The sequence below is a fragment of the Pseudalkalibacillus sp. JSM 102089 genome (assembly GCF_041366475.1).
In the GTDB taxonomy this organism is placed as follows: domain Bacteria; phylum Bacillota; class Bacilli; order Bacillales; family Guptibacillaceae; genus Guptibacillus; species Guptibacillus hwajinpoensis_B.
On record NZ_JBEWYW010000016.1, the window covers coordinates 1 to 55,620 of the forward strand.

Here is a 55,620-nt window from a genome sequence, read left to right on the forward strand (position 1 = left end):
CCCGTCCGCCGCTAAGATCAGGGAGCAAGCTCCCATCTCTTCGCTCGACTTGCATGTATTAGGCACGCCGCCAGCGTTCGTCCTGAGCCAGGATCAAACTCTCCGATAGAAAGCTTAATCTAGCTTTTAAAACAATGTTTTGTTTCCGTAGAAACAACTACTTACATGGCGTTTCGTTCAGTTTTCAAAGATCGATTTTTTTCTTTCAATGTCGTTTTCAGCGACTTTATTAATATACCATATTAACTTCGTCAGCGTCAATAACTTTTTTGAAAATCTTTTTGGCGTCAACCGCGTTGTTGCGGCGACCTATATAAATATACAGGTAGTTGTACTATTTGGCAAGGGGTATTTTAAATTAATTTGTACTTTTTTTCAAAATCCGCCTATACTTCGAAATCTCCGCTTCTGTAGCCGTTCTTTTATAGATACCTAATAGAAGGTGATATCGTTCTTCCATCGCTCTTTTAATTAGTCCATCGATTCGATTGTTATCCAGATCTAACAGTAGCTCTTCCATTTCTCTTTTAAGTAAGTATTCGATTTCCTTCATCTCTTTAAAGTTTACTAAGAATCCAATCATCTGAACCTCTCCTTCCTCAAACCAGTATGACCTAAGCTTTTAAGAAATATGTGTCTCCTCTAGAGTTTGTACATAGTTAAGAAACTTTTCGCATATGAATGGGACAAAGGGGGTGCATGATGAGGTTTTTTTGGATTTGGAATGGCATGCGAATAAAGCAAGGAATGATTATAGTTACATCCGCTTTCTTTGCTGCAATTATTCTTTTTATTGAAGGTGGGGACCTCGCTGTATTTACAAATAACAACGTCCCGCTCGCAATTGATCACGTGAAAAGCGAGGATAAACGTCTTGCATTAACCTTTGATATTAGTTGGGGCGAGACAAAAGCTCTACCTATTCTTGAAGAGCTAAAACAAAATAAAGTGAAAGCCTCATTCTTCATTTCGGGAGCCTGGGCTGAACGCCACCCTGAAATTGTCGAGCAAATTGCAAAAGATGGACACGAAATCGGGAACCTTGGATATCGATATGAGAACTATACATCAATGAAGGACGAGGAAATAAAAAAGGACATTATTCGTTCTAATGAAGCAATCAAAAAAGTAACAGATGACCAACCAGAATTACTAAGACCACCAAATGGAAACTTTGATAAACGTGTTCTTATTCTATCTGAGAAGTTTAATTACACAGTCATTCATTGGAGTCTGGATTCAGAAGACTGGAAAAACCCTGGAGTAGACAAAATAGTTCAGAATGTAACAACACAAGCTGATCCGGGAGATATCATTCTAATGCATGCATCTGATTCCGCTAAACAAACAGTTGAAGCCATTCCAGAAATGATCTCTGTTCTAAAAAAGAAAGGCTATTCTTTTGTCACAGTCAGTGAACTCGTATCTAATGCAAAAATAAATACCAAGGAAGTAAAATAAGCAGCCCTCCGATTAGGAGAGCTGCTTTTGTGTATTAAGCTTCTTTTCGAATTAATCGATGAAGTGTTAGCAATTGCCATACATTACTCACCAATAGTGGAACCAAAATAAGCCAGAGCCACTTTGGATCATTACTTTGCAGGCCAGGAATCCACTCAAGAATGGTTACAACAACAATAAAGAAAAGAGCTGGAATAAAGGCCTGCTTATTCGTTTCTTTTTGCTTAATATATGCTGTTACCAATCCAATAATCAAAATAAAAAGAGCGGTCAAAATATAACTTAGAATACTCTCTCCTTTTTCAGCAAAAACAGCGTAGCGGAAGTAGACAAGATCGAATAGAGCGACAGCAATAAGTACGACTTGTACCGTATTCCAAAGCTTTACTGATTTAAAGATACCAAGACCAAAACGATGAATTGTTAAATAGGCAAAGAATCCCATCTGACTAATCAAACTAAAGATACTAGATACTCCCAGTAACCAGAGTATCACAATGAGGAACGAAACAAATTCTCCATTTTTCAGATCCGTCCAATACTGTGACCAATCTAAAACAATCCCTGTGAGCATACCTGCTGTTGATCCAATCAGAAGGGTTGTAAAAAATAAGTAAACAAGATTTCTTGTTTTCAAAATCAAACCCCCGTAAACGTTAATGGTGCTTCTATGTTGAATTGTACCAATGCCACTTTTAAATTGCCACCCTTCCTTTATTCACCGGGTATAAATTCACAGTTTCGCCTAATATTAAGGTTAACACCTCGAGAAAGGAGCACAGACTTATGAGTCATGGATTCAAACTGCTTGCTCTTGGATTAACCATTCTTTTAATAACCGGATGTGCCTCGGGTTCCGCTGAAGGATCTCAGGCTAATTACGAAGAAACGAAAAAGATGCTTGTCGATCTACTTAAATCAGATGATGGCAAGAAAGCAATTCAAGAAGTCATGTCAGATGAAGAAATAAAAAAACAACTTGTTATGGAACAGCCATTTGTGAAAGAAACCATACAAAAAGTACTAACAACTGAAGAAGGAAAAGCTTACTGGCAAGAAATGCTGAAAGATCCTGCGTTCGTTGAGAACTTTGCCAAGAACATTCAAAGTGAAAATGAGAAATTATTTAAATCACTGATGGATGATCCAGAATACCAGGAAAAAATGATGGATCTCTTGCAAGATCCGGTAATGGAAAAACATTATTTACAACTACTCGAAAGTAAACAATCGAGACAGCAAATTAAAGACCTTATATCCGAAACATTTGAAAGTCCGTTATTCCAGGCCAAAATCCAGGAAATGTTAACTGGAATTACTTCTGAACAACTAAAATCATCTGAAAGCGGTAATAAGAAAGACGAAAACACAGACAATACCGAATCAGATAGTGGCGAAGGATCAAATTCTGGTCAGAAATAAATCTGCATAATAAAAGGACATGCGCTCGCATGTCCTTTTATTATTATTTTGCTGTTCTTTTTAAGATTTCTTGTGCAATTTGGAGATATTGCTGTCCGATCGGATGATCTTCTTGATAAACAGAAGGTGCAAATTCTTCATCATTAAAATCTGGCTGCCCAAGAGGAAGTCTACCAAGAATGTCAGTTGTTAACTCGGAAGCTAACTTATCGCCTCCACCTTGACCAAACACATATTCTTTCTCGCCTGTTACTTTACTCTCAAAGTAAGACATGTTTTCAACAACACCAAGCACTTCATGTTTCGTTTTAAGCGCCATAGCACCCGCTCTCGCAGCTACAAAAGCTGCTGTGGCATGAGGAGTGGTCACAATGATCTCTTTTGAAGCCGGAAGCATCGTATGAACATCAAGTGCTACATCTCCCGTTCCTGGCGGTAAATCTAGAAGCAGGTAATCTAACTCTCCCCAATCTACTTCACTAAAGAAGTTGTTCAGCATTTTCCCAAGCATTGGACCACGCCAAATAACAGGAGCGTTATCTTCTACGAAAAAGGCCATAGACATTACTTTAACGCCAAACCGCTCAACGGGATAGATTTTTTCGTTTTCCACTTTTGGTCTTGTTTCAATCCCCATCATATCCGGTACACTAAATCCATAAATATCTGCATCGATAATGCCGACCTTTTTTCCAAGACGGGCAAGTGACGTTGCAAGATTTACGGTAACAGTTGATTTACCTACGCCACCTTTTCCACTTGCCACTGCGATAAACTGTGTTTTACTTTCTGGAGAAAGCAACGACGGGAGGTCAGGATTAGCAGACGTTCCCTCAGGAAGCTCTTCATCCGCTAACTGTTCAAATCGCAATCCAACAGATTCGGCCCCTTCGCCTTTTAAAGTGTTGACGATTTCTTGCTGCACCTTCATCTGCTCAGCTGATTCAGTTTGAGCAAGAGCAACCTTAACACTGACATAGCCTTCTTTCGTTTTCACATCACGAATCGTGATACTTTTATGTAAAATAGGATCTTGCACCTTTTGTAGTAATTCAACGACTTGATCTTTCGTTAACATGGAGGCACCACCTTCTCTGAATTCGATTACATTGCTAGTATAACATATCATTCAGAGAGTTTTGACTTCGGTGCTTGAAGGATATACCAAATCAATGGAAGAGTATAGAACGTAAAACGAGCCAGTATTTTCTTTATTCCTCCGGTACTGGCTCATTTGTCGTATATCGAATAATGCCCTGATAAATAGAGGCTGCGACTTTATTTTGATAAGTTTCAGTATTTAGTAACTCCCTCTCAGTTGGATTAGAAAGGAAACCAACTTCAACAAGAGCTCCTGGAATTTCAGCTTCTCTTAGTAAATATACACTATCCATGTTTTTAGCCAGTCGATTCGTGTTTTCCAGGTTTCGCTTAATTTCAGCCTGAATAAAACGAGATATGGCCTGACTCTCATCATTAACAGGATTATAAAACGTTTGAGCGCCACTCCATTTAGAAGATGGAATCGCGTTTAGATGAATACTCACAAAAAGATCGTTACTTCCCTCATTAATCAACTCAACTCGTTTTCTTAAATCTTCAGCTTTTCGATTGCTAAGTCCCTTTGTTCCATCTGCTGCTAAATCTGTATCCGTCTCACGTGTCATAATAACAAGTGCTCCCGCTTCTTGGAAATAATCTCTTAACTTAAGAGAGATCGTTAACGCAATATCTTTTTCAACTACGTTATCACCAACAGCTCCTCCATCAGCCCCTCCATGTCCAGGGTCAATGACAATGACCTGTCCTGATAAAGGAAGATGCCAGGCATCCCAAGAAGAATCAATAGCGAATTTGTAATTAATAATAAATAACAGCACGATGATTCCAGTGGCAACGCCAAATCGCTTATACCACTTTTTCATATCCCACTAACACCGCCCCTTATTTTGTCCTATCTTATCTATATGGGACGGGTAGCTGAATTAGTCATAGAACTTAAGCAATTTATTGTAATCGAAGTCGACGCCTCATCGTTCCTTTTTCATAGCCTGCTTTCCACCAATTCGAAACAAATACATCACACGTAATTTGTAATGATTCTTCGTAAACCGCTGACGTTTTCCAGAAAAGCCAATAATCAAACAACGCTTCAATTAATGCTTTCTCTAATTTGAAGCACCGTTTATGCGCTGTCGACATTGATTCTCCATAATAAGAAAACTTGCTATACTCAGCACCAAGTAAATACGCTTCAATCGCAATGTCCATACAAACATTCTCCACATCACCTTTATACAGAATAGCCTCTGAGAAAAATGGAGAAAACAGTTCTCTTATGTTATCCGATAACTCTTTCAATGAAATTTCAATCAACACTCGTCGTTCGAATTCAAGGCGTTTATGACGCTGACGTTCCTTGAATACAGTAATAACGTTGTCCATCTCACCCATCCTCTCGAATCATATTGTTTTAGTCTCACTCAAGAGTTGGGGAGTATACAGCAAATAAATTGGTAATTCATTCAGGCTTCATAATGAATAATTCTCAAGTCTTTTGTTAAAAAGACCATAGTAGCAAATCTTTTCTAAATACAAAAAAACCCCCGGCCATAGGCCAGAGGTTTTGAAAACCATATTAACGTTTTGAGAACTGAGGTGCACGACGTGCTGCTTTAAGACCGTATTTTTTACGTTCTTTCATACGAGCATCACGTGTTAGGAAGCCAGCACTCTTAAGTGTTGCGCGTGATTCCGGATCAGCTTGTAGTAGTGCACGAGCGATACCGTGACGAATTGCGCCTGCTTGTCCAGTGAATCCACCACCGTTAACATTTACGAAAATATCGTAAGTGCCTTCAGTACCAGTTTCAACTAGTGGTTGCTTAGAGATAAGCTTAAGTGTTTCAAGATCGAAATAGTCATCGATTTCACGGTTGTTAATAACCATACGTCCGTTACCAGGAAGTAAACGTACGCGTGCTACAGAGTTTTTACGTCGGCCAGTGCCGTTGTATTGTACTTGTGCCAAGTTAATTCCCTCCTTTTAATTATCCTCTTAGTTCGTATTTTTCAGGCTGTTGTGCCTGGTGATTGTGCTCGCTACCAGCGAATACATGAAGCTTTTTAATCATTTGGCGACCAAGGCTGTTCTTTGGAAGCATACCTTTGATTGCAAGTTCAAGCATTTGCTCAGAACGGTTAGTACGCATTTCAAGAGCATTTCTTGATTTCAAACCACCTGGGTGTCCACTATGACGGTAGTACATCTTGTCATTAAGTTTGTTACCAGTTAGTTCAATTTTCTCAGCGTTAAGGATGATCACATGATCACCAGTGTCAACGTGAGGTGTGAAAGTTACTTTGTTTTTACCGCGCAGGATCGCTGCTACTTCACTTGCTAGACGGCCAAGTGTTTGACCTTCAGCGTCAACGATGTACCATTTACGTTCTACTTCGTGGCCTTTAGCCATAAATGTTGTACGCATGAGTTTCCCTCCTAAAATCAATCCAATTTATTTTAAAACTAGCACAGAATTTTCATTGTCAGTTGTCAGTCAGATTTCTAAATCCGGGGCAAGTGGATGTAGAAATACCAAAGAATATCTTATAATACTGGGGCGAAAATGTCAAGTGTTTGGTAACTTTCTTTCCTTTTTTACCTATAAGAGACTTCCAATAAATAAAGCCCATGTGGTGGTGCCGTCTTTCCCGCTGTGTTTCGATCCTTTGCTTCTAAAATGGACACCATTTCATTCGCTGAGCGCCGCCCTCTCCCTATCTCAAGGAATGTCCCCATTAAAATGCGAACCATATTGTATAGGAAGCCGCTTCCTTCAAAGGTAAAAACGAGTTCATCCTGAATTCGCTCAATTTCTATTCGGTAGATGGTCCTCACTTTATTCTTCACATCAGTCTTACTAGCACAAAAGGATGTAAAGTCATGCTCCCCAATGAGGTGAGCGGCTGCACGCCTCATCTCTTTAACATTGAGCGGATGAGGTTCATGTACGGCATAGTTTCTTCTAAAAACATCTGAAGCTGCACGATTATGCACTCGATATTGATAGGTTTTGCGAACGACATCATACCTCGCATGGAAATCGCTAGGAGCGGTTTCAGTGTGTAAAACCCTCACATCCTGTGGGAGCTGAGCGTTTAATGCCCGTGTCCAATTTTCAGAAGGAATCGAAAGCGGGGTGTCAAAATGAATAATCTGCCCGTGAGCATGCACCCGAGCATCCGTTCTTCCTGATCCGGTAATCGGAATAGAGGCGCCTTTATGCATCTGCTTCAGGGCGCACTGCACTTCCTCTTGAACTGTGCGGCCATTTGGCTGAATTTGATAACCATTAAAAGCCGTCCCGTCATAAGAGAGGGTCATTTTTATTCGTTGCATCACATTCTCTCCTAACTTCTTAGAAGCAGCAAACTAACACATAGAAGGAGGAGGATAAGAAATAAGGCTGTATCTTTTCCTGACCACTTCAGTAATCGGATGCTAGTTCTTCCTTCTCCCCCACGATATCCTCTAGCCTCCATTGCCATAGCAAGATCTTCAGCACGCTTAAATGCACTTACAAAGAGAGGTACTAGCAAAGGAACAATACTTTTCAATCGTTCTTTAATTGGTCCACTAGAAAATTGCGCCCCCCGTGCAGATTGTGCTTTCATAATCTTCTCAGTTTCTTCCAGAAGCGTCGGAATAAACCGAAGAGCAATAGACATCATGAGAGCAAACTCATGAACAGGAAGACCAATTTTTTTCATAGGTCCAAGTAACGTTTCAATACCTACTGTAATATCAATAGGCGTTGTCGTCAGAGTTAACAAGGAAGTAATCATGATTAAAAACAATAGCCGGAGTGAAATAAATACACCTTGCTTCAAGCCACCTTCATAAACTTCAAGAAAACCAAAATCAAACAGCAGCGGTCCCTCTTTCGTTAAAAACACATGAAGAAGAAACGTTAAAATGATAACAAGTAAAATTGGTTTTAAACCATTATAGATATAGCGCAATGGTAATTTGGATACCAGGATCGCTAGAAGTGTAAAACCACCAAGTAATGCGTAGGTAATCCAATTGTTAGCCAAGAAAACGATAATAACAAATAGAAACGCCGTTAGCAACTTCGCTCTTGGATCAAGTTTATGGATGAAGGATTGACCTGGGACGTATTGACCAATAATAATATTTTGCATCAAGAATCATCTCCTTTCTGCAAAATAGACAGGGCTGCATCAACTGCCGCATCGAGAGTAAATACACTCTTTGGCAGACTGAGATTAAAGCGTTCTTCTAGCCGATGAATGAACTTAACAGTTTCTGGTACATCAAGACTTAGTTTCTTCAACGCATCGGAATTAGCGAAAATTTCCTCAGGTTTCCCCTGAAGTGCCACACCGCCCTTTTCCATTATGATGATCTCATCGGAATACTGCGCTGCATCTTCCATGCTATGGGTCACTAGAATCGTAGTGAGTCCCTCCTCCTGATGTAAACGATAGAAGAGACTCATAATCTCCCGTCGCCCCTTAGGGTCTAGTCCAGCAGTAGGTTCATCGAGAATTAGAATAGATGGTTTCATCGCTAGTACTCCTGCAATAGCTACTCTGCGCATTTGGCCACCACTCAAATCAAACGGAGAACGGCTAAGGTATGATTGATCAAGTCCCACTTGTTCAATTAACCTCGCTGCACGCTGTTTCGCTTCTTCTTCTGATACTCCAAAATTACGAGGACCAAATATAATATCTTTCTCTATAGTCTCTTCAAACAACTGATGTTCTGGATATTGAAAAACGATCCCTACATGCTCTCTTAGGGCTTTTAGTCGTTTTTCTTTCTCACCAGCTCGAATCAAAAAGTCGCCAATCTGAATGCTCCCTTTTGTAGGTTTAAGTAACCCATTTAAATGCTGGATCAGTGTTGATTTGCCTGAGCCGGTATGCCCAATAATCGTTTGGAAAGTACGTGCTGGGATAGATAACGATATTTCAGAGAGCGCTTTTCTTTCGAAAGGGGTCCCTCTACCATAAGAATGCTCTAAATCTTTGATTGTAATGTCCATAGCTCATTCACCAGTTCCTCTTGAGATAAAGTAAGCTTTGAGAAATCATAGCCTTTCTCACTGAGTGCTCGCTGCACCTGAAGTGGAAACGGCAAATCTAAACCAATTTGCTCAAGCATGTCACCTTTCTTAAACACATCAACAGGAAGACCTTCATCAATGACCTCTCCTGCATTCATGACGATCAGTCGATCAGCTTGTGCAGCTTCTTCGAGATCGTGAGTGATAGAGATCACCGTCATGCCTTCTTCGTCTTTAAGCTCACGCATCGTTTGAAGCACTTCTTTACGACCAGCTGGATCTAGCATAGAAGTGGCCTCATCTAAGATGACAATGGATGGTCTTAAGGCAATAATCCCAGCAATCGCTACACGTTGCTTTTGACCACCTGAGAGACGGTGTGGCTCTTGATCAAGGTAATCCGCCATCCGCACCTTATTCACACTCTCATGGATGCGCTCCAACATTTTTTCGCGTGCCATTCCGTTATTTTCAAGACCAAAAGCTACATCATCACGCACAGACGTACCTACAAACTGATTGTCTGGGTTTTGAAATACGATCCCCACTCTTCTTCTAATTTCCCAAATACTTTCCTCATCTCTACTGTTATATCCTTCTACGGTAACATCGCCTTTTTCGGGAATTTGCAGCCCATTTAGAAGTTTTGCAAGTGTCGACTTCCCAGAACCATTATGTCCCACGATCGCTAGCCATTCACCCTTATGAACAGATAATGACACATCATGCAATACATGGGGTTGCTCTTCCTGATACCGAAAGGATACGTTTTGAACGGTGATTAGTTCTTCCATACTCGTTCCTCCTGCCTCTGCTAATTTCAAGCGGTGATCGCTTCAGGCAATATACTGGTGCGAAAAAAAGGCGGGCAGATGGAACCGCCGCTTTTTCCTATCAGTATAATAAGCTTTTTAGTGCGTGATATTAACTGTACTTATCCTATAAAAAAAGCCTGGCATCTGCCAGGCTTTTTTTAATGGCAAGCAGCAAATAACCACTTGAATTTGTGCGATTCAAACAAAAAAACGCACGAAAAAAGGGCATAGAATCAGTATCCAATGTCGAGATCCTGTCCCGCCCTTTTAATCAAGTGCGTCTTATACTAGCTCGATGATAACCATTTCAGCACCGTCACCGCGGCGTGGTCCAAGTTTACGGATACGAGAGTAACCGCCTTGACGCTCAGCATAACGAGGAGCGATATCGCTGAATAGTTTTTGAACTGCATCTTGACCGCTTTCTTGATCCGCTACTTCGTTACGGATGAAAGAAGCTGCTTGACGACGTGCGTGAAGATCTCCGCGTTTACCAAGCGTAATCATTTTGTCGATGAAAGAACGAAGTTCTTTCGCCTTTGATTCTGTCGTTTCAATACGTTCATTGATGATCAAATCTGTAACAAGGTCACGGAATAGCGCTTTACGCGTATCACTAGTACGACCTAACTTTTGGTATGCCATGAAGTATTCCCTCCTTTGTTGTTTATAAAATCAACAACTTTAAATATCTATTCTTCGTTACGAAGTCCAAGCCCAAGCTCTTCAAGCTTCTCTTGTACTTCTTCAAGTGACTTACGTCCAAGATTACGAACTTTCATCATGTCTTCTTCAGACTTCTGAGTCAATTCTTGAACTGTATTAATGCCAGCACGCTTCAGGCAATTGTATGAACGAACTGAAAGATCAAGCTCTTCGATAGTCATCTCAAGCACTTTCTCTTTTTGATCCTCTTCTTTTTCGACCATGATTTCAGCATTTTGAGCCTGGTCCGTTAAACCAACAAAAATGTTTAAATGTTCATTTAAAATCTTTGCGCCTAAAGATACAGCTTCTTCAGGACGAATGCTTCCATCTGTCCAAACATCAAGGGTTAGTTTGTCATAATTTGTTACCTGGCCAACGCGAGTGTTTTCAACCTGGTAGTTAACACGAGAAACAGGTGTGAAGATCGAGTCAACCGGAATTACACCGATTGGCTGTTCATCATTTTTGTTTCCTTCCGCTTGTACATAGCCTCTTCCACGAATTGCAGTAACTCGCATCTGGAAACGGGCACTAGCAGAAAGGGTAGCAATATGAAGGTCAGGGTTTAAGATCTCCACGTCGCTGTCATGAGTAATATCTCCTGCTGTTACCGTTCCTGGTCCTTGTACATCAACAACCAAAGTCTTCTCTTCTTCAGAGTAAACTTTCATAGCTAACTTCTTAAGATTGAGAATGATAGTTGTTACATCTTCATGTACGCCTTCAATTGTAGAGAACTCATGGAGTACTCCTTCAATTTGTACGGATGTGACAGCAGCACCAGGAAGTGAAGATAACAGGATACGACGAAGGGAGTTACCCAGGGTAGTTCCATAACCACGCTCTAATGGTTCTACAACAAACTTACCGTATTTTGCATCCTCGTTGATAGCTACCGCTTCAATTTTTGGCTTTTCGATTTCGATCATCCAACAAACCCTCCTTCAAAACGTCGAACTTCGGTTAGACATGCTGTCTAACCGAATAATCCCCTTAGGTGGTTCAAATACCAACAACCTAATTATGATTCGTCAACCGTCAACAATTTATACATTATCATTATTGACATGTTCATCAATTGTATACCGATAGATTGAATCTTTCCATAAGAGATTGTTCAAAACCAGGCATTCTCCCGAAGGGAACATCTACGTTTTTGAACTCTCTACTACCTTAGACTCTACGACGTTTTGGCGGACGGCAGCCGTTATGAGGTACTGGAGTTACATCACGGATCGCAGTAACCTCTAGACCTACAGCTTGAAGTGCACGAATAGCAGCTTCACGACCAGCACCAGGGCCTTTAACAGAAACTTCTACAGTTTTCATGCCGTGCTCCTGTGCAGTTTTACCTGCAGTTTCAGCAGCCATTTGAGCAGCGAATGGAGTAGACTTACGAGAACCTTTGAAGCCCATGTTTCCGGAAGTTGCCCAAGAAATCGCATTTCCGTGAGTATCAGTAATCGTAATGATTGTGTTGTTAAAAGTGGAACGGATATGAGCTACTCCACTCTCAACATTCTTTTTCACGCGCTTTTTACGTGTATTTGCTTTACGTTGTTTAGCCATTTGTTAATTACCTCCCTTACTTCTTCTTGTTAGCTACTGTACGGCGAGGGCCTTTACGAGTACGAGAGTTGTTCTTCGTATGTTGACCTCGGACAGGAAGACCACGACGGTGGCGGATACCACGATAAGAACCGATTTCGATTAGACGTTTAATGTTAAGTGAGATTTCACGACGAAGATCACCCTCAACCTTAATTTTGTCTACTACTTCACGGATTTTTCCGAGCTCTTCTTCAGTTAAGTCGCGTACACGAGTGTCTTCAGAAACACCAGCGTCAACTAGAACTTGTTTCGCAGTTGTTTTACCGATTCCATAAACGTAAGTTAACGCGATTACGATACGCTTTTCGCGTGGAACATCAATACCAGCAATACGTGCCATTACGTTGCACCTCCTTATATATTAGCCTTGTTTTTGCTTATGCTTTGGATTTTCACAGATAACCATGACTTTCCCTTTACGGCGAATAACTTTACATTTTTCACACATTGGTTTTACTGACGGTCTTACTTTCATTATTTTAACCCTCCTTGTATACGGAGATTAATTTCTTATTTATATCGATACGTGATACGACCACGTGATAAGTCATATGGAGAAAGCTCAACAGTTACTTTGTCACCTGGTAGAATACGGATGTAATGCATACGTATCTTTCCGGATACGTGAGCAAGAATCTTATGACCGTTTTCGAGTTCTACTCGAAACATTGCATTCGGTAGAGGTTCGATAACCGTGCCTTCCATTTCAATTACTTCTTCTTTAGCCATCTACTTGCTCTCCCTCCTTTAAATCAATGACGTGTTCATTCATATACTTTGAGATCGCGAAACGTAGCTTGCCATTTGTGACACGGCCCGTTTCTTCAAGACTTCGCTTTACCTCAGGAGATATATACTCTACCAGCTCAAGGTGTGCGAGGTTCTTCCGCTTAGGACGATCAAACTTTCGTTTGTCACCATCGGCTAAGAAAACATAACGTTCATCAACAATCCCTACAATCACGCTATATTGATCAGCGTCTCTTCCCCGTCTATTCCGAACGATCTGACCGATCTCGGGAACGGTATCCGACTCTTTCACGAACCATCACCTTCACTTAGGCTTTTGTTAGTATTTCATATCCTTCTTCTGTAACGGCAATCGTATGCTCGAAATGAGCACAGTTCTTACCGTCAGTTGTTACTACAGTCCAATTATCCGAAAGTGTTCGAACGTAGCGAGAGCCCAGATTCACCATTGGCTCTACTGCAAGGACCATCCCCTGCTTAAGCCCCGGTCCTTTTCCTGGAGGACCGTAATGGGGAATTTGAGGATCTTCATGAAGGTCCTGACCTACACCATGACCAACATATTCTCGTACAATCGAAAAACCCTCAGCTTCGGCATATGCTTGGATCGCATGAGAAATATCAGAAAGCCTCCTACCAGCCTTCGTCTCATTCAACCCTTTATATAACGATTCCTCGGTAACTTTTAACAACCGTTCGTCTTCTTCTGAGATAGTGCCAACAGGATAGGTCCAGGCTGAATCGCCATGATAACCATTATACTTAGCACCAATATCAATGCTAATTATATCTCCCTCCGCCAACACGCGATCTCCTGGAATACCATGTACAAGCTCTTCATTGACTGAAGCGCATATACTTCCAGTAAATCCATTGTAACCCTTAAAGGAAGGAATTGCACCAAGCTGACGAATAAACCGATCGGCAATCGTATCCAGCTCTTTTGTCGTAACTCCAGGCTTGATGTGCTTCTGTAGTTCTTGATGTGTTAACGCGACAATTTTGCCTGCTTCTCGCATGATATCAAGTTCACGAGGAGTCTTGCAAATAATCATTACGACAACCCTTTTAGGAGTTGGTCGACATCTTCAAACACCTCATTGATGTCTCTGTTGCCATCAATCGTTTTAAGATAGCCCTTGCCTTCATAAAAGGTCAACAATGGCTGCTGTTGCTGCTTGTTGACTTCGAGGCGAGTTCGTACAGTTTCTTCTTTATCATCATCACGTTGATAAAGCTCTCCACCGCACTTATCACAAACTCCATCTTCTTTAGGAGGATTAAAGATTACGTGATAGGTTGCTCCACAATTACGGCAAACGCGACGTCCAGTCAAACGCTGCATGAGTTGATCTTCCTCGACTGCAATGTTTACCACGTAGTCAAGTTTTTTACCAAGATCGGCTAAGATCGTTTCAAGCGCATCAGCCTGTGCGACGGTTCTTGGAAAACCATCGAGGAGAAAACCTTTTTCGCAATCATCTTTTCCTAAACGCTCCCGTACTATACCTTTTGTTACTTCATCAGGTACGAGGTTTCCAGAATCCATGTACTCTTTTGCTTTTAGACCAAGAGGCGTTCCTTCTTTGATCGCTGCTCGGAACATATCTCCAGTAGAGATATGAGGGATACCATACTTTTCGACAATCTTTTCTGCCTGGGTTCCTTTTCCGACACCCGGAAGCCCCATTAATACTAGATTCATCTAATCCCTCCGCACGTCACCCAATCGAGGATGAAGGAGGGGAAGAAAGCTCTTCCCAGTTTATCCTCAAGATTTAATAAAGCCTTTATAATGACGTTTAATTAATTGACTTTCAATTTGCTTCATCGTATCAAGCGCTACCCCAACAACGATCAGCAAGCTTGTTCCGCCGATTTGCAGCGTCTGCGGCAGTCCTGCTACGGTTGTGAAAAATACCGGAATAATCGATATAACAGCAAGGAAAAGTGCTCCTACAAACGTTAAACGGTAGAGAATTCGTGTAATGTACGTTTCAGTAGCATTACCCGGACGAATACCAGGAATGTATCCACCCTGTTTTTTTAGATTCTCAGCCATTTTCTCCGGATTTACCTGGACGAACGTATAGAAATACGTAAATCCAATGATGAGTAACGCATACACGACCATACCAATAGGCTGTGTATAGTCAAACACCCTTACGATCCATTCCGTTACCGAATTATCTCCGAACAACCTGGCGATCGTTGGTGGAGTAATGATCAGTGATATCGCAAAGATAACTGGAATAACACCTGCTGCATTAACTTTAATCGGTAAGTGAGTGGATTGACCACCAACTTGTCTGCGGTTAACAGTTCGTTTTGCATATTGAATTGGAATTTTACGAAGACCTTGTTGAACAAAGATAACAGCGACAACAATTGCAAGTGCAGCTAGTGCAATAATAACAAGTGTAACGATGTTAATGAACAACTCATCCTGAGAACCCTCAAACATCTGAGCATAGAGCTGATTAAGCCCCGGAGGAATTGCAGCTACAATCCCAGCAAAGATAATGATTGAAATTCCGTTTCCAACGCCTTTTGCAGTGATCTGTTCGCCTAACCACATCAAAAAAGCCGTTCCGGCTGTTAAAACAAGAGAAATATTAAGATACGTTAGTACACCGGGATTACTAATCAACTGACCTCCAACAATATTGTTAAACCCGATTGAAAGTCCAACACCTTGGACAAGTCCAAGTGCGATTGTTCCATAACGAGTAACTTGTGTTAGCTTTTTACGTCCGGCTTCGCCCTGTTTAGACCATTCGGTAAACTTAGGAACAACGTCCATTTGCAAAAGCTGCACAATGATAGAAGCAGTGATGTAAGGCATAATTCCCATGGCAAAGATGGAGAAGTTTTGCAACGCTCCACCGCCAAAGGTGTTGAGAACTCCGAAGAGACTCATTTGATCTTGAAATTGAAGTACATCTCTGTTCACACCAGGAACCGGTATGAATGTTCCGATACGGAACACGACAAGCATGAGTAGGGTGAAAATAACTTTATTTCTAATATCACCTACGCGCATAATGTTGGAGATTGCTTGGAACATTAGATCACCTCAGTATTTCCGCCTGCCGCTTCAATCGCCTCTTTTGCAGAAGCAGAGAACTTGTGGGCTTTCACGGTAAGCTTTTTCTCAAGCTTACCATTACCTAGAATCTTAATTCCAGCTTTTTCTTTGCTAACTACGCCAGATTCCAAAAGAAGCTCTGGAGAAACTTCGGTTCCATCTTCAAAACGGTTCAACGAATCAAGATTAACAATCGCGAACTCTTTACGGTTCATGTTTGTAAATCCACGTTTCGGTAGACGTTTAAAGATTGGAAGCTGTCCTCCTTCGAAACCGACGCGTACACCGCCGCCAGAACGAGCCTTTTGACCTTTTTGACCACGGCCAGATGTCTTACCGTTACCAGTAGCAATACCGCGACCAAGTCTGTTACGTTCTTTACGAGAACCTTCAGATGGTTTTAGTTCGTGTAGTTTCATTGTGGGCACCTCCTCAATGTATAGATTTTTTACGCATCAATTTCGTTAACAGTTACAAGGTGAGATACCTTGTTGATCATACCGCGAATCGCAGGATTGTCGCTATGAACAACCGTGTGATGCATCTTTTTAAGTCCAAGTGTTTTTACCGTCACGCGTTGGTCTTGAGGGCGACCAATCACACTACGTGTGAGGGTGATTTCTAATTGCTTAGCCATCTAATTTCCCTCCCTTAACCTAGTAGCTCTTCTACAGATTTTCCACGAAGCTTCGCAACGTCTTCAGCACGCTTAAGGTTTTCAAGGCCATTAAGAGTTGCACGCACCATGTTAATCGGATTGTTAGATCCAAGAGACTTCGATAGAATGTCACCTACACCAGCGAGTTCAAGTACCGCACGAACAGGTCCGCCAGCGATAACTCCTGTACCTTCAGAAGCAGGCTTCAATAGTACGTTACCAGCTCCGAAATGGCCTGTGATTTGGTGAGGAATTGTTGTTCCAACGACTGGAACAGTAATTAAGTTCTTTTTCGCATCTTCAATAGCTTTGCGAATAGCTTCAGGAACTTCCTGTGCTTTACCAGTTCCGAATCCAACGTGACCGTTTTTATCTCCGACAACTACGATTGCTGCAAAGCGGAAACGACGTCCACCTTTTACAACCTTCGCTACGCGGTTAACGGTAACTACGCGTTCTTCAAGTTCTAGTTTGTTAGCATCAATGCTAGGCATGAGTTAACCTCCTTTTTATTAAAATTTCAGTCCTGCTTCACGCGCTGCGTCTGCAAGAGCTTTCACACGTCCGTGATAGAGGTATCCTCCGCGGTCGAAAACCACTTCTGAATAACCTGCTTCAACAGCACGCTTTGCGATAGCTTCTCCTACTTTCACAGCTGCTTCTGTGTTACCGCCGTGTTTAACGTCAATTCCTTGTTCCATACTTGAAGCTCCAACGATTGTAACACCTTTAGTGTCATCGATAAGCTGAGCATAGATGTTCTTGTTAGAACGGAATACGTTTAGACGCGGACGTTCAGTAGTACCGGTAACTGTGCGACGAACGCGAGCGTGTCTTTTTTGACGCGCTTTGTTTTTATCGGCCTTAGTGATCATTAAAGTCACTCCTTTCCGCTAGGTTTTACCTATTTACCTGTTTTACCTTCTTTACGACGTACATATTCGCCTTCGTAACGAATTCCTTTACCTTTATAAGGTTCTGGAGTACGGACAGCGCGGATGTTTGCTGCAACAGCTCCAACGCGTTCTTTATCGATCCCTTTAACAACAACTTTTGTGTTTGAAGGAACTTCAATGTCAATACCTTCTTCAGGTACCATCTCAACTGGGTGAGAGTACCCTACGTTAAGGATTAGTTTCTGACCGGATTTACTAGCACGGTAACCAACCCCGATGATTTCAAGACCTTTTTCAAAGCCTTTAGTCACACCTTCAACCATGTTAGCGATCAGGCTGCGAGTTGTACCGTGAAGTGCACGGTGCTCTTTATGATCTGAAGGACGAGCTACAGTTAGCACGTTCTCTTCAATGTTTACTTTGATATCAGAGCTGAATGAACGAGAAAGTTCCCCTTTAGGTCCTTTAACCGTTACAACGTCCTCTTTGATATCGATTGTTACACCACTTGGGATTTCAATCGGTTTAAGTCCGACACGTGACATAATTACACCTCCATTCTGCTTTAAGAATTACCAAACGTACGCTAGAACTTCTCCGCCTACTTGCTGTTGACGAGCTTCTTTGTCCGTCATAATTCCTTTAGAAGTAGAAACAAGAGCGATTCCTAGACCGCCAAGTACACGTGGTACTTCGTCTGCTTTAGCGTATACGCGAAGACCAGGTTTACTGATTCGCTTTAATCCAGTGATAACTCGTTCGTTATTTGAACCGTATTTTAAGAAGATACGGATGATTCCTTGTTTGCTGTCTTCGATCATTTCAACATCACGTACAAAACCTTCACGTTTGAGGATTTCAGCGATGCTTCTTTTCGAATTAGATGCAGGAAACTCAAGTTTTTCGTGACGAACAGTGTTCGCATTACGAATTCTTGTAAGCATATCTGCGATTGGATCAGTCATGACCATTAGTAATTACCTCCTTCCCTATTTCGGGTTTACCAGCTAGCCTTTTTAACGCCTGGGATTTGACCTTTGTGTGCAAGTTCCCGGAAACAAATACGGCAAAGTTTAAATTTACGAATAACAGAGTGAGGACGTCCGCAACGTTCACAACGAGTGTATTCTTGAACTTTAAACTTAGCTTGACGCTGTTGTTTCGCGATCATTGATTTTTTCGCCACAATTTTCCCTCCTTACTTACTTTTGAAATGGCATACCTAGGTTAGTCAACATTTCACGGCTCTCTTCGTCCGTATTAGCTGTTGTTACGATAACGATGTCCATTCCGCGTACTTTATTTACTTTATCGTAATCAATTTCAGGGAAAATCAACTGCTCTTTAATACCAAGTGTGTAGTTACCACGACCGTCGAATGCTTTCTTAGAAATACCTCTGAAGTCACGTACACGAGGTAGTGATACAGAAATAAGTTTATCTAGGAATTCAAACATACGAGTTCCGCGCAATGTAACTTTTGCACCAATCGGCATGTCTTCACGAAGCTTAAAGCCAGCGATAGACTTTTTAGCACGAGTGATAAGTGGTTTTTGACCTGAGATTAACTCAAGCTCTTCAACAGCTGTATCAAGAGCTTTCGGGTTCTGTACAGCGTCACCAACACCCATGTTGATTACGATTTTCTCAAGTTTTGGAACTTCCATAACAGAGGAATAGTTAAATTTCTCCATCAATGCAGGTTTAGTTTCATTTTGATACTTTTCTTGGAAACGATTCATCGGATTGACCTCCTTTCGCTACGAACTACTTATCGAGTACTTCACCGGATTTTTTTGAGATACGAACTTTCTTCCCGTTGTCTACTTTGTATCCAACGCGAGTAGGTTCACCAGACTTCGGATCAAGCGCCATTACGTTAGAAACATGAACCGCAGCTTCCTGTTCGATGATTCCACCTTGAGGATTAGCCTGTGATGGTTTCGAATGTTTCTTAACAAGGTTGACACCTTCAACGATAACTCTTTCTTTTTTCGGGTAAGCTTCAAGGATCACACCTTGTTTACCTTTATCCTTACCAGAAATAACTTTTACTTTATCTCCCTTTTTTACGTGCATAAGGTCGCGCACCTCCTTACAAGGCATCTATTTTCAAATGATTAAAGAACTTCTGGAGCAAGAGAAACGATTTTCATAAACTGATTGTCGCGTAGTTCGCGAGCAACTGGTCCGAAAATACGTGTTCCGCGCGGTCCTTTGTCATCACGGATAACAACCGCTGCGTTTTCGTCAAATTTGATATATGAACCATCTTGACGACGAACGCCAGATTTACTGCGTACAATAACAGCTCTTACGACTTCACCCTTCTTAACAACGCCTCCAGGTGTTGCCTGTTTCACCGAACAAACAATTACGTCACCGATATTAGCAGTTTTGCGACCGGAGCCACCAAGAACTTTGATACATAGCAATTCGCGTGCACCAGAGTTGTCTGCTGATTTCAAACGAGATTCCTGTTGAATCATCTAGAAAGACCTCCCTTCGGACATTATTCAATGATCCGAGTTCATTTAGATAATAACTGCTTCTACAACTACTTCCATAAGACGGAAACGCTTATCTTTAGAAACTGGACGAGTTTCCATGATAGTTACCACGTCGTTGATTTTTGCAGTGTTGTTTTCATCATGTGCTTTAAACTTCTTAGAATACTTAACGCGTTTACCGTATAACGGGTGCATTTTGTATGTCTCAACCATAACAGTAATTGTCTTATCCATTTTGTCAGAGACTACACGCCCAGTGTATACTTTGCGATTATTGCGTTCGCTCATTTCGCAAACCTCCCCTCATATTAACCGTTTGTGATTCCTAACTCTCTTTCACGCAAAACAGTGTTTGCGCGAGCGATTGATTTACGGACTTCACGAATGCGGGCTGGGTTTTCCAGTTGACCTGTAGCAAGTTGAAAGCGAAGATTGAAAAGTTCTTCTTTAAAAGATTTCGCTTTCTGCTCGATTTCGGCAGTGGTCAAGTTACGAATTTCCTCAGCTTTCATTTGTGTCACCACCCACTTCTTCGCGTTTTACGAACTTAGTTTTAATAGGCAATTTGTGAGAAGCAAGACGAAGTGCTTCGCGCGCTACTTCTTCAGATACGCCTGCAATTTCAAAACAGATTTTCCCTGGCTTTACTACAGCTACCCAACCTTCAGGAGCACCTTTACCGGAACCCATTCGTACTTCAAGTGGTTTAGCAGTGTAAGGCTTTGATGGGAAAATTTTAATCCAAACTTTACCGCCACGTTTCATGTAACGAGTCATAGCAATACGAGCTGCTTCGATTTGACGGTTAGTGATCCAGCTAGCTTCAAGAGCTTGTAGACCATATTCACCAAATGCTACTTCAGTGCCACCTTTAGCACGTCCGCGCATTTTTCCGCGATGTTCTCTGCGGTATTTAACACGTTTAGGTAACAACATGATTTATTTTCCCCCTTCCTCTTTTTGCGTTCCTTTCGTTGGAAGGACTTCACCACGATAGATCCAAATCTTCACACCAAGCTTACCGTAAGTAGTATCTGCTTCTGCAGTACCATAATCGATGTCAGCACGAAGTGTGTGAAGAGGTACAGTACCTTCACTGTATGATTCAGAACGAGCAATATCAGCACCGTTTAGACGGCCAGATACTTGCGTTTTAATACCTTTTGCTCCGGATCTCATTGCACGCTGGATTGTTTGCTTCATAGCGCGACGGAATGAAACGCGGTTTTCAAGTTGACGAGCGATGTTGTCAGCAACTAGAGTTGCGTCGATGTCAGCTTGTTTGATTTCGAAAATGTTAACGTGAACTTTCTTACCTGTTAGTTCCGCGAGAGACTTACGAAGAGACTCAACTTCAGAACCACCTTTACCGATTACCATACCAGGTTTAGCAGTTTTCACTGTAACATTCACTCGGTTTGCTGCACGTTCGATTTCAACAGCTGAAACAGATGCATCTTTCAAACGTTTTTCAATATATTCACGAATTTTAATATCTTCGTGTAAAAGGTTAGCGTAATCTTTGTCTGCGTACCATTTAGACTCCCAATCACGAATGACACCAATTCGAAGTCCTACCGGATTAATTTTCTGACCCACTCGTTATCCCTCCTTCTTTTCTGATACCACGACTGTGATATGGCTAGTACGCTTGTTAATGCGGCTAGCTCTACCCATAGCGCGTGGGCGGAAACGTTTCATTGTTACTCCTTCGTCCACAAACACTTGAGAAACCGTAAGATTGTTCGGTTCTAGCTCAAGATTATGCTCTGCATTAGCGATCGCAGAGTTAAGCACTTTCTCAACTACTGGAGAAGCAGCTTTGTTTGTGTTGCGCAAAATCGCAATAGCTTCACCGACTTGCTTTCCTCGAATGAGATCTACGACTAAGCGTGCTTTACGAGGAGCAATACGCACGTGTTTTGCAACAGCTTTAGCTTGCATTCGTTGTACCTCCCCTCAAATTAACGTCTAGTTTTTTTGTCATCTGCAGCGTGCCCGCGATATGTGCGAGTTGGAGCAAATTCACCAAGTTTGTGGCCGACCATGTCTTCAGTAACATAAACCGGTACATGCTTGCGTCCATCATATACTGCAAAAGTGTGTCCAATAAATTCTGGGAATACTGTTGAACGACGAGACCAAGTTTTGATAACTTTTTTGTCGCTCTTTTCATTTAAGTCTTCGACCTTTTTCATTAAATGATCGTCGACAAAAGGTCCTTTTTTCAAACTACGACCCATTTGTGAACCTCCCTTTTGAGATTATGCTACGGCTCCTTGGAACCGTAGGAAAATCTCGTTATTTTTTACGACGTCGTACAATGTACTTGTCAGAGTCTTTGTTTTTCTTACGTGTCTTAAATCCAAGGGTTGGTTTGCCCCATGGTGACATTGGTGATTTACGTCCGATCGGCGCACGACCTTCACCACCACCGTGTGGGTGATCAACTGGGTTCATTACAGAACCACGAACTGTAGGACGAATGCCCAACCAGCGAGAACGACCAGCTTTACCAATATTGATAAGCTCGTGCTCAAGGTTACCAACCTGACCGATTGTAGCGCGGCAAGTAGAAAGAATCATACGAGTTTCTCCAGAACGAAGACGTACTAGTACGTATCTGCCTTCTTTACCAAGAAGCTGAGCTTCTGCGCCAGCAGAACGAACAAGCTGTCCGCCGCGGCCTGGTTTAAGTTCGATATTGTGAATAGTAGTACCAACTGGAATGTTGATTAGCGGAAGAGCGTTTCCTACTTTAATGTCAGCTTCAGCGCCAGACATGATTTCAGTTCCTACTTTAATTCCTTTTGGAGCAAGAATGTAACGCTTCTCTCCATCAGCATAGTTGATAAGAGCGATGTTAGCAGAGCGGTTTGGATCGTATTCGATCGTAGCAACGCGTCCTGGTATTCCATCTTTGTCTCGTTTAAAGTCGATAACACGGTATTTACGCTTGTGACCGCCACCTTGGTGACGAACTGTCAAGCGACCTTGGTTGTTACGACCGCCTTTTCTATGAATCGGTGCAAGCAACGATTTTTCCGGCTGGTCTGTTGTGATTTCAGCAAAGTCAGATACTGACATACCACGACGACCGTTTGTGGTCGGTTTATACTTTTTAATCGCCATTCTTATTTCCCTCCTTCACTATTAATTTTTAGCCTTCAAAGAAGTCCAATTCTTTGCTTTCTGGTGTAAGCGTCACGATAGCTTTTTTGCGACGTGGTGTAAATCCGCTGTGGCGGCCAACACGTTTCTTTTTACCCATATAGTTCTGAGTGTTAACTCCTGCAACTTTAACTCCGAAGATTTCTTCTAGAGCACTCTTGATTTGAGTTTTGTTAGCACGAGTATCAACTTCGAAAGTATACTTTTTGTCTGCCATTACGTCTGTAGTAGCTTCTGTAATAACGGGGCGCTTGATGATATCACGAGCGTTCATTACGCTAGCACCTCCTCTACTTTTTCCACAGCGTCTTTTGTCATAACTAGTTTGTCAGCTTTAAGGACATCAAGGATGTTAAGTCCAGCTGAAGTTACAACAGTAACACCAGGAATATTGCGTGCAGATAATGCAACTGCTTCGTTATAGTCTCCTGTAACGATAAGCGCCTTGTTTTCTGCAGATAAGCTTGATAGTACTGATTTCATTTCTTTTGTTTTTGGAGCATCAAAAGAAATGCTGTCCACGATGACCATATCCTCTGTTTGTACTTTAGAAGACAAAGCAGAACGGATTGCCAAACGGCGAACTTTTTTAGGTAGCTTATAAGAATAGCTTCTTGGTGTCGGACCAAATACTACTCCACCGCCAACCCATTGTGGTGAACGGATTGAGCCCTGACGAGCACGACCTGTTCCTTTTTGGCGCCATGGTTTAGCTCCACCACCGCGTACTTCTGAACGATTTTTTACGTCATGATTACCTTGACGCATAGATGCTTGTTGCATGATAACCGCATCATACATAACACTTTCGTTTGGTTCGATGCCGAAGATTGCTTCAGCGAGTTCGATGTCGCCGACCTGTGCTCCGGTTTGGTTGAACATTGTTACTTTAGGCACTTGGATATCCTCCCTTCTTACTTAGCTTCTTTTGCTTTAACCGCGCTTTGGATAGTTACGTAGCTCTTCTTAGCTCCAGGTACGTTACCTTTTACTAGAATGACGTTACGTTCTACATCAACTTTAACGATCTCAAGGTTTTGTACAGTTACACGTTCGCCACCCATGCGACCAGGTAGAAGTTTACCTTTCATAACACGCATTGGATCGATAGGTCCCATTGAACCTGGACGACGGTGATAACGAGAACCGTGAGTCATTGGTCCGCGAGATTGGTTATGGCGCTTGATTGCACCTTGGAAACCTTTCCCTTTAGACGTACCAGTTACATCAACTACGTCACCTTCGTTAAAGATATCTACCTTGACTTCCTGACCAATTTCGTAACTACCTTCTGCGTTACGAATTTCTTTCACGAAGCGCTTAGGTGTTGTGCTAGCTTTCGTAGCATGGCCTTCTTCAGGCTTGTTGAAGCGAGACTTCTTCTTGTCAGCAAAACCAACTTGGATTGCTTCGTAGCCGTCTGTATCAACCAATTTCTTTTGAAGGACAACGTTTGGTTCTGCTTCAATAACAGTTACCGGGATAATATCTCCGTTGTCAGCAAAAACTTGTGTCATGCCTACTTTTCTTCCTAAGATTCCTTTGGTCATTCGTCACACCTCCTAATTGTTTTTAAATGATTTATTTAGCGTTATATTAAAGTTTAATTTCGATGTCAACGCCAGACGGTAGGTCCAAACGCATTAACGAGTCAACCGTTTGTGGTGTAGGCTCGATGATGTCGATAAGACGCTTATGCGTACGCATTTCAAACTGCTCACGAGAATCTTTGTACTTGTGTACAGCACGTAGAATTGTGTAAACAGATTTTTCCGTCGGCAACGGGATTGGTCCGGATACTTGAGCACCTGAACGTTTTGCTGTTTCTACAATTTTCTCAGCAGACTGATCTAGAATACGGTGATCATATGCTTTTAAACGAATACGAATCTTTTGCTTTGCCATTATTTCCCCTCCTTTATCGCCCATATTGTTATAGACAGTTCTCCGTGAAAATAAACCCAACACACTCGCCATGGCAAAGGGGCCGGGTGTGTCAGCAACCTTCCACATCATCGCTGTTTATGACCAACATTCTTATTATACTAAATCAAGCGCCTATATGCAAGGTTTAGCTCAATTAGAAAAGTATGTCGATCGCACACTCTTGATAGTATAACGGCCTACGCCGAAAAATGCAAGGTCTAAAAGCAATTTCAGACTATTCGATGAATCGGTTGTAATTTCAAATGGTCCTGATCGAACCCATTTGTCTAATCTAACATAGATTCAAAATAAAAAACACCCGGAAAAATCCGGGTGTTTTGTTTAATCAATGAGATTACTCAGTGATTGTTGCTACAACGCCTGCGCCTACAGTACGTCCACCTTCACGGATAGAGAACTTAGTTCCATCTTCGATTGCGATTGGAGCGATAAGTTCAACTGTCATTTCGATGTTGTCTCCAGGCATAACCATTTCTACGCCTTCAGGAAGAGCGATTGTACCAGTTACGTCAGTTGTACGGAAGTAGAACTGAGGACGGTAGTTAGCGAAGAATGGAGTGTGACGTCCACCCTCTTCTTTAGAAAGAACGTAAACTTCAGCTTGGAACTTAGTGTGAGCTTTTACAGTTCCTGGCTTAACAAGAACTTGTCCACGCTGAATGTCGTCGCGGGATACACCACGAAGAAGTGCACCAATGTTGTCACCAGCTTCAGCATAGTCAAGAAGCTTACGGAACATTTCAACACCAGTAACTGTTGTTTTCTTGTTCTCTTCAGCAAGACCAAGAATTTCAACTTCGTCACCGACTTTGATTTGTCCACGCTCAACACGGCCAGTTGCTACTGTACCACGACCAGTGATTGAGAATACGTCCTCAACTGGCATCATGAATGGCTTGTCAGTGTCACGTGTTGGAGTTGGGATATACTCATCAACAGCGTCCATAAGTTCATAAATCTTAGCTTCGTAGTCAGCGTCGCCTTCTAGAGCTTTAAGAGCAGAACCTTTGATTACTGGAACTTCATCGCCATCGAAGTCGTATTCAGAAAGAAGATCACGAACTTCCATTTCAACTAGTTCAAGTAGTTCTTCGTCGTCAACCATGTCGCATTTGTTCAAGAATACAACTAGAGTTGGTACACCAACTTGACGAGCAAGAAGGATGTGTTCACGAGTTTGTGGCATTGGACCGTCAGCAGCAGAAACTACTAGGATTCCTCCGTCCATTTGTGCAGCACCAGTGATCATGTTTTTAACATAGTCAGCGTGACCTGGGCAGTCAACGTGTGCATAGTGACGGTTTTCAGTTTCGTACTCAACGTGTGCAGTTGAGATTGTAATTCCACGTTCGCGCTCTTCAGGAGCACCATCAATTTGATCATAAGCCATAGCAGTACCGCTACCTGAACGCTTATGAAGCACTGAAGTGATCGCAGCTGTTAGAGTTGTTTTACCATGGTCAACGTGTCCAACTGTACCAACGTTAACGTGGGGCTTGGAGCGGTCGAATTTTTCTTTAGACATTAGTGTTTCCTCCTTTGATTACCAAGAAATTATCTATGCCAAGATAGGCGTATGAGTGAATCAATCTCGCCTATCTTAGATTACAACAAAAGTTGGTTTGCTACAATTATTCGCCTGTAGCTTTTTTAATGATTTCTTCAGAAATTGATTTAGGTACTTGCTCGTAGTGATCGAAAGTCATTGTATAAGTACCACGACCTTGTGTACGTGAGCGAAGCGTAGTTGCATAACCAAACATTTCTGAAAGTGGTACGAACGCGTTAATAACCTGAGCGTTTCCGCGAGCAGTCATACCTTCAACACGTCCACGACGGCTAGTTACATCGCCCATGATGTCTCCCAAGTATTCTTCTGGCACTACAACTTCAACTTTCATCATAGGCTCAAGAAGAGCAGGGTCACAAACAGTCTTAGCTTTTTTCAAAGCCATAGATGCCGCGATCTTAAATGCCATTTCGTTTGAGTCAACGTCATGGTAAGATCCATCAACAAGACGAGCTTTCACGTCGATTAGTGGGTAGCCTGCAAGCAGACCGTTGGCCATTGAATCGCGAAGTCCCGCTTCAACTGCAGGGATATATTCACGTGGAACAACACCACCGACAATTTTGTTTTCAAATTCAAATCCAGCGCCTTCTTCGTTAGGTTCAAATTCAACCCATACGTGTCCGAATTGTCCACGACCACCGGACTGACGTACGAATTTACCTTCAACCTTACCGGCTTTACGGATTGATTCGCGGTAAGCAACCTGAGGTGCACCAACAGTTGCTTCAACTTTAAACTCACGACGTAAACGGTCAACGATGATATCAAGGTGAAGTTCACCCATTCCAGAAATGATCGTTTGGCCAGTTTCTTCGTTTGTTTCAGTTTTGAAAGTTGGATCCTCTTCAGCAAGCTTAGCTAGAGCTACAGCCATTTTATCCTGGTCACTCTTAGTCTTAGGCTCGATTGCTACTGAGATAACTGGATCTGGGAAGTCCATAGACTCAAGGATAACAGTATCCTTTTCATCACATAGAGTGTCACCAGTAGAAGTATCTTTCAGACCAACTGCCGCTGCGATATCTCCTGCGTAAACAGTTGAGATTTCTTCACGAGAGTTAGCGTGCATCTGAAGAATACGGCCTACACGTTCGCGCTTATCTTTAGTCGAGTTCTTAACATAAGAACCGGAAGAAAGCGTTCCTGAGTAAACACGGAAGAATGTAAGCTTACCAACGTAAGGGTCAGTCATTACTTTAAATGCAAGTGCAGAGAAAGGACCATTATCGTCAGCTGTGCGAATTACTTCTTCTTCAGAATCTTTTAGATGACCTTTAATTGCTGGAACATCAAGTGGTGAAGGCAGGTAGTCAAGTACAGCATCAAGAACAAGCTGAACGCCTTTGTTCTTAAATGCAGAACCACAAAGTACAGGATAGAATTCAACGTTACAAGTTCCTTTACGGATTGCAGCTTTGATTTCTTCAACTGTCAATTCTTCACCTTCAAGATATTTCATCATAAGGTCTTCTTCAAGCTCAGCTACAGCCTCAATAAGCTTCGTGCGATACTCTTCAGCTTGTTCCTTGTATTCAGCAGGAATTTCGCGTGATTCTGTACGTGAACCAAGATCATCAAGATAATAGAAAGCTTCCATTGTGATGAGATCAATGATTCCTTCGAAGTCATCTTCAGCACCGATTGGTAGCTGAATAGGGTGTGCATTAGCTTGTAAACGCTCAGTTAGTGTACCTGTGGAGTATAGGAAGTCTGCTCCGAGTTTATCCATTTTGTTAATGAATACGATACGCGGTACGCCGTAGTTAGTAGCCTGACGCCAAACAGTTTCTGTTTGTGGTTCAACACCAGATTGTGCATCAAGTACTGCAACTGCTCCATCCAATACACGCAATGAACGTTCAACTTCTACTGTGAAGTCTACGTGACCAGGCGTGTCAATGATGTTAACACGGTGGTCTTTCCACTGGGCAGTGGTAGCAGCAGAAGTGATCGTGATTCCACGCTCCTGCTCCTGCTCCATCCAGTCCATCTGTGATCCACCCTCGTGAGTTTCACCGATTTTATGGATACGCCCTGAGTAGAAAAGAATACGCTCAGTAGTTGTTGTTTTACCAGCATCGATGTGAGCCATGATACCGATATTACGTGTATCTCTTAAGGAGAATTCTCTTGCCATTAGTATTTCTCCTTCCTTTTATAAAGGGATTTGGGTTGTGTGCTGATTACCAACGGTAGTGAGCAAATGCTTTGTTAGCTTCAGCCATTTTGTGCTGTTCTTCACGCTTCTTAACAGAAGCACCTGTGTTGTTAGCAGCATCCATAATTTCGTTAGCAAGTCTTTCTACCATTGTCTTTTCACCGCGAAGACGGGAATAGTTCACAAGATAGCGAAGACCTAGAGTTGTACGACGATCTGGACGTACTTCAACTGGAACCTGGTAGTTTGCACCACCAACACGACGAGCGCGTACTTCAAGTACTGGCATAACGTTCTTCATCGCTTGGTCAAATACTTCCATAGCCTCTGTGTTTGTGCGTTCCTGAATAAGATCAAATGCTTTGTATAGCACCTGTTGAGCTTTACCTTTCTGACCGTCTACCATAAGGCGGTTGATCAGGCGAGTAACTAGCTTGGATTTGTAAATTGGATCTGGTAATACGTCACGACGTTCTACTGGACCTTTACGTGGCATGGGTTAACCCCCTTTCATGTTTTAGTTAATTAATAGCTATTATTTCTTAGCTGGTTTCGGTCTCTTAGTACCGTATTTAGAACGACCTTGTCTACGATCGTTAACCCCTGCAGTGTCAAGCGCACCACGAACAATGTGGTAACGTACACCCGGTAAATCTTTAACACGTCCTCCGCGGATTAGCACTACACTGTGCTCCTGAAGGTTGTGACCGATACCTGGGATATAAGCAGTTACTTCAATTCCGTTAGTAAGACGAACACGAGCGTATTTACGCAATGCGGAGTTCGGCTTCTTAGGAGTCATCGTACCTACACGAGTACACACACCACGTTTTTGTGGAGATGAAAGATCAGTATGAGACTTTTTGAAGCTATTATATCCTTTGTTCAATGCTGGAGAATCGGATTTCTTTGTTTTAGAAACACGTCCCTTGCGAACAAGTTGGTTAATAGTTGGCATTTTGTTTTCCTCCCTTCTTTTGTTAATAGCAAGCCCACACATCCAGGTGGTTCATGTATAGATAAAAGGAAAGTTTTTACCTGGCAGGTCAAGCCTAGCCTGGTAAAAACGGTTATGCTTTTATCGTAACTGTTGCTGCGCCTACTTCGATTCCACATGCCTTACCTAGCTTCTTCATAGAATCCACTCGGTAAACTGGTATGCTTTTCTCTTCGGCGAGTGCAACAACTTTAGAAGTTACCCTGCGATCAGCGTCGTCAGCGATGAAAACTTCCTTCGCTTCTCCAATCTGGAGGGCCTTTAGAGTTTGTTTCGTTCCGATAATTAATTCATCTGCCTGTGATACTTTTTCATAAGACAAGAACATATCCTCCAAAGTAACAGGATTATCGGAAGCACCTTGGATATAATATCACCCTGTACTTCCGATGTCAACACTTCCCCTGTTTATTCTTGACTAACTAACGCACTTTCTTCTTGTTCTAAAAGCTCTTCAGCCTCTTGTGCTTCACCTGCTACGTTGATTCTACGGTAACGTTGCATACCAGTACCTGCCGGAACAAGTTTACCGATAATAACATTTTCCTTAAGACCAAGTAGCTCATCACGCTTACCTTTGATAGCTGCATCGGTTAGGACACGAGTTGTTTCCTGGAAGGATGCTGCTGATAAGAATGATTCAGTTTCAAGAGATGCTTTAGTAATACCAAGAAGAACCGGACGTCCAGTTGCAGGTAAGCCGCCTTGTTTAAGAACTTTACGGTTAACACCTTTAAACTGGTGAATATCGATAAGGGATCCTGGCAACACTTCAGTATCGCCCGCATCAATAACGCGAATTTTACGCATCATCTGACGAACCATAACTTCAACGTGCTTATCGCCAATTTCAACACCCTGCATACGGTAAACCTTTTGCACTTCTGCAAGTAGGTATTCTTGAACGCCGTCAATACCACTAATAGTTAGAAGTTGTTTAGGGTCAATCGAACCTTCAGTTAGAGGTTGACCAGCCTTCACTTCATCTCCTACAACTATTTTCAAACGAGCGCCGTATGGTACAGGGTAGTTTCTTGTTTCAGTTTCACCTTGAACGACAATCTCTTTCTTCTCTTTCACCTCAGCCAAATCAATCACTTTACCATCAAGTTCAGAAACAACAGCCTGACCTTTAGGGTTACGTGCTTCAAATAGCTCCTGGATACGAGGAAGACCCTGAGTAATATCGTCTCCGGCAACACCACCTGTGTGGAATGTACGCATTGTCAACTGTGTACCTGGTTCACCGATTGATTGAGCAGCGATGATTCCAACTGCTTCACCAACTTCTACACGAGTACCTGTTGCAAGGTTACGTCCATAACACTTCTTACAAACGCCGTGACTAGTGCTACAAGTAAAGGCAGAGCGGATATAGACGTTCTCAATACCAGCTTCTACAATTTCAGTAGCGATGTCTTCTGTAATTAGGTTGTTTTTCTCAACAAGAACTTCGTTCGTCTCAGGATGTCTAACTTTCTTAAAGGCAACACGGCCAACAAGACGGTCAAACAATCCTTCGATTAATTCATTTCCATTCTTAATCGCACTAACTTCAAGGCCGCGATCCGTACCACAATCGTCTTCACGAACAATAACATCCTGTGCCACGTCAACAAGACGACGAGTAAGGTAACCTGAGTCAGCTGTTTTAAGGGCCGTATCGGCAAGACCTTTACGAGCACCGTGTGTTGAAATAAAGTACTCAAGTACTGTTAGACCTTCGCGGAAGCTGGATTTGATTGGAAGTTCAATGATCTGTCCAGATGGGTTTGCCATCAATCCACGCATTCCTGCGAGCTGAGTAAAGTTAGATGCGTTACCACGGGCACCTGAATCACTCATCATAAAGATTGGGTTGTCTTTTTCGAGTCGATTCATTAGTTTTTCCTGGATACGATCTTTCGCACTACTCCAAATCGCAATAACACGATCATAACGTTCGTCGTCGGTAATAAGACCACGACGGAATTGCTTAAGAACTTTTTCGACTTTCTCTTCAGCCTCATGAACAATTTCTTGTTTCTCAGCAAGTACCACTACGTCAGCTACGCCAACGGTAATACCAGCTTTAGTTGAGAATTTGAAACCAAGATCTTTCATGCGGTCAAGCATACGAGACGTTTCAGTCACTTTGAATCGCTTAAACACCTCGGCGATGATTTTACCAAGAATACCTTTCTTAAATGGTGAAATCAATTCGCGCTGAGCAATTTCTTCTTTCACATTCACTCCGTGAGGAAGGAAGTAATTTTCCGGTGTGGCGATTTCAAGGTTATTTGTCGTCGGTTCATTAATATATGGGAATGACTCCGGAAGAATTTCGTTGAAAATCAACTTACCAACCGTTGTCACAAGCAATTGCTTGTTCTGCTCTTCAGTAAAGGCAGATTTATTCAATGATGCAGCAGGGATTGCTACGCGAGAATGAAGATGTGCAAATCCATTCTGGTATGCAATTAATGCTTCATTTGTATCTTTGTAAACAGAACCCTCACCAATTGCTCCTTCACGTTCCATAGTAAGGTAGTAGTTACCTAGAACCATATCCTGTGACGGTGTAACAACTGGTTTACCATCTTTCGGGTTAAGAATGTTCTGTGCTGCGAGCATTAAGATACGTGCTTCAGCTTGCGCTTCAGCAGACAACGGTACGTGGACGGCCATTTGGTCACCATCGAAGTCAGCATTGTAAGCTGTGCACACGAGTGGGTGAAGACGAATTGCACGCCCTTCAACTAGAATTGGTTCAAACGCCTGGATACCAAGTCTGTGAAGCGTTGGTGCACGGTTTAGAAGAACTGGATGTTCTTTAATTACGTTTTCCAAAACGTCCCAAACTTCAGGGTGAACTTTTTCTACTTTACGCTTCGCACTCTTAATGTTGTGTGCAAGGCCTTTTGATACAAGCTCCTTCATTACGAAAGGTTTAAACAATTCAAGCGCCATTTCTTTTGGAAGTCCACATTGATACATCTTCAAGTGAGGACCTACAACGATAACGGAACGACCTGAATAGTCAACACGCTTACCTAGTAGATTCTGACGGAAACGACCTTGCTTCCCTTTCAGCATGTGAGAAAGAGATTTTAAAGGACGGTTACCAGGACCTGTTACCGGACGACCACGACGGCCGTTATCAATAAGGGCATCGACAGCTTCTTGAAGCATACGCTTCTCGTTCTGCACGATAATGCTAGGAGCACCAAGATCTAACAAACGTTTCAAACGATTATTGCGGTTAATTACACGACGATACAGATCGTTTAAATCCGATGTCGCAAATCGTCCGCCGTCAAGCTGTACCATAGGACGAAGCTCTGGAGGTATAACCGGAAGAACATCTAAGATCATCCATGACGGGTTATTTCCTGAACCACGAAATGCCTCAAGTACTTCAAGACGTTTAATCGCACGAGTTCTACGTTGACCTTGTGCAGTTTTGAGCTCTTCTTTAAGGATATCTACTTCTTTATCAAGGTCGATATCAAACAGTAGTCTGCGGATTGCTTCCGCACCCATTTCTGCAGAGAATGTTTTGCCATACTTTTCACGGTATGCACGGTATTCTTTTTCAGAAAGAAGTTGTTTCTTCTCAAGCGGTGTGTCTCCAGCTTCAGTGACAACATAAGAAGCAAAATAAATAACTTCTTCTAATGCACGTGGAGACATGTCGAGAACAAGTCCCATACGACTTGGAATGCCTTTAAAGTACCAGATGTGAGAGACAGGAGCAGCAAGCTCGATGTGCCCCATTCTCTCACGACGGACTTTTGCACGTGTTACTTCAACACCGCAGCGATCACAAACGACTCCTTTATAACGGATACGTTTGTATTTCCCACAATGACATTCCCAGTCTTTTGTGGGTCCAAAGATTCGCTCACAGAAAAGACCATCTTTCTCTGGCTTCAAGGTACGGTAGTTAATGGTTTCTGGCTTCTTAACTTCTCCTCTTGACCAAGAGCGGATTTTAGCCGGTGACGCCAGACCGATTTTCATATACTCAAATTTATTGACATCTATCAAGGGGCCTACCTCCCTTTAGAATTCAGGTTTAACCCTTACTCACTCGCCTGATTTGACCCAACATTCAAGTTTAATTTCTCACTGGATTGGTCTTCTTCATCGTCTAACTCTTTCATTTCAATTTCTTGCTCATCACTTGCTAGCATTTTGACATCCATACCAAGCGACTGCAATTCTTTGATTAGAACTTTAAACGATTCTGGAATACCAGGCTCAGGAACATTTTCGCCTTTTACGATTGCTTCGTAAGTCTTAACACGTCCAACAACATCATCCGACTTCACAGTCAAAATCTCTTGAAGGGTGTATGCAGCACCATATGCTTCGAGTGCCCATACTTCCATCTCACCGAAACGCTGTCCACCGAATTGTGCTTTACCACCAAGCGGTTGCTGCGTAACAAGTGAATATGGTCCAGTAGAACGTGCGTGAAGCTTGTCATCGACCATGTGAGCAAGTTTGATCATATACATGACACCGACAGAAATGCGGTTGTCAAATGGTTCGCCTGTGCGACCATCGTAAAGAACAGTTTTACCATCACGTGGCATTCCTGCTTCTTCTAGTGTTTCCCATACGTCTTCTTCACGAGCTCCATCAAATACCGGTGTTGCTACGTGAATTCCAAGTGCACGTGCGGCCATACCGATATGCAACTCTAGTACCTGTCCAATGTTCATACGAGAAGGAACACCTAGAGGGTTCAACATGATATCGATCGGAGTTCCATCAGGCAAGTATGGCATATCTTCTTCAGGAAGAATCCTAGAGATTACACCTTTGTTACCATGACGTCCCGCCATTTTATCTCCTTCATGAATCTTACGCTTCTGGACAATATAAACACGAACAAGTTGATTTACTCCCGGAGGAAGCTCATCGCCGTCTTCACGGTTAAAGATCTTCACATCAAGTACAATACCATCTCCGCCGTGTGGTACACGTAGAGAAGTATCACGAACTTCACGAGCTTTTTCTCCAAAGATTGCATGAAGTAGACGTTCTTCAGCAGTTAGCTCTGTTACACCTTTAGGAGTAACTTTACCAACGAGGATATCTCCGTCTTTCACTTCAGCACCCATGCGAATAATTCCGCGTTCATCAAGGTTACGCAATGCGTCTTCCCCAACGTTCGGAATGTCACGAGTAATTTCTTCAGGTCCTAACTTCGTATCGCGAGCTTCTGATTCGTACTCTTCGATGTGAATTGAGGTATAAACGTCATCTTTTACAAGACGTTCGCTCATAATAATAGCATCCTCATAGTTGTAACCTTCCCATGTCATAAATCCGACTAGGACGTTACGCCCAAGGGCCATTTCACCTTTTTCCATTGAAGGTCCGTCGCCAAGGATTTCTCCTTTTACAACGCGATCGCCTTCAACAACAATAGGTTTTTGGTTATAACACGTTCCCTGGTTGGAACGAATGAATTTAAGCAATTTGTAACGATCAAGATCGCCTTTTACTTCCTGTCCATCAATGACGGAGATACGACGAACATGAATTTCTGCAGCAGATGCAAACTCGACAAGACCGTCATGCTTACAAATAACAGCAGCACCGGAATCTTTTCCGTTAACATGCTCCATACCTGTTCCGACAATTGGTGCTTCAGGAACCATCAAAGGTACAGCTTGACGCTGCATGTTCGCACCCATAAGCGCACGGTTGGAGTCATCGTTCTCAAGGAACGGAATACAAGCCGTTGCAGCCGAAACTACCTGTTTCGGTGATACGTCCATGTAATCAATTTTTTCACGAGCGATGATAATGTTTTCGCTACGGAAACGAGCAACAATATCTTCGTCTTGGAATGAACCATCATCGTGTAGCTTTGCATTTGCCTGTGCCACAACGTAGTTATCCTGTTCATCAGCAGTTAGGTAGTCAATAAACTCCGTCACTTTACCTGTTTCAGGATCTACTCTGCGGTATGGCGTTTCAATAAAGCCAAATTTATTAACTCTCGCATAAGATGACAATGAGTTAATAAGTCCGATGTTTGGTCCCTCCGGCGTTTCGATCGGACACATTCTGCCATAGTGGGAGTAATGTACGTCACGAACTTCAAAGCCAGCACGCTCACGTGTTAAACCACCAGGTCCTAGAGCAGATAAACGACGCTTGTGAGTTAACTCAGCTAGCGGGTTTGTCTGATCCATAAACTGGGACAACTGAGAGCTACCAAAGAATTCTTTAATAGAAGCGATAACAGGACGAATGTTGATTAGCGCCTGAGGCGTAATAACGTTCGTATCCTGAATAGACATACGTTCACGAACGACACGTTCCATACGAGATAAACCGATACGGAATTGGTTCTGAAGTAGTTCACCTACAGAACGAAGACGACGGTTACCAAGGTGATCAATGTCATCTGTGTTACCTACTTGATGTAGAAGGTTAAAGAAATAGTTAATAGAAGAAATGATGTCGCCAGGTGTAATATTCTTCACGCCTGTTTCGACTCCACCATTACCAATTACATTAATGACTCTTTCCCCTTCTGGATCATCAGGTGCGTATACCTTAATGGATTGCAGACCGATAGACTCATCTTCAATTACTCCACCGTGAGGCTCAACGTCTTTAAATCCAACATTAGTCTCTAGTGCAGGAAGGATTCTGTCAAGTAGACGACGATCAAGGATCGCGCCTTCTTCTGCAATCACTTCGCCTGTTTCAGGATCAACAAGCGTTTCCGCAAGACGTTGATTGAATAGACGGTTTTTAATATGAAGCTTCTTGTTAATCTTGTAACGTCCTACATTCGCAAGATCATAACGCTTTGGATCAAAAAAGCGAGAATCAAGTAAGCTTTTGGCGTTATCGACAGTCGGAGGCTCGCCAGGACGTAAGCGTTCGTAGATTTCTAGAAGCGCTTTTTCCGTGCCGTCCGTGTTGTCTTTTTCCAGGGTATTGCGAAGATACTCATCTTCACCTAGGAGATCTATGATTTCTTGATCAGACCCAAACCCTAACGCTCTGAGCAGCACCGTAATTGGTAGCTTTCTAGTACGATCAATTCGTACATAGACAATATCTTTGGCATCAGTTTCAAATTCCAGCCATGCTCCTCGGTTTGGAATGACAGTAGCTGTATATCCTTTTTTGCCGTTCTTATCGATCTTTTCACTATAGTAGACACTTGGAGAACGCACGAGCTGAGATACGATTACGCGTTCTGCCCCATTAATAATAAACGTACCTGTTTCAGTCATTAATGGGAAGTCACCCATGAACACTTCCTGTTCCTTTACTTCGCCTGTTTCTTTATTGATCAAGCGTACTTTTACACGTAAAGGCGCAGAATAGGTCACATCTCGCTCTTTGGTTTCTTCCACGGGATACTTAGGTTCACCGAGGCTGTAATCAATAAATTCCAGCACAAGATTACCAGTGAAATCTTCGATTGGAGAAATATCCTGAAACATTTCTCGTAAACCCTCATCAAGAAACCATTGATAAGAAGCCGTTTGAATCTCAATTAGATTTGGCAAATCCAACACTTCTTTGATTCGCGCGTAGCTTCTTCTTTGGCGGTGGCGTCCATACTGAACTAGTTGGCCTGTCAAATGATTCACCCCTCAAATCCAGCGTATTTATTTTCTTAGCCCAATGATATTCTGTTTTAAAAAGAATCTATCGTTGGACAAAAAAAGAAAAAGGGCATTGATAAAAATTCCCCTTAACTATAAGCGATTATATTAGTTTTTCCAGACGACGGTATTTTATACCTCTTTGCACACGAATGTGAAAAAGGCCTGGAAAATCCATCATTGGCATTATATTATATTAGCATAGGCCATCCATGAAGTCAAAGGATATTTTCATATTTTACTTGACTGCTTTAAGAATATAGTATCCTTTCTTTTTCACGACGGTTTCAACATGCTCAAACATTTCATCGAGTTTGGTTATTGCAGATGGGGCCCCTTGCTTCTTTTGGATTACTACCCAAAGCGTCCCACCTTTTTTTAAGACGTCATAGGCCTCTTGAAGAATTCCATGAACAACTTGTTTACCCGCACGTATAGGAGGGTTCGTAAGGACAGACGCGAACGTTTTATCTTTTACGGCATTCAACTGATCACTTGCCATAACGCTCAAATTATGAACGCGATTCTTAATGGCATTGCTCATCGCAAGCTCTGTTGCGCGTTCATTTATGTCTAGCATATAAAAATAACGATTTGAAAATTCAGAAGCGAGTGAAATGCCGATCGGGCCATAGCCACATCCAACATCAACAATATCCCCTTCGAGTTCAGGTTCTTCAAATGATTCGATTAGAAGTTTACTCCCAAAATCGATTTCCTTCTTTGAAAAAACACCAGAATCAGTCGTGAATTGAAATTTACTTCCCCGTAAATCCACATCAATTTTGTTCGGACTGCTTTTCACACCCGGATTCTTCGTATAATAATGTTCACCCATTGCTTTCCCTCTTTTCAACGTCATTTCTATAAGACTAACCCCTATAACCAAACCAAAAATAATAGCGTCAAATAACAAAAAGCTCGCTTTTAAAAGCGAGCTTTTGTTTCAAACGACTACTTAACTTCGATTACTGCGCCAACTTCTTCAAGCTTGCCTTTAAGCTCTTCAGCTTCTTCTTTAGCAACGCCTTCTTTAATCGGGCTTGGTGCGCCATCAACTAGTTCTTTAGCTTCTTTCAAGCCAAGACCAGTGATTTCGCGAACAACTTTGATGACCTTGATTTTGCTGCTTCCAGCACTTTCAAGAACTACGTCAAATTCAGATTGCTCTTCAGCAGCACCTTCTGCTGCGCCACCTGCTGCTGCTACTGGAGCTGCTGCAGTTACACCAAATTCTTCTTCGATTGCTTTAACTAGGTCGTTAAGCTCAAGAACTGTCATTTCTTTGATTGCTTCAATGATTTGCTCGTTACCCATGAGTAAATCCTCCTTAATTTTTGTTTTATTTATACCAATTGATAGGCCGTGTATTTACGCGCCTTGTTCTTCCTTTTGATCAGCCACAGCTTTTGTAGCAAGTGCCATATTGCGCATAGGTGCTTGAAGCACAGATAGCAACATAGAAAGTAGTCCATCGCGGTTTGGTAGGTCCGCAAGTTCTTTGATCTTTTCTACTGATACAACGCCGCCTTCGATTACGCCAGTCTTGATTTCAAGAGCTTCGTGATTCTTAGCGAAGTTGTTCAAAATTTTAGCAGGAGCAACAACATCTTCATTGCTGAACGCGATTGCCGTAGGTCCGACAAGGTGTTCATTCAAATCAGTAAGTTCAAGCTCTTCTGCCGCGCGACGAGTCATTGTGTTCTTGTAAACACGGAACTCAACGTTTGCATCACGCAATTGCTTACGAAGCTCAGTTACTTCAGAAACATCAAGTCCGCGATAATCAACAAAAATTGTTGATTGGCTATCACGTAGTTTGTCTGCAATTTCCGTAACTAGTTGCTTCTTCTGTTCAACTATACTGCTCATAGTTCCACCTCCTAAAGAAATGTATCTATACCGCCCTGGAATATGAGGTCATATAAAAAGCCTTCACATCCGAAGACATGAAGGCTTTACGATTACATACGTATCGAATCACTTCACACCTCGGCAGGATATTAAGTGCAAGAACACCCCTGCTGTCTACGGTACAGAAAGTATTAATTTATCAAACAACATTTACAAGTATATTTAATAGCTACGCAAATGTCAACAGCTAATTTAATTAGCGGTAAGTTGATGCGTTAACTTTAACACCAGGTCCCATTGTAGATGTAACCGAAATGTTTTTAAGGTACGTACCTTTAGCTGCTGCCGGCTTAACTTTCACAAGTGTTTCTACAAGTGTGTTTAAGTTTTCTACAAGCTTGTCAGCTTCGAAAGATACTTTACCGATCGGTGCATGAACGTTACCAGCACGATCAACGCGGTACTCTACTTTACCAGCTTTGATTTCGTTAACAGCTTTTTCAACATCGAACGTTACTGTTCCAGTTTTCGGGTTCGGCATTAAACCTTTTGGTCCAAGTACACGACCTAGTTTACCAACTTCGCCCATCATGTCTGGAGTTGCAACGATTACGTCAAACTCAAACCAACCTTCGTTGATTTTAGCGATATAGTCTGCTTCTCCTACATAGTCAGCGCCAGCTGCTTCAGCTTCTTTAGCCTTTTCACCTTTAGCGAATACAAGAACGCGTTGTGTTTTACCAGTTCCGTTTGGAAGTACAACCGCGCCACGAACCTGCTGGTCGTTTTTCTTAGGATCTACTCCAAGACGAACTGCTGCTTCAACTGTTCCATCAAAGTTTCCTACAGATGTCTTTTTCACAAGTTCAACTGCTTCTTGAGGCTCATAGAAAGTTGTACGTTCAACTAGCTTAGCAGCCTCCTGGTATCTCTTACCTCTTTTTGCCATTTTGTGTTCCTCCTTGAATGTGGTTTAGCGGATTAACCTCCCACTATTTATGACGCCAAAATGCCGACATCATAATAAAAGTTGCGAACCTGTATAACACAGGCAGGAATCCCTTTTAATCGCAACGGCTTGTGTAACATTAATCTTCGATCGTAATTCCCATGCTACGTGCAGTACCTTCAACCATACGCATTGCAGAATCAACATTCGCTGCGTTAAGGTCTGGCATTTTTGTTTCAGCGATTTCACGCACTTTATCACGCTTCACAGTCGCAACTTTGTTGCGGTTTGGTTCACCAGAACCTGACTCGATACCTGCTGCTTTCTTAAGAAGAACTGCAGCTGGTGGAGTTTTAGTGATAAATGTAAATGAACGGTCTTCAAAAACCGTAATTTCTACTGGAATGATCATACCAGCCTGGTCAGAAGTACGAGCATTAAACTCTTTACAGAATCCCATAATGTTAACTCCAGCTTGACCTAGTGCAGGTCCTACTGGCGGTGCAGGATTCGCCTTCCCAGCCGGGATTTGCAATTTAACTACCTTGATTACCTTTTTAGCCACGCGACACACCTCCTTAAGTCCGTGATGTGGTATTTGGGTGTTTCACACCCTCCCACCTTATATATCAATTGAATGTCTCGATTAGTATGAGACTCATGAAACATTAAAATTCTATCATTAATCGAAAAGTTAAGCAAGGACTTTTCAATTAGAACTTTTCAACTTGTCCGAAATTAAGTTCAACAGGCGTTTCTCTGCCGAACATATTTACGTGCACTTTGACTTTTCCTTTGTCCGTATCGATCCCTTCAACAGAACCTACGAAATCAGCAAATGGACCTTCTTTAACTTTAACTTTCTCTTTAAGTTCAAAGTCTACATCTACTTTTGGTTGCTCCATACCCATTTGCTTAAGAAGCGATTCCACTTCTTCCGGAAGCAACGCAGTCGGTTTAGACCCAGCACCACTAGACCCTACGAATCCAGTAACACCTGGTGTATTCCGAACAACATACCATGAATCATCTGTCATGACCATTTCTGTAATAACATAGCCAGGAAAGACTTTTTTCATAACTGTCTTTTTCTTGCCATTCTTCTCTTCTGTTTCTTCTTCTACCGGGACGAGAACACGAAAGATCTTATCCGTCATGCCCATTGTCTCAACCCTTTTCTCAAGGTTGGTTTTTACTTTGTTTTCATACCCCGAGTACGTATGAACAACATACCATCTTTTTTCCATATTTGCAGGACTGCGTCCTTCCCTCCCCAGCTCATTTACTCTCTCATTCTAACCTTCTGAATGAAAATTTATAACGAATTATCCTAAAATGAGGCGGATTATCGAGGAAATACCCTGGTCAATCAATGCGAAGAAAACAGCTATAAAAATAACCGTTATAACAGTTACAATCGTATAGCGTGTTAATTCCTTACGCGTTGGCCAGCTTACCCGCTTCATTTCACTTGCGACATTACGAAAGAACTTACCAGAACGTTGAACAATACTTGCCATTACTTGTTACCCCCAATTAATCTGGTGGAAAACTCCCCCGAGAATCTATTTTGATAAGGTTTGCCTCAAGAAGCAAACACCCTTCGAGGCATTACTTTGTTTCACGATGGACAGTATGAACATCGCAGTATTTGCAATACTTCTTAACTTCCATGCGGGCCGGGCTCGTCTGTGAGTTTTTCATAGTTGTATAGTTTCGGCTATTGCATTGAACACATGCTAGTACTGCCTTTTTTCGCATAATGACACCTTCCTAAGCCGCGCAGTAGTGAAGTTTGTAATTTATATAAGCTATCTCATTTCAAAAAAGAGCAAAATAAAAAAACGTTCAGCTACCCTGTGACGTTCTTACAAACCTAACAAAAAATTGACATTCTTACTTTTATCACTTTATCACAGCGTGTTTCAGCATGTCAATAAAGCGTCGGATAGGTACTCATAAGAAAAGAACAGGGAACTCGCCCCTGTTCTTTTCCCTACCCATCATAGGTTTGTCCATATTATAGGCTGACTTCACGTAGTTCGAGATAACGCTCTAACTTGCGCTTCACTCGTTGCAATGCGTTATCAATTGACTTGACGTGACGGTTTAGATCAACCGAAATTTCTTGGTACGAACGTCCATCGAGATAGAGCATTAGCACTTTTCTCTCTAAATCGCTCAAAATTTCTGACATTTTAAGTTCAATGTCATCAAATTCTTCCTGATTAATAATTAGTTCCTCAGGATCAGTTACTTTTGTGCCGCATATAACGTCAAGAAGCGTACGATCAGACTCTTCATCGTAAATTGGCTTATCAAGCGATACGTAAGAGTTAAGCGGAATATGCTTCTGTCTTGTTGCGGTTTTGATAGCTGTAATCATCTGCCGGGTGATGCATAATTCGGCAAACGCTTTAAAAGATGAGAACTTGTCTCCTCTAAAATCACGAATGGCTTTGTAGAGACCGATCATCCCTTCTTGGATGATATCTTCTCGGTCTGCTCCAATGAGAAAATACGACCTCGCCTTAGCGCGTACGAAATTTTTGTACTTCGTAATCAAATGTTCCAACGCTCTACTGTGACCTTCATGAACCATGATGACGAGCATTTCATCATCAAGTTGATCGAATGCTACGTGTTCCAGGTGTCTTTGGTCTACTGACAGTTGTTCTTGATTTACCGTGCTTTCTTTGAGGTCTACTGTACTCAATATGCGTTCCCCCCGACCAGTACGCTATATAGAAATATTATACAGTACGTGTCGAAAAATCGTCAACCGCCTATTTACCGCCTCTTCGCCATTTTTCAAATATTTCGCTAATTTCTTCTGATAAATGCAGGCCACCAGAACGATTGCGGCGATTTTCAGTATTTACACTTTTTTCAATTCCTTTTTCGATTCCTTGCATTTCGTTGTAAAGTTCACGCGCAGATTTCCTAAGTGCCCCTTGACCAAAGATAGCCCACTGCTCTGTAAAATCTGATGTTGCCACATGGATTTGTGTTCTTATACCCTTCAGTTCCCTCGCCATTTTCTCAATCCGCTCATCTGCTGTTTCGTTTTCTCTCGTATAAATAACATCAATTCTGTACTGGCTATGACGTTTTTCAATACCATGAGAGAGGTGAGCGTCAAAAACGACGATCACCTGATACCCGGTATAAGCTTGATATTCGGCCATTTTTTCAATTAGAAGCTCACGTGCTTTACTGAAATCTCTCTCTTTAAGTGTTCGTAATTCTGGCCATGCACCAATAATGTTATAGCCATCAACTAACAGCACGTCCATTATTTACTCCCCCAAAGGATGACGTTGTCGGTAAACCTCATACATCATTAAACCTGCAGCAACCGAAGCGTTGAGAGAGGTTACTTTTCCGGCCATTGGAAGACTTACTAAGAAATCACATTTATCCTTAATAAGACGTCCCATTCCTTTACCTTCACTTCCGATGACAAGTCCTATCCCCATATCATAGTCTGCCTGGCGATAATCCTGGCCACCGGTTGCATCAGTGCCCACAAACCACAAGCCGCGGTCTTTCAACTCATCCATTGTTCTAGCAAGATTCGTTACTCGCGCAACCGGGATATACTCAATCGCTCCTGTAGAAGATTTGGCAACGGTAGAAGTTAAACCAACCGCTCTTCTTTTTGGAATAATAACTCCGTGAGCTCCTGCAGAATCCGCTGTTCTTAATATAGATCCTAGATTATGAGGATCTTCGATTTCATCAAGAATAAGGAAAAACGGTGGCTCCCCAGAATCTTCTGCTTTCTTAAATAAATCCTCAATATCAGCATATTCATAAGCCGCAATTGAAGCGACAATACCTTGATGGTTACTTTCCCCGGAAAGTTGTTCTAGCTTTCGTTTCGGTACGAACTGCACGAGTACATTTTGTTCCTTTGCTTTTTGTATCAAGTTTTGAAGAGGGCCTTTTTGAGACCCTTCATTTATCCAAATTTTATTGATTTCGTGTCCTGATCGTAATGCTTCAAGAACCGAATTTCGTCCTACAATAAATTCTTTATCCATCTGACTTCACTTCTTTCTTCGGTTGTTCTACGAATTCATAAAGCTTTTGTAACAATTCATTTACTCTCTCTTCATTTCCCTTTAAATGATGGTACCCAAACAATGCTTCAAGAGCTGTTGAATATTTGTACGTACTTACGCTCGTATTCTTTGGGACAGTTCCCGATTTAGCATTTCTTCCTCGGCGCACAACACCAGCTTCTTCCTCTGTCAGCCATTCTTTGTTTAAAACATGGTGCAGGAATGCTGCTTGGGCTTTTGCAGAAACATACGTCGTTGCTGTTCGGTGCAGCTGATTAGGTCGAATGTGACCAAGTGAAAGCAGCCGCTTCCGAACGTTAATTTCAATAACCGAATCTCCCATATAAGCAAGTGCAAGTGAATTAAGTTGTTTTGCATCGATTTCCTTCATGCGCTACATCCTTTTCCAGCGAACGCCTTGAGGTGTATCCTCAAGAAGAATTCCCTGTTCTTTTAATTCATCACGAATTTCATCCGCTCTTCCAAAATCACGTTGTTTCCTTGCTTTATTACGTTCTTCTATCAGTTGATCCACATCTTCATCAAGTAGAGCTTTTTCTCTTTTGAAGGAAATGCCAAGAACGGAACCAAAATCTTCAAAGCGCTCCATAAATAGTTCAAGAATCTCCATGGATGAATTTGTCCCCTGGAGGTAGAGATTAGCTTCTTTAGAAAGTTCAAACAAAATGGAGATCGCATTCGCCGTATTAAAATCGTCGTCCATTTCTGTAACGAAGCGTTCACGATACCCCTCAATTTTCTCTTGCCATTTCTCGACATCTCCATCAAGATCGGCACTGTGTTGAAGGCGGTGCTCCAGGTTTTCTACCGTATCCTTAATGCGATCAAGTCCTGTTTTAGCACTTGCCAGGAGCTCATGGTCAAAGTTAATGGGATTACGGTAATGAACAGACAACATAAAGAATCGAATCGCTTCTGGGTCATGCTGTTTAATCAAGTCATGAACAAGGACAAAATTACCTAGTGATTTAGACATTTTCTCGTTGTTAATATTGATATACCCGTTGTGAAGCCAATAATTCGCAAAAGTATGCCCAGTTAACGCTTCCGTTTGCGCTACTTCATTTTCATGGTGAGGGAATGCCAGATCTTTTCCTCCCGCATGGATATCAATTGTATCCCCTAAATATTTCTTCGCCATCGCCGAGCATTCAATATGCCAGCCTGGTCGCCCCTCTCCCCATGGACTTGCCCATGAAATTTCACCTTCTTTTGCAGATTTCCAAAGTGTAAAATCAAGAGGGTCTTCTTTTTTTTCACCCACCACAATTCGAGAACCAAGCTTAAGCTCATCGATGGACTGGTGCGAAAGTTTTCCATAACCTTCGAATTCACGTGTTCTAAAGTACACATCTCCTTCAGACTCATATGCGTAGTTCTTTTCAATAAGAGCTGTAATAAAATCAATGATTTCCTGCATGTTCTCTGTTACTCTTGGATGTTCGTCTGCTTTCTTAACGCCAAGCGCACCAGTATCTTCATGATAAGCACCGATAAATCGTTCAGCCACAGCCGGTACATCTTCGCCCAATTCATTGGCCGCTCGAATCAATTTATCGTCTACATCCGTAAAGTTGGAAACATATTGCACATCATATTCTCTGTATTGAAGATAACGACGAACAACATCAAAAACAATAGCTGGGCGCGCGTTACCAATATGAATATAGTTGTATACGGTCGGACCGCACACGTACATCCTTACTTTACCTTCTTCAATTGGTTGAAACGTTTCTTTTTTCTGTGTCAATGTGTTATATAGCTTAATCGCCATAACTTTCACTCCTCTTCCTTAACGTACGTACTTCCTCTGTTAACTCGCGCAATTCTTGTTCCATTTGCTTGAATTTATCAGCCACTGGATCCGGCATTTTATGATGATCAAGGTTATGTGGAACTTTTACTCCATTTTGGATAACCACTCTTCCAGGTATACCTACCACAGTTGAATTAACCGGTACATCCTGCAAAACAACGGACCCGGCACCTACCTTGGAATTCTCTCCAATCGTGATGGAGCCTAGCACCTTCGCTCCCGTCGCAACAAGCGTATTATCCTCAAGAGTTGGATGACGCTTCCCTTTTTCTTTACCAGTCCCCCCAAGTGTTACACCTTGGAATAACGTCACATTATTTCCGATCTCACATGTTTCACCTATAACAACGCCCATACCATGATCAATAAAACAACGTTCTCCAATTGTTGCTCCTGGATGAATTTCGATACCTGTGAAAAATCGACTGATTTGCGATACTGCTCTAGCAAGAAAGAAAAACTTCTTTTTCCAAAACCAGTGTGCCACTCGATGTGACCATATTGCGTGAAGGCCAGCATAAGTTAAAATAACTTCAAAATAACTTCGTGCTGCTGGATCTTGATCAAAGACCACATCGATATCCTGCTTCAACGTCTTCCACATTTCTTCACCCCTCTCCGTATACTCCCTTAAGGTCAACTAGAATGTAGGTTCACCATCTTAGCGTTCCAAAGAACTATAATTATTAAAAAAAGCGCCCCTGTGTGATGACTCCATCACACAGAGACGCTATTCGCGTGGTTCCACTCTGCTTCGAACATTTTTACAAATGTTCCTATCCCCGATAACGGCGGCACCGCTCCTACCTAATCACCTTAAAGGCTTTCTGCAGAAGACTCAGAGGGGCATTTCAATGAGTGAATACTTAAGCTGCTTTCAGCCGAGGACAGCTCTCTCTATAAAGAATTACACTCATTTACTTTTCCTCTTCAACGTTTGTTGTCAATTCGTTTATTATTATGCTTTATTCATCGCAAGAACTTGATTCAAACGAGCATTAACTGCTTCTCTTCCAAGTAAAGCAATTGCCTGTGGAAGTTCAGGACCATGTGTTTCACCTGTCGTAGCCACACGTATTGGCATAAAGAGTTTTTTACCTTTATGACCAGTTGCCTTTTGAGTAGCCTTGATAGCTGATTTAATCGCAGCTGGCTCAAATTCTTCAACTTCTTTAAGTTGGTCTAAGAAGCCTTGCATCACTTCTGGAATTTGCTCTTCGTTTAGTACTGTCATTGCCTCTTCATTATACTGAATTTCTTGCTTAAAGAACAACTCAGTAAGCTCAACAATTTCTCTACCATAGTGAAGTTGTTCTTGATAAAGGGCGATTAGTTCTTGAGCCCATTCCTTTTGTTCAGCTGTCATTTCAAGAGGGAATCTTCCTGCTTCAACAAGATGTGGAAGAGTAAGTTCAACCACTCGATCAAGACTCGCCTGTTTAATATATTGATTATTCATCCAGTAGAGTTTTTGTGAATCAAAAACTGCCGGCGAAGTGGACAAGCGTTCTGGATCAAAGATTTCGATCAATTGCTCTTTCGTAAACAGCTCTTCTTCTCCCTTAGGCGACCAACCAAGTAGTGTCACAAAATTAAATAACGCTTCTGGAAGAAAACCTAAGTCATGGTACTGTTCAATATACTGCACAATTGATTTATCCCGCTTACTAAGCTTCTTCTTCTGATCATTAACGATCAGTGTCATATGACCAAATTTAGGTGGTTCAAAACCAAATGCTTCGTAGATCATTAACTGCTTAGGTGTGTTTGAGATATGATCATCCCCACGAAGAACGTGAGAAATCTTCATATGGTGATCATCGAGAGCAACTGCATAGTTGTAAGTCGGAATACCGTTCTTCTTAACGATAACAAAGTCGCCAATTCCATTCGATTCAAAGGACACGCGGTCTTTTACAACATCGTCAAACGAATATTCTTTATCACGTGGAACTGCAAAACGAATGCTCGGTTCTCTACCTTCCGCTTCTAACTTTTCACGCTGATCTTCTGTAAGATGTCGACATTTTCCAGAATATCGAGGCATTTCTCCTCGCGCACGCTGTGCTTCTCGCTCTGCCTCAAGCTCATCTTCTGTACAATAACATTTATATGCAAGTTCTTTATTCAAAAGCTCTTTTGTATGTTCAGTATAAATATCTAGACGTTCCATTTGAGTATATGGACCGTATTCTCCCTCTTTATCGATACTTTCATCCCAATCCATTCCTAGCCACTTTAAGTAATCAAGCTGATTCTCAACGCCGCCTTCAACATTACGAGACTGGTCCGTATCTTCAATACGAATGATAAATTTACCGCCTTGATTTCTAGCAAACAAATAATTAAACAACGCCGTTCTTGCATTCCCAATATGTAAATAACCTGTTGGGCTCGGCGCATAACGTACGCGTACTTCGTTTCCCATTATATCCACCACCATTAATTATTATCTTTAACTGTCTTATTATTTTACCATTACCGTCAAATTATCGGTCAAGCTTTATGAAGCAATACGACAACTTCAGCCGCAATTCCTTCCCCTCTACCAGTAAATCCAAGCTTCTCTGAAGTAGTAGCTTTCACATTGACCTGGCTAATGTCACCCTCAAGTAAATGAGCAATCACTTCACGCATAGCTGAAATATGAGGAGCCATTTTGGGAAGCTGCGCAATAATCGTGCAATCCACATTACCGAGCGTGAAGCCTTTTTCCTTCACAATTCCAAATACATGTCTAAGAAGTTCCTTTGAATCAGCATCTTTAAAAGCTTCATCTGTATCGGGAAAATGTTTTCCTATATCACCTTCTCCAATAGCCCCAAGACAAGCATCCGCAACGGAATGCAGGAGTACGTCAGCATCGGAATGACCAAGCAAACCTTTCTCAAATGGAATGGTAATCCCTCCAATAATACACGGACGGTCTTCCACTAACTTATGTACATCAAAGCCATGACCAACTCGCATTAAACTCCACTCTCCCTCTTCTCTCGCAAGATCGCTCTCGCAAAAATTAAATCTTCAGGTGTTGTTAATTTCACATTCCAATAATCCCCCGGAATCACTTGGACTGAGCGTCCATTCATCTCTACTAAACTGGCGTCGTCAGTTCCAATCACACCGTTCTCCTCAGCCCATTTATGAACTCCTTTGATGACTGAAAGACGAAAAGCCTGTGGAGTTTGCACAGCCCACAAGCTTGAGCGATCAATGGTTTTTTGCACCTTCAGTTCATCCACTTGCTTCACTGTGTCCTTAACTGGAACAGCTACAATCGCACCATCGTAATCTTTAGCTGCTGTCGCCGCTTGATTTGCAACTTCATGTGTAAAAAAAGGACGGGCGCCATCGTGAATTAAAACAATTTTATCCCCTTGTAATGCTTTAAGTCCTTCATAAACACTTTGCTGACGTTCATAGCCACCTGTTACGACATGACTTACCTTTGTTAATCCATATTCCTGAATCAGCGAGTGAAAATCTTTATGCTCACGTTCATTTACAGCGAGCACGATCTCCTCGCAATGTGGGTCACTCTGAAAAACCGATATCGTATGAACGATAATCGGTTTTCCTTCAAGCATAATAAATTGTTTGTTTTTCCCTGCGTTCATCCTTTTTCCCTGTCCGGCAGCAGGAATGACTACTGAATATTTCAAAGCTAGAACCCCCGTCGCCTATCACTTAAAGTGCTTTTTCGAGTAGTTTGGGTTTGGCAAAAATCATGCGTCCAGCTGATGTCTGCAATACGCTTGTTACAAGAACATCAATCGTTTTGCCAATATAATTCCTACCTTCTTCCACTACAATCATTGTACCATCGTCTAGATAGGCTACGCCCTGATTATATTCTTTTCCATCTTTGATGACTTGAACATTAAGCTCTTCACCAGGGAGAACGACTGGTTTAACCGCATTAGCTAAATCGTTGATGTTCAACACTTGAACCTTTTGAAGTTCGCATACTTTATTTAAGTTAAAGTCGTTTGTAACAACCATGCCATTAACAAGCTTGGCAAGCTTAACCAGTTTGCTATCAACTTCTTGAATTTCTTCAAAATCACCTTCGTATATTTCCACATTCACCGCAAGCTCTTTTTGTATCTTGTTTAGTATATCAAGACCTCGACGACCACGGTTTCGTTTCAAAACGTCTGATGAATCAGCAATATGCTGCAATTCCTCCAGTACAAATTGTGGTATAACGAGTGTTCCTTCAAGAAAACCAGTTTGACAGATATCAGCAATTCTTCCGTCAATAATTACGCTTGTATCAAGGATTTTCAATTTGGATGAACCAGAATCAATTTCATCCTCATCGTTATCCTTTTTCTTATCTTTTCCTTTGGTGTTCGAGAAAAGATTAATCAGCTCATCACGCTTTTTAAATCCAACCTGGAATCCAAAATACCCAAGCAAAATGGTAATGAAAATCGGCAGAATGTTACTCACAACTGGAAAATTAATCTCAGCCAGAGGTACGGTTAGTAAAAATGCAATTATAAGTCCAATAATCAGTCCAATTGCCCCAAATAGTACGTCTCCAACCGGTGCACTAACAACCTTTTCTTCAACCAGACGAATGAAATCGACAATATAATCTGTCACCCAAAAAGTTGCTAGAAAGAACAACACCGCTCCTATGACAGCACCTGCATAAGAATTAGTAAATACTGCTGGAAGGTCCCCTATATTGAGTAATTGTATTAAATCTGGTAAGTATACTAATCCCAGTGCTCCGCCTAAAATGATAAAAAATAACTGTACAATCCACTTTATCATTGACGTTTTCACCTCCTTTTAACATTATAAACAAATTCTCAGAATTGAAACATAAATCCTTGAAGTTTGTGAATTTTATAGTATGATTATAGGTTAGCTTGCATGACTATAAATTAATTATAGATTAGCACACCCCCTATGGAATGTCTATTTCACAGCCCTATATGTGGCGATCTACAAAGAGTTGCTCCTGAATTCGTTTCAATCCATCTTTAATTTTCTTAGCTCGAATGGCCCCAATTCCATCTACATGATCGAGTTCTTCAATAGAGGCTTTAGAAATAGCGTTAAGGTTTTCAAAACTATCTACCAAGTTCTCAATTATATTTGATGGAAGTCTCGGAATTTTATGCAAGATCCGATACCCTCTCGGTGCTACATTCTCATTTTGATCATGATAACCCAGAATTCTCATAATGGCATTGTCTTCTAGTAAGTCATCACTTGAAAGCTTCTTTAAGCGTTTCATAACATCAGCTGGAGATTCATCTACATCTTTTACGTAATCTCCAATCAGCCACTTTGCTTCCGATTCAAGATTCGAAACAAGTTCTTCCATCTGCATACTAATCAGTCGACCTTCCGTACCAAGCTCATTAATGTAGTTAAGAATCTCTTTTTTGATGCGCAAAACCATCTCGATACGATGGATAACTTGAGCAACTTCCTGAAGGGTTACGAGTTCTTCAAACTCAAGAGCTCCGAGATCGGTAATCCCTTGATCAAGAACTGATTTGTATTTTTCAAGTGTTTGCATCGCCTGATTCGCTTTTGTCAGTATAACGCCGATTTCTTTTAATGAATATCGAATACTTCCTTGATAAAGTGTAATAACGTTACGACGCTGTGAGATCGAGATCACTAGATTACCTGTTTGCTTGGCGACGCGTTCCGCTGTTCGATGGCGGATACCCGTCTCAGTAGACGGGATCGAAGTCTCGGGTATTAACTGTGTATTAGCATAAAGGATTTTAGAAGCTTCTTTGTTTAAAATAATGGCTCCATCCATTTTCGCAAGCTCATACAAGTAAGCAGGGGTAAACCGACACTCTATTGAAAATCCACCATCAACAATGTCCTGCAATTTTCCATCATACCCCACAACGATTAATCCGCCAGTATTAGCTCGGAGTATATTATCGATTCCATGCCTTAACTGCGTACCGGGTGCAACGATTTTTAGAATTTCATTTATGATTTCCTGCTGCTTATCGATCTCCATCTTCTACCCTCCTAGCGCTTCATTTAATGCTTCATCTACGGTTTGAACTCCAATAACCTGAATACCTTCAGGGAAAGTCCAACCACCTATATTTTTCTTCGGAATAATAGCCCGCTCAAAACCAAGTTTGGCAGCTTCAATCACTCGTTGTTCGATGCGTGATACCCTTCTGATTTCTCCTGTTAGTCCAATTTCTCCTACCACAATATCTGATGGACGAGTTGGTTGATCTCTAAAACTGGACGCGATTGAAACTGCAATAGCAAGGTCAATTGCCGGCTCATCAAGTCGCACACCACCCGCAACATTTAAATAGGCATCCTGATTTTGCAAGAGAAGTCCTACTCTTTTCTCAAGTACTGCCATTAATAGAGAAACGCGGTTATGATCAATTCCTGTCGCGGTTCTTCGTGGATTCCCAAAGCTTGTTGGTGATATTAATGCCTGGATCTCAACAAGAACAGTTCTCGTTCCCTCCATAGATGCAACAACCGTTGAACCAGCTGATCCAGATGATCGTTCTTCTAGAAAGATTTCTGAAGGGTTCAGCACTTCTTCAAGCCCCTCTTCCTTCATCTCAAAAACACCAATTTCATTTGTTGAGCCAAAACGGTTCTTTACTCCGCGTAGAATTCGAAACGTATGGTGACGTTCCCCTTCAAAATAAAGCACAGCGTCAACCATATGTTCTAAAAGTCTCGGACCAGCAATTGACCCCTCTTTTGTCACATGGCCAACAATGAAAATAGCTATTCCTCTTGTTTTAGCTATACGCATAAGTTGAGAAGTACATTCCCGCACTTGTGAAACACTTCCGGGTGCAGACGTAACTTCTGACCTGAAAATGGTTTGGATCGAATCGATGATCACAAGCTGGGGGTTTATTTCTTCAATTGCTTTACTAATATACTCAAGATCAGTCTCTGCTAATACATATAATTTTTCTGCATCTACTCCTAGACGATCTGCACGAAGCTTCGTCTGCTTGACCGACTCTTCACCAGATATATATAGAACCGGATGATCTTGGTCAGCAAGCTTTGATGACGTTTGGAGTAAAAGAGTTGATTTACCAATACCTGGGTCCCCTCCAACAAGTACGAGGGAGCCTGGTACTACTCCACCGCCTAACACACGATCAAGTTCTGTAATATGAGTTAAAATTCTAGGCTCCATTTCTTTTTGAATACGTCGGATGGACGTTGGTTTACTTGCAGTTTCATTACTTGAAGTAACAAAACGTCTTCGGTCATTGTCACCTGGTACAACCTCTTCCACCATAGTATTCCATTGATGGCACCCCGGACATTTCCCCATCCATTTTGCCGACTCATAGCCACAATCCTGACACATAAATTTCGTTTTTTTCTTTGCCATTTAACACCCTCACCTTCACGATCAACCGAACAAATTACTATCTTTATTTTATCATAACTTATAAGTTCCTATGAACTCATAATGATTGGCAGATTTAAAAAGTTCTCTAGGCCAAGTAAACCGTCCTGATTATTGAAATAAACTGCTTTTCAACTCTTTTACTCTAGCATCCCGAAATAAGACATAAGCATTGTCTCAATACCTTTCCCTTAAGTATCTCAAACCACTCCTCAAATATAAAAAAACCGGAAGACATTTGCCTTCCGGTTGTTTTTCTTAAGATGAAGTTGCTTCAGAAAGGGTTTCGACAACAAAATCATTTTCTTTATAATCGATTTTCACTCGTTGACCTTTTTCGATGTTACCTCTAAGCAATTCTTCAGAAAGACGATCTTCAATATGGCGCTGTAGGGCTCTTCTTAGCGGCCGAGCACCATATTCTGGGTCATAACCTTCCTCGGAGATCTTATCTAGAGCCGTATCCGTTAATTCAAAATCAATACCATGATCTGATAGACGAGCTTTAAGCTGGTTGGCCATCAGAACAATGATTTCCTTCAAGTGTTTCTTTTCAAGAGAATGGAACACAATCGTCTCATCAATTCGGTTTAGGAACTCTGGACGGAAAGTCTTCTTAAGATCATCCATCACTTTACCTTTCATATCGCTATATTCCTGACCTTCAGAGCCAGTTGAAAAGCCAACGTATTTATTACGTTTAAGCGTGCTAGCTCCAACGTTTGAAGTCATAATAACGACTGTATTACGGAAGTCGACTACGCGGCCTTTAGAATCAGTCAAACGTCCATCTTCTAGTACTTGAAGAAGAATATTAAACACATCTGGATGTGCCTTCTCAATTTCATCTAGCAAGATAACAGAATAAGGTTTGCGTCTTACCTTCTCAGTTAACTGCCCGCCTTCTTCATATCCAACGTAACCTGGAGGTGAACCAACAAGACGTGACGTTGAGTGTTTCTCCATGTACTCAGACATATCAATTCGAATAACAGAATCTTCTTCACCGAATAGTGTTTCAGCAACAGCACGAGCTAGTTCAGTTTTACCTACCCCTGTTGGCCCAAGGAAAATAAATGAACCAATTGGGCGTTTAGGATCCTTCAATCCAGCACGAGCACGTCGTACTGCTTTTGAAATAGATTTTACGGCTTCTTCTTGACCGATCAGGCGATTATGAAGAATCTCTTCCATTTTCAATAGACGTTCTGTTTCCTGTTCTTCTAGCTTGGAAACCGGGATACCGGTCCAATTGGCAACGACAATCGCAATATCCTCCGGTGTAACCTCTTGATTCTCTTTTCCTTGCTTTTCTTTCCATTCTTTCTTCGTCTGCTCTAGCTGCTCGCGTAAGCGTTGTTCAGAATCACGAAGAGAAGCGGCTTTCTCAAACTCCTGGCTTTGAACGGAGGCATCCTTTTCTTTTCGAACCTCTTCAAGCTTCTTATCAAGTTCCTTTAAATTTGGTGGTGCAGTATAAGAACGAAGGCGAACTTTCGAAGCGGCTTCATCAATTAAATCAATTGCTTTATCCGGTAAGAAACGATCCGAAATGTAACGATCTGAAAGTTTAACCGCGGCTTCGATCGCATCGTCAGTAATTGTAACGCGGTGATGTGCTTCATAACGATCTCTAAGTCCCTTTAAAATAAGAGCGGACTCATCACTTGTCGGTTCGTTAACTTGAATTGGTTGGAAGCGGCGTTCAAGGGCAGCATCCTTCTCAATGTACTTACGATACTCATCAAGAGTAGTAGCACCAATACACTGAAGTTCTCCTCTTGCTAGTGCAGGTTTAAGAATATTTGAAGCATCAATTGCTCCTTCTGCACCACCAGCGCCAATTAGTGTATGAAGTTCATCAATAAACAGAATAATGTTACCTGCCTGACGAATTTCATCCATTACTTTCTTCAAACGGTCTTCAAATTCACCGCGGTATTTCGTACCTGCAACGACAGTACCCATATCTAGCGTCATAACGCGCTTGTCACGAAGCGTTTCAGGTACTTCATTGTTA

Annotated in this window: 72 protein-coding genes, 1 rRNA gene and 2 other annotated features (1 of these 75 only partly in view); of the genes, 2 read left to right on the forward strand and 71 right to left on the reverse strand. The window is 41.9% G+C overall.

Annotated features, from left to right (window positions below):
* Both ABVF21_RS20710 and ABVF21_RS20715 read right to left on the reverse strand, forming a co-directional pair.
* Positions 1–109 (reverse strand): 16S ribosomal RNA (locus ABVF21_RS20710); the annotation flags it as partial.
* Between the two features lie 249 nt (positions 110–358).
* Positions 359–583, reverse strand: coding sequence for a hypothetical protein (locus tag ABVF21_RS20715; protein WP_194220317.1), 225 nt, complete (start codon positions 581–583; stop codon positions 359–361).
* 119 nt (positions 584–702) lie between these two features.
* Here ABVF21_RS20715 and pdaB point away from each other — a divergent pair, with 119 nt between their 5' ends.
* Positions 703–1,461 (forward strand): polysaccharide deacetylase family sporulation protein PdaB, encoded by a 759-nt coding sequence (gene pdaB / locus ABVF21_RS20720; protein ID WP_371018911.1) that lies wholly within the window; start codon positions 703–705, stop codon positions 1,459–1,461.
* Positions 1,462–1,495: 34 nt separating this feature from the next.
* Here pdaB and ABVF21_RS20725 read toward each other — a convergent pair whose 3' ends face one another.
* Positions 1,496–2,098 (reverse strand): KinB-signaling pathway activation protein, encoded by a 603-nt coding sequence (locus ABVF21_RS20725; RefSeq protein ID WP_283153197.1) that lies wholly within the window; start codon positions 2,096–2,098, stop codon positions 1,496–1,498.
* 149 nt (positions 2,099–2,247) lie between these two features.
* Here ABVF21_RS20725 and gerD point away from each other — a divergent pair, with 149 nt between their 5' ends.
* Positions 2,248–2,883 (forward strand): spore germination lipoprotein GerD, encoded by a 636-nt coding sequence (gene gerD / locus ABVF21_RS20730; RefSeq protein ID WP_283153198.1) that lies wholly within the window; start codon positions 2,248–2,250, stop codon positions 2,881–2,883.
* 43 nt (positions 2,884–2,926) lie between these two features.
* Here gerD and ABVF21_RS20735 read toward each other — a convergent pair whose 3' ends face one another.
* From ABVF21_RS20735 to clpC, 68 genes are all read right to left on the reverse strand, one after another.
* Entirely contained in the window at positions 2,927–3,961 is a 1,035-nt protein-coding gene (locus ABVF21_RS20735; protein WP_371018912.1) for an Mrp/NBP35 family ATP-binding protein, read from the reverse strand.
* Between the two features lie 133 nt (positions 3,962–4,094).
* A complete protein-coding gene (gene cwlD / locus ABVF21_RS20740) occupies positions 4,095–4,808 on the reverse strand; it encodes an N-acetylmuramoyl-L-alanine amidase CwlD (RefSeq protein WP_371018913.1) in 714 nt (237 codons plus the stop codon).
* Positions 4,809–4,890: 82 nt separating this feature from the next.
* The gene (locus ABVF21_RS20745; protein WP_194220311.1) at positions 4,891–5,328 is read right to left on the reverse strand and encodes a DUF2521 family protein; all 438 of its coding nucleotides are present in this window, start codon (positions 5,326–5,328) and stop codon (positions 4,891–4,893) included.
* Positions 5,329–5,521: 193 nt separating this feature from the next.
* The gene (gene rpsI, locus ABVF21_RS20750) at positions 5,522–5,914 is read right to left on the reverse strand and encodes a 30S ribosomal protein S9 (protein ID WP_048313356.1); all 393 of its coding nucleotides are present in this window, start codon (positions 5,912–5,914) and stop codon (positions 5,522–5,524) included.
* Between the two features lie 19 nt (positions 5,915–5,933).
* The gene (gene rplM / locus ABVF21_RS20755; protein ID WP_048313355.1) at positions 5,934–6,371 is read right to left on the reverse strand and encodes a 50S ribosomal protein L13; all 438 of its coding nucleotides are present in this window, start codon (positions 6,369–6,371) and stop codon (positions 5,934–5,936) included.
* 170 nt (positions 6,372–6,541) lie between these two features.
* Entirely contained in the window at positions 6,542–7,282 is a 741-nt protein-coding gene (gene truA, locus ABVF21_RS20760; protein WP_194220310.1) for a tRNA pseudouridine(38-40) synthase TruA, read from the reverse strand.
* A gap of 11 nt (positions 7,283–7,293) precedes the next feature.
* Entirely contained in the window at positions 7,294–8,091 is a 798-nt protein-coding gene (locus tag ABVF21_RS20765; RefSeq protein ID WP_194220309.1) for an energy-coupling factor transporter transmembrane component T family protein, read from the reverse strand.
* Positions 8,088–8,957: an energy-coupling factor ABC transporter ATP-binding protein gene (locus ABVF21_RS20770; RefSeq protein ID WP_371018914.1), complete on the reverse strand. Its 870-nt coding sequence runs from the start codon at positions 8,955–8,957 to the stop codon at positions 8,088–8,090. The genes ABVF21_RS20765 and ABVF21_RS20770 overlap by 4 nt, the downstream gene beginning before the upstream one ends.
* A complete protein-coding gene (locus ABVF21_RS20775; RefSeq protein ID WP_303535825.1) occupies positions 8,933–9,772 on the reverse strand; it encodes an energy-coupling factor ABC transporter ATP-binding protein in 840 nt (279 codons plus the stop codon). The genes ABVF21_RS20770 and ABVF21_RS20775 overlap by 25 nt, the downstream gene beginning before the upstream one ends.
* Before the next feature lie 303 nt (positions 9,773–10,075).
* Positions 10,076–10,438, reverse strand: coding sequence for a 50S ribosomal protein L17 (rplQ, locus tag ABVF21_RS20780; RefSeq protein ID WP_098445995.1), 363 nt, complete (start codon positions 10,436–10,438; stop codon positions 10,076–10,078).
* A 47-nt stretch (positions 10,439–10,485) separates the two neighbouring features.
* The gene (locus tag ABVF21_RS20785; protein WP_194220306.1) at positions 10,486–11,430 is read right to left on the reverse strand and encodes a DNA-directed RNA polymerase subunit alpha; all 945 of its coding nucleotides are present in this window, start codon (positions 11,428–11,430) and stop codon (positions 10,486–10,488) included.
* Positions 11,431–11,674: 244 nt separating this feature from the next.
* Positions 11,675–12,070 (reverse strand): 30S ribosomal protein S11, encoded by a 396-nt coding sequence (gene rpsK / locus ABVF21_RS20790; protein ID WP_048313348.1) that lies wholly within the window; start codon positions 12,068–12,070, stop codon positions 11,675–11,677.
* 16 nt (positions 12,071–12,086) lie between these two features.
* A complete protein-coding gene (gene rpsM / locus ABVF21_RS20795) occupies positions 12,087–12,452 on the reverse strand; it encodes a 30S ribosomal protein S13 (RefSeq protein WP_048313347.1) in 366 nt (121 codons plus the stop codon).
* A 21-nt stretch (positions 12,453–12,473) separates the two neighbouring features.
* Positions 12,474–12,587: a 50S ribosomal protein L36 gene (rpmJ, locus tag ABVF21_RS20800; protein ID WP_003720928.1), complete on the reverse strand. Its 114-nt coding sequence runs from the start codon at positions 12,585–12,587 to the stop codon at positions 12,474–12,476.
* 35 nt (positions 12,588–12,622) lie between these two features.
* Positions 12,623–12,841 (reverse strand): translation initiation factor IF-1, encoded by a 219-nt coding sequence (gene infA, locus ABVF21_RS20805; RefSeq protein WP_098445993.1) that lies wholly within the window; start codon positions 12,839–12,841, stop codon positions 12,623–12,625.
* Positions 12,834–13,154, reverse strand: a complete 321-nt coding sequence (locus tag ABVF21_RS20810; protein ID WP_194220305.1) for a KOW domain-containing RNA-binding protein — start codon at positions 13,152–13,154, stop codon at positions 12,834–12,836. The genes infA and ABVF21_RS20810 overlap by 8 nt, the downstream gene beginning before the upstream one ends.
* A 16-nt stretch (positions 13,155–13,170) precedes the next feature.
* Entirely contained in the window at positions 13,171–13,917 is a 747-nt protein-coding gene (map, locus tag ABVF21_RS20815; protein WP_371018915.1) for a type I methionyl aminopeptidase, read from the reverse strand.
* The gene (locus tag ABVF21_RS20820; protein ID WP_371018916.1) at positions 13,917–14,567 is read right to left on the reverse strand and encodes an adenylate kinase; all 651 of its coding nucleotides are present in this window, start codon (positions 14,565–14,567) and stop codon (positions 13,917–13,919) included. Before ABVF21_RS20820 ends, map begins: the two co-directional genes overlap by 1 nt.
* A gap of 66 nt (positions 14,568–14,633) precedes the next feature.
* Positions 14,634–15,929 (reverse strand): preprotein translocase subunit SecY, encoded by a 1,296-nt coding sequence (gene secY, locus ABVF21_RS20825; RefSeq protein WP_194220302.1) that lies wholly within the window; start codon positions 15,927–15,929, stop codon positions 14,634–14,636.
* A complete protein-coding gene (rplO, locus tag ABVF21_RS20830) occupies positions 15,929–16,369 on the reverse strand; it encodes a 50S ribosomal protein L15 (protein ID WP_098445988.1) in 441 nt (146 codons plus the stop codon). Before rplO ends, secY begins: the two co-directional genes overlap by 1 nt.
* A gap of 29 nt (positions 16,370–16,398) precedes the next feature.
* Positions 16,399–16,587, reverse strand: a complete 189-nt coding sequence (rpmD, locus tag ABVF21_RS20835) for a 50S ribosomal protein L30 (protein WP_194220301.1) — start codon at positions 16,585–16,587, stop codon at positions 16,399–16,401.
* 14 nt (positions 16,588–16,601) lie between these two features.
* Complete coding sequence (gene rpsE, locus ABVF21_RS20840) at positions 16,602–17,102, reverse strand: 30S ribosomal protein S5 (protein ID WP_098445986.1); 501 nt, start codon at positions 17,100–17,102, stop codon at positions 16,602–16,604.
* An 18-nt stretch (positions 17,103–17,120) separates the two neighbouring features.
* Entirely contained in the window at positions 17,121–17,483 is a 363-nt protein-coding gene (rplR, locus tag ABVF21_RS20845) for a 50S ribosomal protein L18 (RefSeq protein ID WP_194220300.1), read from the reverse strand.
* A gap of 29 nt (positions 17,484–17,512) precedes the next feature.
* Positions 17,513–18,049 carry a 50S ribosomal protein L6 gene (gene rplF, locus ABVF21_RS20850; protein ID WP_194220299.1) on the reverse strand — a complete coding sequence of 179 codons (537 nt, stop codon included), beginning with the start codon at positions 18,047–18,049 and terminating at the stop codon, positions 17,513–17,515.
* A 27-nt stretch (positions 18,050–18,076) separates the two neighbouring features.
* Positions 18,077–18,475 carry a 30S ribosomal protein S8 gene (gene rpsH, locus ABVF21_RS20855; protein ID WP_048313336.1) on the reverse strand — a complete coding sequence of 133 codons (399 nt, stop codon included), beginning with the start codon at positions 18,473–18,475 and terminating at the stop codon, positions 18,077–18,079.
* A 29-nt stretch (positions 18,476–18,504) separates the two neighbouring features.
* Positions 18,505–18,690: a 30S ribosomal protein S14 gene (gene rpsN / locus ABVF21_RS20860; RefSeq protein ID WP_098445982.1), complete on the reverse strand. Its 186-nt coding sequence runs from the start codon at positions 18,688–18,690 to the stop codon at positions 18,505–18,507.
* Between the two features lie 16 nt (positions 18,691–18,706).
* Positions 18,707–19,246, reverse strand: coding sequence for a 50S ribosomal protein L5 (gene rplE / locus ABVF21_RS20865; protein ID WP_194220298.1), 540 nt, complete (start codon positions 19,244–19,246; stop codon positions 18,707–18,709).
* A gap of 25 nt (positions 19,247–19,271) precedes the next feature.
* The gene (rplX, locus tag ABVF21_RS20870; RefSeq protein WP_194220297.1) at positions 19,272–19,583 is read right to left on the reverse strand and encodes a 50S ribosomal protein L24; all 312 of its coding nucleotides are present in this window, start codon (positions 19,581–19,583) and stop codon (positions 19,272–19,274) included.
* A 41-nt stretch (positions 19,584–19,624) separates the two neighbouring features.
* Positions 19,625–19,993, reverse strand: a complete 369-nt coding sequence (gene rplN, locus ABVF21_RS20875) for a 50S ribosomal protein L14 (RefSeq protein ID WP_098445980.1) — start codon at positions 19,991–19,993, stop codon at positions 19,625–19,627.
* A 45-nt stretch (positions 19,994–20,038) separates the two neighbouring features.
* The gene (gene rpsQ, locus ABVF21_RS20880; protein ID WP_194220296.1) at positions 20,039–20,302 is read right to left on the reverse strand and encodes a 30S ribosomal protein S17; all 264 of its coding nucleotides are present in this window, start codon (positions 20,300–20,302) and stop codon (positions 20,039–20,041) included.
* A 20-nt stretch (positions 20,303–20,322) separates the two neighbouring features.
* Positions 20,323–20,526: a 50S ribosomal protein L29 gene (gene rpmC / locus ABVF21_RS20885; protein ID WP_048313330.1), complete on the reverse strand. Its 204-nt coding sequence runs from the start codon at positions 20,524–20,526 to the stop codon at positions 20,323–20,325.
* Positions 20,516–20,950, reverse strand: coding sequence for a 50S ribosomal protein L16 (gene rplP, locus ABVF21_RS20890; protein WP_048313329.1), 435 nt, complete (start codon positions 20,948–20,950; stop codon positions 20,516–20,518). The genes rpmC and rplP overlap by 11 nt, the downstream gene beginning before the upstream one ends.
* A 3-nt stretch (positions 20,951–20,953) precedes the next feature.
* Positions 20,954–21,613 (reverse strand): 30S ribosomal protein S3, encoded by a 660-nt coding sequence (rpsC, locus tag ABVF21_RS20895; RefSeq protein ID WP_098445978.1) that lies wholly within the window; start codon positions 21,611–21,613, stop codon positions 20,954–20,956.
* Positions 21,614–21,616: 3 nt separating this feature from the next.
* Positions 21,617–21,958, reverse strand: a complete 342-nt coding sequence (gene rplV, locus ABVF21_RS20900) for a 50S ribosomal protein L22 (RefSeq protein ID WP_048313327.1) — start codon at positions 21,956–21,958, stop codon at positions 21,617–21,619.
* A 20-nt stretch (positions 21,959–21,978) separates the two neighbouring features.
* Positions 21,979–22,257, reverse strand: a complete 279-nt coding sequence (gene rpsS / locus ABVF21_RS20905) for a 30S ribosomal protein S19 (RefSeq protein ID WP_048313326.1) — start codon at positions 22,255–22,257, stop codon at positions 21,979–21,981.
* 58 nt (positions 22,258–22,315) lie between these two features.
* Positions 22,316–23,146, reverse strand: a complete 831-nt coding sequence (gene rplB, locus ABVF21_RS20910) for a 50S ribosomal protein L2 (protein WP_194220295.1) — start codon at positions 23,144–23,146, stop codon at positions 22,316–22,318.
* Positions 23,147–23,174: 28 nt separating this feature from the next.
* A complete protein-coding gene (rplW, locus tag ABVF21_RS20915) occupies positions 23,175–23,459 on the reverse strand; it encodes a 50S ribosomal protein L23 (protein WP_194220294.1) in 285 nt (94 codons plus the stop codon).
* Positions 23,459–24,082: a 50S ribosomal protein L4 gene (gene rplD, locus ABVF21_RS20920; RefSeq protein WP_194220293.1), complete on the reverse strand. Its 624-nt coding sequence runs from the start codon at positions 24,080–24,082 to the stop codon at positions 23,459–23,461. Before rplD ends, rplW begins: the two co-directional genes overlap by 1 nt.
* A gap of 17 nt (positions 24,083–24,099) precedes the next feature.
* Positions 24,100–24,735: a 50S ribosomal protein L3 gene (rplC, locus tag ABVF21_RS20925; RefSeq protein ID WP_194220292.1), complete on the reverse strand. Its 636-nt coding sequence runs from the start codon at positions 24,733–24,735 to the stop codon at positions 24,100–24,102.
* 46 nt (positions 24,736–24,781) lie between these two features.
* Positions 24,782–25,090: a 30S ribosomal protein S10 gene (rpsJ, locus tag ABVF21_RS20930; protein WP_098445973.1), complete on the reverse strand. Its 309-nt coding sequence runs from the start codon at positions 25,088–25,090 to the stop codon at positions 24,782–24,784.
* Positions 25,091–25,466: 376 nt separating this feature from the next.
* Complete coding sequence (tuf, locus tag ABVF21_RS20935) at positions 25,467–26,657, reverse strand: elongation factor Tu (RefSeq protein ID WP_194220291.1); 1,191 nt, start codon at positions 26,655–26,657, stop codon at positions 25,467–25,469.
* A 106-nt stretch (positions 26,658–26,763) separates the two neighbouring features.
* A complete protein-coding gene (fusA, locus tag ABVF21_RS20940) occupies positions 26,764–28,842 on the reverse strand; it encodes an elongation factor G (RefSeq protein WP_194220290.1) in 2,079 nt (692 codons plus the stop codon).
* Positions 28,843–28,888: 46 nt separating this feature from the next.
* Positions 28,889–29,359: a 30S ribosomal protein S7 gene (gene rpsG, locus ABVF21_RS20945; protein WP_194220289.1), complete on the reverse strand. Its 471-nt coding sequence runs from the start codon at positions 29,357–29,359 to the stop codon at positions 28,889–28,891.
* 39 nt (positions 29,360–29,398) lie between these two features.
* Entirely contained in the window at positions 29,399–29,821 is a 423-nt protein-coding gene (gene rpsL / locus ABVF21_RS20950; RefSeq protein WP_194220288.1) for a 30S ribosomal protein S12, read from the reverse strand.
* Between the two features lie 112 nt (positions 29,822–29,933).
* Positions 29,934–30,182, reverse strand: a complete 249-nt coding sequence (locus ABVF21_RS20955; protein WP_194220287.1) for a 50S ribosomal protein L7ae-like protein — start codon at positions 30,180–30,182, stop codon at positions 29,934–29,936.
* A gap of 86 nt (positions 30,183–30,268) precedes the next feature.
* On the reverse strand, positions 30,269–33,889 hold the full coding sequence (gene rpoC / locus ABVF21_RS20960) for a DNA-directed RNA polymerase subunit beta' (RefSeq protein WP_283153200.1): 3,621 nt from the start codon (positions 33,887–33,889) through the stop codon (positions 30,269–30,271).
* Between the two features lie 35 nt (positions 33,890–33,924).
* Entirely contained in the window at positions 33,925–37,467 is a 3,543-nt protein-coding gene (gene rpoB, locus ABVF21_RS20965; protein WP_194220285.1) for a DNA-directed RNA polymerase subunit beta, read from the reverse strand.
* 262 nt (positions 37,468–37,729) lie between these two features.
* A complete protein-coding gene (locus ABVF21_RS20970) occupies positions 37,730–38,329 on the reverse strand; it encodes a class I SAM-dependent methyltransferase (protein WP_371018917.1) in 600 nt (199 codons plus the stop codon).
* Between the two features lie 116 nt (positions 38,330–38,445).
* Positions 38,446–38,808: a 50S ribosomal protein L7/L12 gene (gene rplL / locus ABVF21_RS20975; RefSeq protein ID WP_303535861.1), complete on the reverse strand. Its 363-nt coding sequence runs from the start codon at positions 38,806–38,808 to the stop codon at positions 38,446–38,448.
* A 54-nt stretch (positions 38,809–38,862) separates the two neighbouring features.
* Positions 38,863–39,363, reverse strand: coding sequence for a 50S ribosomal protein L10 (gene rplJ, locus ABVF21_RS20980; RefSeq protein ID WP_160921565.1), 501 nt, complete (start codon positions 39,361–39,363; stop codon positions 38,863–38,865).
* 44 nt (positions 39,364–39,407) lie between these two features.
* Positions 39,408–39,543: a sequence feature (ribosomal protein L10 leader region), on the reverse strand.
* A gap of 58 nt (positions 39,544–39,601) precedes the next feature.
* On the reverse strand, positions 39,602–40,294 hold the full coding sequence (gene rplA / locus ABVF21_RS20985; RefSeq protein WP_194220282.1) for a 50S ribosomal protein L1: 693 nt from the start codon (positions 40,292–40,294) through the stop codon (positions 39,602–39,604).
* 139 nt (positions 40,295–40,433) lie between these two features.
* Positions 40,434–40,859: a 50S ribosomal protein L11 gene (rplK, locus tag ABVF21_RS20990; RefSeq protein WP_048313309.1), complete on the reverse strand. Its 426-nt coding sequence runs from the start codon at positions 40,857–40,859 to the stop codon at positions 40,434–40,436.
* A 148-nt stretch (positions 40,860–41,007) separates the two neighbouring features.
* A complete protein-coding gene (gene nusG / locus ABVF21_RS20995; protein WP_194220281.1) occupies positions 41,008–41,541 on the reverse strand; it encodes a transcription termination/antitermination protein NusG in 534 nt (177 codons plus the stop codon).
* 78 nt (positions 41,542–41,619) lie between these two features.
* Positions 41,620–41,814, reverse strand: coding sequence for a preprotein translocase subunit SecE (gene secE / locus ABVF21_RS21000; protein ID WP_303535868.1), 195 nt, complete (start codon positions 41,812–41,814; stop codon positions 41,620–41,622).
* A 91-nt stretch (positions 41,815–41,905) separates the two neighbouring features.
* Positions 41,906–42,055: a 50S ribosomal protein L33 gene (gene rpmG, locus ABVF21_RS21005; protein ID WP_194220280.1), complete on the reverse strand. Its 150-nt coding sequence runs from the start codon at positions 42,053–42,055 to the stop codon at positions 41,906–41,908.
* A gap of 259 nt (positions 42,056–42,314) precedes the next feature.
* Positions 42,315–42,965, reverse strand: coding sequence for an RNA polymerase sporulation sigma factor SigH (gene sigH / locus ABVF21_RS21010; RefSeq protein ID WP_194220319.1), 651 nt, complete (start codon positions 42,963–42,965; stop codon positions 42,315–42,317).
* 115 nt (positions 42,966–43,080) lie between these two features.
* On the reverse strand, positions 43,081–43,590 hold the full coding sequence (locus ABVF21_RS21015; RefSeq protein ID WP_194220279.1) for an NYN domain-containing protein: 510 nt from the start codon (positions 43,588–43,590) through the stop codon (positions 43,081–43,083).
* A 3-nt stretch (positions 43,591–43,593) separates the two neighbouring features.
* Positions 43,594–44,340, reverse strand: coding sequence for a 23S rRNA (guanosine(2251)-2'-O)-methyltransferase RlmB (gene rlmB, locus ABVF21_RS21020; protein WP_303535871.1), 747 nt, complete (start codon positions 44,338–44,340; stop codon positions 43,594–43,596).
* The gene (locus tag ABVF21_RS21025) at positions 44,333–44,752 is read right to left on the reverse strand and encodes a Mini-ribonuclease 3 (protein WP_194220277.1); all 420 of its coding nucleotides are present in this window, start codon (positions 44,750–44,752) and stop codon (positions 44,333–44,335) included. The genes rlmB and ABVF21_RS21025 overlap by 8 nt, the downstream gene beginning before the upstream one ends.
* A gap of 3 nt (positions 44,753–44,755) precedes the next feature.
* Positions 44,756–46,156, reverse strand: coding sequence for a cysteine--tRNA ligase (cysS, locus tag ABVF21_RS21030; RefSeq protein ID WP_303535875.1), 1,401 nt, complete (start codon positions 46,154–46,156; stop codon positions 44,756–44,758).
* The gene (cysE, locus tag ABVF21_RS21035; RefSeq protein ID WP_371018918.1) at positions 46,146–46,802 is read right to left on the reverse strand and encodes a serine O-acetyltransferase; all 657 of its coding nucleotides are present in this window, start codon (positions 46,800–46,802) and stop codon (positions 46,146–46,148) included. The genes cysS and cysE overlap by 11 nt, the downstream gene beginning before the upstream one ends.
* Positions 46,803–46,918: 116 nt before the next feature.
* Positions 46,919–47,141, reverse strand: a binding site (T-box leader).
* Between the two features lie 15 nt (positions 47,142–47,156).
* Positions 47,157–48,626, reverse strand: coding sequence for a glutamate--tRNA ligase (gene gltX / locus ABVF21_RS21040; protein WP_194220275.1), 1,470 nt, complete (start codon positions 48,624–48,626; stop codon positions 47,157–47,159).
* A 68-nt stretch (positions 48,627–48,694) separates the two neighbouring features.
* A complete protein-coding gene (gene ispF / locus ABVF21_RS21045) occupies positions 48,695–49,168 on the reverse strand; it encodes a 2-C-methyl-D-erythritol 2,4-cyclodiphosphate synthase (protein WP_303535879.1) in 474 nt (157 codons plus the stop codon).
* Positions 49,168–49,860, reverse strand: coding sequence for a 2-C-methyl-D-erythritol 4-phosphate cytidylyltransferase (gene ispD / locus ABVF21_RS21050; protein ID WP_303535881.1), 693 nt, complete (start codon positions 49,858–49,860; stop codon positions 49,168–49,170). The genes ispF and ispD overlap by 1 nt, the downstream gene beginning before the upstream one ends.
* A gap of 25 nt (positions 49,861–49,885) precedes the next feature.
* Complete coding sequence (locus ABVF21_RS21055; protein WP_194220272.1) at positions 49,886–50,983, reverse strand: PIN/TRAM domain-containing protein; 1,098 nt, start codon at positions 50,981–50,983, stop codon at positions 49,886–49,888.
* Between the two features lie 160 nt (positions 50,984–51,143).
* Complete coding sequence (gene disA / locus ABVF21_RS21060; RefSeq protein WP_194220271.1) at positions 51,144–52,205, reverse strand: DNA integrity scanning diadenylate cyclase DisA; 1,062 nt, start codon at positions 52,203–52,205, stop codon at positions 51,144–51,146.
* A 3-nt stretch (positions 52,206–52,208) separates the two neighbouring features.
* Positions 52,209–53,582 (reverse strand): DNA repair protein RadA, encoded by a 1,374-nt coding sequence (gene radA / locus ABVF21_RS21065; protein ID WP_194220270.1) that lies wholly within the window; start codon positions 53,580–53,582, stop codon positions 52,209–52,211.
* 276 nt (positions 53,583–53,858) lie between these two features.
* On the reverse strand, positions 53,859–55,620 hold the 3' portion of the coding sequence (gene clpC, locus ABVF21_RS21070) for an ATP-dependent protease ATP-binding subunit ClpC (RefSeq protein ID WP_303535887.1). Its footprint extends 680 nt past the window's final position; only the last 1,762 of its 2,442 coding nucleotides appear in the window; its start codon lies beyond the right edge, outside the window; the stop codon is at positions 53,859–53,861.

What these genes read in the sequence shown, in the direction of transcription:
- ABVF21_RS20715 (WP_194220317.1), bottom strand. Translation starts at nt 583, where the DNA reads ATGATTGGATTCTTAGTAAACTTTAAAGAGATGAAGGAAATCGAATAC.
- pdaB (WP_371018911.1), top strand. Translation starts at nt 703, where the DNA reads ATGAGGTTTTTTTGGATTTGGAATGGCATGCGAATAAAGCAAGGAATG.
- gerD (WP_283153198.1), top strand. Translation starts at nt 2,248, where the DNA reads ATGAGTCATGGATTCAAACTGCTTGCTCTTGGATTAACCATTCTTTTA.
- ABVF21_RS20735 (WP_371018912.1), bottom strand. Translation starts at nt 3,961, where the DNA reads ATGTTAACGAAAGATCAAGTCGTTGAATTACTACAAAAGGTGCAAGAT.
- cwlD (WP_371018913.1), bottom strand. Translation starts at nt 4,808, where the DNA reads ATGAAAAAGTGGTATAAGCGATTTGGCGTTGCCACTGGAATCATCGTG.
- ABVF21_RS20745 (WP_194220311.1), bottom strand. Translation starts at nt 5,328, where the DNA reads ATGGACAACGTTATTACTGTATTCAAGGAACGTCAGCGTCATAAACGC.
- rplM (WP_048313355.1), bottom strand. Translation starts at nt 6,371, where the DNA reads ATGCGTACAACATTTATGGCTAAAGGCCACGAAGTAGAACGTAAATGG.
- truA (WP_194220310.1), bottom strand. Translation starts at nt 7,282, where the DNA reads ATGCAACGAATAAAAATGACCCTCTCTTATGACGGGACGGCTTTTAAT.
- ABVF21_RS20770 (WP_371018914.1), bottom strand. Translation starts at nt 8,957, where the DNA reads ATGGACATTACAATCAAAGATTTAGAGCATTCTTATGGTAGAGGGACC.
- ABVF21_RS20775 (WP_303535825.1), bottom strand. Translation starts at nt 9,772, where the DNA reads ATGGAAGAACTAATCACCGTTCAAAACGTATCCTTTCGGTATCAGGAA.
- rplQ (WP_098445995.1), bottom strand. Translation starts at nt 10,438, where the DNA reads ATGGCATACCAAAAGTTAGGTCGTACTAGTGATACGCGTAAAGCGCTA.
- ABVF21_RS20785 (WP_194220306.1), bottom strand. Translation starts at nt 11,430, where the DNA reads ATGATCGAAATCGAAAAGCCAAAAATTGAAGCGGTAGCTATCAACGAG.
- rpsK (WP_048313348.1), bottom strand. Translation starts at nt 12,070, where the DNA reads ATGGCTAAACAACGTAAAGCAAATACACGTAAAAAGCGCGTGAAAAAG.
- rpsM (WP_048313347.1), bottom strand. Translation starts at nt 12,452, where the DNA reads ATGGCACGTATTGCTGGTATTGATGTTCCACGCGAAAAGCGTATCGTA.
- rpmJ (WP_003720928.1), bottom strand. Translation starts at nt 12,587, where the DNA reads ATGAAAGTAAGACCGTCAGTAAAACCAATGTGTGAAAAATGTAAAGTT.
- infA (WP_098445993.1), bottom strand. Translation starts at nt 12,841, where the DNA reads ATGGCTAAAGAAGAAGTAATTGAAATGGAAGGCACGGTTATCGAACCT.
- map (WP_371018915.1), bottom strand. Translation starts at nt 13,917, where the DNA reads ATGATTATTTGCAAGACTCCTCGTGAACTTGATATCATGCGAGAAGCA.
- ABVF21_RS20820 (WP_371018916.1), bottom strand. Translation starts at nt 14,567, where the DNA reads ATGAATCTAGTATTAATGGGGCTTCCGGGTGTCGGAAAAGGAACCCAG.
- secY (WP_194220302.1), bottom strand. Translation starts at nt 15,929, where the DNA reads ATGTTCCAAGCAATCTCCAACATTATGCGCGTAGGTGATATTAGAAAT.
- rplO (WP_098445988.1), bottom strand. Translation starts at nt 16,369, where the DNA reads ATGAAACTACACGAACTAAAACCATCTGAAGGTTCTCGTAAAGAACGT.
- rpmD (WP_194220301.1), bottom strand. Translation starts at nt 16,587, where the DNA reads ATGGCTAAGCAATTAGAAATCACCCTCACACGTAGTGTGATTGGTCGC.
- rpsE (WP_098445986.1), bottom strand. Translation starts at nt 17,102, where the DNA reads ATGCCTAGCATTGATGCTAACAAACTAGAACTTGAAGAACGCGTAGTT.
- rplR (WP_194220300.1), bottom strand. Translation starts at nt 17,483, where the DNA reads ATGATCACTAAGGCCGATAAAAACAAAGCGCGTCAAAAAAGACACGCT.
- rplF (WP_194220299.1), bottom strand. Translation starts at nt 18,049, where the DNA reads ATGTCACGTGTCGGACTTAAACCGATTGAAATCCCAAGTGGTGTAACA.
- rpsH (WP_048313336.1), bottom strand. Translation starts at nt 18,475, where the DNA reads ATGGTCATGACTGATCCAATCGCAGATATGCTTACAAGAATTCGTAAT.
- rplE (WP_194220298.1), bottom strand. Translation starts at nt 19,246, where the DNA reads ATGAATCGTTTCCAAGAAAAGTATCAAAATGAAACTAAACCTGCATTG.
- rplX (WP_194220297.1), bottom strand. Translation starts at nt 19,583, where the DNA reads ATGCACGTAAAAAAGGGAGATAAAGTAAAAGTTATTTCTGGTAAGGAT.
- rplN (WP_098445980.1), bottom strand. Translation starts at nt 19,993, where the DNA reads ATGATTCAACAGGAATCTCGTTTGAAATCAGCAGACAACTCTGGTGCA.
- rpsQ (WP_194220296.1), bottom strand. Translation starts at nt 20,302, where the DNA reads ATGAGCGAACGCAATAATCGCAAAGTATACACTGGGCGTGTAGTCTCT.
- rpmC (WP_048313330.1), bottom strand. Translation starts at nt 20,526, where the DNA reads ATGAAAGCTGAGGAAATTCGTAACTTGACCACTGCCGAAATCGAGCAG.
- rplP (WP_048313329.1), bottom strand. Translation starts at nt 20,950, where the DNA reads ATGTTGTTACCTAAACGTGTTAAATACCGCAGAGAACATCGCGGAAAA.
- rplV (WP_048313327.1), bottom strand. Translation starts at nt 21,958, where the DNA reads ATGCAAGCTAAAGCTGTTGCAAAACACGTGCGTATTGCTCCTCGTAAA.
- rpsS (WP_048313326.1), bottom strand. Translation starts at nt 22,257, where the DNA reads ATGGGTCGTAGTTTGAAAAAAGGACCTTTTGTCGACGATCATTTAATG.
- rplB (WP_194220295.1), bottom strand. Translation starts at nt 23,146, where the DNA reads ATGGCGATTAAAAAGTATAAACCGACCACAAACGGTCGTCGTGGTATG.
- rplW (WP_194220294.1), bottom strand. Translation starts at nt 23,459, where the DNA reads ATGAACGCTCGTGATATCATCAAGCGCCCCGTTATTACAGAAGCTACT.
- rplC (WP_194220292.1), bottom strand. Translation starts at nt 24,735, where the DNA reads ATGACCAAAGGAATCTTAGGAAGAAAAGTAGGCATGACACAAGTTTTT.
- rpsJ (WP_098445973.1), bottom strand. Translation starts at nt 25,090, where the DNA reads ATGGCAAAGCAAAAGATTCGTATTCGTTTAAAAGCATATGATCACCGT.
- tuf (WP_194220291.1), bottom strand. Translation starts at nt 26,657, where the DNA reads ATGTCTAAAGAAAAATTCGACCGCTCCAAGCCCCACGTTAACGTTGGT.
- fusA (WP_194220290.1), bottom strand. Translation starts at nt 28,842, where the DNA reads ATGGCAAGAGAATTCTCCTTAAGAGATACACGTAATATCGGTATCATG.
- rpsG (WP_194220289.1), bottom strand. Translation starts at nt 29,359, where the DNA reads ATGCCACGTAAAGGTCCAGTAGAACGTCGTGACGTATTACCAGATCCA.
- rpsL (WP_194220288.1), bottom strand. Translation starts at nt 29,821, where the DNA reads ATGCCAACTATTAACCAACTTGTTCGCAAGGGACGTGTTTCTAAAACA.
- ABVF21_RS20970 (WP_371018917.1), bottom strand. Translation starts at nt 38,329, where the DNA reads ATGGGTGAACATTATTATACGAAGAATCCGGGTGTGAAAAGCAGTCCG.
- rplL (WP_303535861.1), bottom strand. Translation starts at nt 38,808, where the DNA reads ATGGGTAACGAGCAAATCATTGAAGCAATCAAAGAAATGACAGTTCTT.
- rplJ (WP_160921565.1), bottom strand. Translation starts at nt 39,363, where the DNA reads ATGAGCAGTATAGTTGAACAGAAGAAGCAACTAGTTACGGAAATTGCA.
- rplA (WP_194220282.1), bottom strand. Translation starts at nt 40,294, where the DNA reads ATGGCAAAAAGAGGTAAGAGATACCAGGAGGCTGCTAAGCTAGTTGAA.
- nusG (WP_194220281.1), bottom strand. Translation starts at nt 41,541, where the DNA reads ATGGAAAAAAGATGGTATGTTGTTCATACGTACTCGGGGTATGAAAAC.
- secE (WP_303535868.1), bottom strand. Translation starts at nt 41,814, where the DNA reads ATGGCAAGTATTGTTCAACGTTCTGGTAAGTTCTTTCGTAATGTCGCA.
- rpmG (WP_194220280.1), bottom strand. Translation starts at nt 42,055, where the DNA reads ATGCGAAAAAAGGCAGTACTAGCATGTGTTCAATGCAATAGCCGAAAC.
- ABVF21_RS21015 (WP_194220279.1), bottom strand. Translation starts at nt 43,590, where the DNA reads ATGGACGTGCTGTTAGTTGATGGCTATAACATTATTGGTGCATGGCCA.
- rlmB (WP_303535871.1), bottom strand. Translation starts at nt 44,340, where the DNA reads ATGGATAAAGAATTTATTGTAGGACGAAATTCGGTTCTTGAAGCATTA.
- ABVF21_RS21025 (WP_194220277.1), bottom strand. Translation starts at nt 44,752, where the DNA reads ATGAAGGAAATCGATGCAAAACAACTTAATTCACTTGCACTTGCTTAT.
- cysS (WP_303535875.1), bottom strand. Translation starts at nt 46,156, where the DNA reads ATGGCGATTAAGCTATATAACACATTGACACAGAAAAAAGAAACGTTT.
- cysE (WP_371018918.1), bottom strand. Translation starts at nt 46,802, where the DNA reads ATGTGGAAGACGTTGAAGCAGGATATCGATGTGGTCTTTGATCAAGAT.
- gltX (WP_194220275.1), bottom strand. Translation starts at nt 48,626, where the DNA reads ATGGGAAACGAAGTACGCGTACGTTATGCGCCGAGCCCAACAGGTTAT.
- ispF (WP_303535879.1), bottom strand. Translation starts at nt 49,168, where the DNA reads ATGCGAGTTGGTCATGGCTTTGATGTACATAAGTTAGTGGAAGACCGT.
- ABVF21_RS21055 (WP_194220272.1), bottom strand. Translation starts at nt 50,983, where the DNA reads ATGATAAAGTGGATTGTACAGTTATTTTTTATCATTTTAGGCGGAGCA.
- disA (WP_194220271.1), bottom strand. Translation starts at nt 52,205, where the DNA reads ATGGAGATCGATAAGCAGCAGGAAATCATAAATGAAATTCTAAAAATC.
- radA (WP_194220270.1), bottom strand. Translation starts at nt 53,582, where the DNA reads ATGGCAAAGAAAAAAACGAAATTTATGTGTCAGGATTGTGGCTATGAG.